We start from the raw sequence: 57,671 nt of genomic DNA on the forward strand, positions 1-57,671 counted from the left end.
TTGTCGAAGCACCAGCGGGCCATTCTCCGACAGGCTCTTAGAGAGCGGCCCGGATGCCGTGGCTGGCAAACTCGGCCACCAGTTCTTCGTACAAACCGTCGGGCGGAGGCGACACGCCCAGCGGAGCCCGCGCGCCATCGAGGCGGGGCAGCTTCGCTTCCCACAGGTGGTTGTAACGCAACAGCGTCAGCTCCCGCACGCCGAGCCGCCGTAAGAGCGCCGCGGCCGCCGCAATGTCCGCCGCGGCGGTGTTGTACCCCGGCACTACCGGCATGCGGACAGTCACCGGTACCGGGCCCCGCAGAATCTGTTCGAGATTGCCGATTATCGGGGCATTGTCGCGGGTCGTGAAACGGCGATGCGCTTCGGCGTCAACAACCTTCAAATCGAACAGCACGGCATCGAGGAAAGGCAGAAGGTCGTCCAGCAGCCGGGGCGGGTAACACCCGGCTGTCTCGATAACGATGTGCAGTCCGGCGGCGCGTGCCGCCGGCAAGAACTCGCGCAGAAACGGCGCGTGCAACACCGGCTCGCCTCCGGACAACGTCACGCCGCCCCCCGACGCTTCGTAGAAGGGGCGATCCCGCAGGACCGCTTCGAGTAATGCCGCCACCGTGATTTCACTCCCAACGATCCGCAGGGCATCCGCCGGACAGGCGGGCACGCAAAGGCCGCACACGGTGCAGCGGGAGAAGTCGAGGCGGCCCTTGCGCTCGGCGCCGAGGGCGTGCTCCGGGCAAGCGTCGCGGCAGGCCGAACAACCGGGGATGCAGCGGTCTTCGTAGTACGCCATTTCCGGACGAGGACGGATGGCCTCGGGATTTTGACACCAACTGCACGCCAGCGAACATCCCTTGAAGAAGATCACCGTGCGAATGCCCGGCCCGTCGTGGATCGAGAAGCGCTGGATGTCGAAGACCGTGGCAACAGGCGCGGCCGGCGATCCGCCGGGCGCAGCACTGTCGTCGGCACATGAAGCGGGCGACCCGGCCGGCCGTTGCAGCAGGTTCATGCGCGCCCGCCCCTGGCGCCGTTACCGGCCCGGGTCCATACAGGCCGGTCCGCCGGCGCTGTGCAGCGTGCGGCCGATCAGCTCGTCCTTCATGGCTTCGGTGAGATCGTTGAAGTACGCGCTGTAGCCGGAGATGCGCACGACCAGGTCCCGGTAGCGTTCGGGGTGGCGCTTGGCGTCGATCAAAGTCGCGGCATCAAGGACGTTGTATTGCACCTGCATGCCGCCGGCAGCGAAATAGCCGCGGGTGAGTCCGTCGATTATCGCGGTCCCGGCAGCCCCCTTCACGAAGTTCGGATCGAGCCTCTCGTTCAGGCAACAGCCGTTGGCCACATGCGGCCCGCCCGCGTGTGCCGCCCCCAGCATCGACGCCGTCGGCCCGCGGCGGTCGGCCCCGTTGGCCGGCGATACGCCGTCACCGATCGGTTGACCCGCCCGGCGCCCACTGGGCAGCGCGCCGAGGCGGCGGCCGAAACCGATGTGCGTGGTCATGGTCCAGAACCCCGGGGCGTACGGACCGCCGCGCGGATTGCGGTAGCGGCGGACGGTTTGGGCGTACATGTCCGCCACGAGCCGCGCGTAATGTTCCGCGCGACCGGCGTCTTCGCCGTATTTCGGCACCTTGTTGAGGATACGATCGCGAAGCTCGGTCTGGCCCTCGAAATCGGCATCGACCGCGGCCATCAACTCGGCGAAGGTCAGCCGTCGCTCGACAAACACGAGCTGTTCGATCGCCGCGAGGGAATCGGCGACGTCGGCGACGCCGACCCCCTGGAAGCCGGTCGAGTTGTAGGTCGCCCCGCCGGCGTTCACTTCGACACCCGACGCAACGCAGCCCCGCACCAGTAACGACAGAAGCGGCGTTGGCCGGTGCAGTGCGTGCGTGCGCTCGATGGCATCGTTGCCGGCGACGGCCGCCGCCACCACCAGCTCCATTTCCCGGCGCAAGGCGGCGATCAGCGCGTCCATCGATTCGAAATCCGGCACCGGACGACGGACTTCCCCGTCAATGCCGCCGTGGAGCGCGCGGTCGAGCATGGCGGGCAGGCTGAGGAACCCGGCACCGGCGGCAGGGAAGCCCCGGTAAGGTACGCCCCATTCCACGCAGCCGACGATCGCGTAGTCGCGCGCATCCGGGCGCGCCACGCCAAGCTCCTCCAGTGCCGGCACCACGGCGTCGTCATTGAAGAACGCCGGCATGCCGCCGCCCCGTTTGACGACTTCGTACGCGCGCCGCATGAACGCCGGCGAGCTGCGCGGGTGCACCCGCACGTGCAGGTTCGGCTGTCGCAGGCGCATCTGGTCGTAGGCTTCGAGGAACAGGATGCTCAGCTCGTTGGCGGCGTCGTTACCGTGCGCATCGGTACCGCCGAGGGTGAGGCCCGAGGCCGACGACAGGCCGCTGAAATACTCGGTGGCCATCGTGTTGAAGAGCGGCAACAGCTCCGCCGCCTTGCCGAGGAAGCACCCGAGGATCTCGACCGCCTCGGCCGGAGTGAGGCGCCCCGCATCGAGGTCGCGCCGATAGTAAGGATACAGATACTGATCGACCCGTCCGAAAGACACCCCGTGTTGGAAGCTCTCCTGGTGCACGATCACGTGGGCCAGGAAGGTACTCTGCACGGCCTCGTGGAAACTGCGCGCCGGGTGCGCCGGGACGTGAGCCAGCACTGCCGCCAGCCGTTCGAGTTCGGCGCGCCGTTGCGGGTTACGCTCCTCGGCGGCGGCCGCCGCACAATGCCGGCTGCAGCGTTCGCCGAAGGCGATCGCCGCCCGGGCCGAGATCGCCGCCGCCTCGTAAAACGCCGCTTGCTCCGGCGTCGCCGCGCCGGCCCGTGCCGTCTCGACCTCGGCAAGCAAGCCCGTGAAGCCCTTCTCGACCACGGCCGGGTAATCCGGGGTCACGTGCGCAATCCCGGCGAACTGCGTGAGGACAAACAGCCGCCCGGCCATCAGGGTGTTCTGGAGTTCGGGATCGGCGCAGAGCAACGGCGCCCGGGCAATCACGGAGCGGTTGAACCAGAACGGAAAAATGTCCTCTTCGAGAGTCTGGATCTGTTCTGGGGCGATGCGGAGCGGATTCACGGGCCGGCGGCGCAAGGTATCGAGTTCGGGCAACATCATCATGCCGCCGAGGTCGGGATGGATCGGTGCGCCGATCCGCTGGCTCGACGGATTGCCGACGATAAGCTCGTGCGGGTAGATGCGCAGCGGTACGCGTTCGAGCACGTAGGCCAGCGCCCGCGCATAGGCGACCACCGGCGGCTCCTTGCCCGCTTCCAGCCGCACGTACAACCGCTGCAACCAGTTCGATACGGCCACCTGCCACGGTTTCTGCCGCTCGCCGCGGCCGAAGCTTGCCATCAGCGACCGGCGAACCATGCGGTAGTGCAGCGGCGCCAGCGCCCGCACGATCGGATGCTGGCGGGTGTGCGCTCGCAGGTAAGCCGTCAGCAACTCGGCCTTCTGCGTACACAGGGAATACGGCGCATCGAGCAGATCTTTGCGCAGCCGGGCCAGACGCTGGCTGCGCGGTAATGCCGGCACTTCCGGCTCGGCCGCCCGGCGGTAGTCGGTGCGCCCCGCCGCCGGCTCCTGCAGTACGACCTGACTGTCTGGCGTCATGGTCACCCTCCTTACACTGCCCCGACCCGAACCATAAAACCAAACCAATCTTCGGGCCAGACGGGCGACAACCGAAATGTCAGACTGCCACAATCGCAACTAGACGACTCTTCGCAAGAATGGAACCCGAGCCGGAACCGGGGTCCGGTCCTGGTCCGCCGCCCATCCCGCGCAGTGGGAGGTCGCCGGCTACCACGAGACCCGGCGGTCGCGACGGCGCCATGGCATCGTCGATCGGCCGGCGCTGGCGGAGGCGCTGGGCATCGAGGTCGAACGGCTGGCCGCGCCGCGCGCCGCTATTGCCTTCGAAAACGACGCCATGCAAGTGAAATCGGCCTGATCTGATCACCGAAAGCCGGGGATTACCGCAGGTTGTCGTGGTCCGCCCCGCGTGACAAGAGCTTTCCGTCGAGGAGCGCCGAGCCCACGAGCAGGCACGTCGGCCGAGCTCAGGCCGCGGGCTTGTCGGCGCTGGCCGGGCGCACCGCCCCGCGATGCTCCGGGTACTTCGGCGTCACGGCGGCGTAGAAGGACTCGAAGACGCGGAAGTCCGCATCCATGTCGCCGGTCGGCTGAAAGGCCGGCCCGAGCCCTGCCACCTTGCGCCGGTAGTCGAGGTACCCCAGGACGATCGGCACCCCGGCACCGCGCGCGATGTGGTAGAAGCCGGTCTTCCACCCCACCGAGTGCTTGCGCGTGCCCTCGGGCGGCACCGCGAGGATCAGGTGCCGGCTACTGCGCAGCCGCTCGACCGCCTCACCCACCACGTTGCGCCGCTGGCTGCGGTCGATCGGCACGCCGCCGAAGAAGCGCAGGATCATCCCGAGCGGGAAGAAGAACGCCTCCTCCTTGATGAACCACGACAGCTTGACGCGAAAGAGGTAGGCCGCCGTGAGCATCACGAACGCATCCCAGTTCGAGGTGTGCGGTGCGGCGATGATCACGAAGCGCGGCGGCTGGTGCACCACGCCCTCGATCCGCCACCCGGCGATGCGGAAGATCAACCGGGCGAGCCCGTGCATGAAGGGGCTCACGCGGAAAGGGTTCTCGGCGGACGTCTCCTCGGAGATGGGCATCCACCTTGTGTAGCGGACGCGCCGCCGTTTCCCCAGCGGCTCCAGTTCGCAGGACATGCGTGTCCCCGATTGCCTCGATCGCTGTTGGACGAGGTGAAGATGAAACCGAAACTGCTGGCCGACCTGTAGTCGTGCCCTTCCGTCTGGCCCCTGTAGGGGTCGTGCTTCGGGTCTAAGGCTGAAGGGTGGACGTCAGGCCGCCCGCTTTTTTCGGGCGCGTCCGCTCGGCAAGGCTTGCTGCAGCGCCACGAGGGCGCGCAGTGCCTCGTTGACCGATCGCGAGTCCGGGAAGCGCGCCGCGGTCTTCGTCAAGCGACGGGGCTGCCCGGGGCGCAGACCAGGCGGCCTTTCATCCGCCCTGGTCGTGCTCACCGTCGTTCTGGGAGCCTGTCGGAGAAACGCCCGCTGGTGCTTCGACAAGCTCAGCACGAGCGGGCTCTGCCTTTGTTTCACGGCATCTTCCGCTCGCCCTGAACTACTATCGCCGAAAGCCTTGCCGTGGTGCGCAGAATTCAGATGGGGAGGGCGAGGCTCCAGCCGAGCCGTCGTCAGACCGTTGCGGCTCGGCGGGAGCCTCGCCCTCCCAGAGGCATTGCTGGTCAGGCGATGGGTTGCGGGCGCCAGCCCGCGCTAAGCCCGTCGAAGGGCGAGGGGCCGCTTTCTCCGACAGGCTCCTCGCGAGTTGGTGAGCGTTTTCGATGCCGGGACCATACGTGCACCTCGCAGCCGCGGGACGGATCGCTGCCCGGTTGCGAGAGCTTGATCGCTGGGACGACTACCTCGCAGGTGCGACGCTGGCGGGGCCATGCCCCCAAAGGCTCGCCGCGATTGCAGAACAGCACCCAAACTACTTCGCGCTCTGTGGGAGCTCGCCGAGGATCGCGAGCGCAACCAAAGGCCCGACGAGGGTGCGGAGGAAGCTGCGGCAGGGGCCGATAGCGAAGAGGGACCTGGCGGCTGGGGGCTGCCCGGATGCGCCAGCCTCAAGCCCCCAGCACCTGTATTTCGTGCCGTCCGTTACGGCAGGCGCACGTAATACGCGCGCGGTCTCCCGTCACCCAGCGAAGTGCCGACAACGATGCGCCCGGCCGGTGTCATGCCGTTCACGGTAATCGGCGAGGTCCCTTCGAGTCCATCCGCCAGGCCGGTTTGCAGCAACAGCCCGTAGAGATTCCGGTAACCGTTGTCGATGTCCCACACGAACGCCGTCCCCCGGTCGGCTGCCCCTCCAGCCATGGCGCTGCCGTCGGCCGAGACGGCCCTGATGTCGCCGACGAGACCACGCCCGAGCCACACCGGTCCTACCGCTGTCGTCCATCGCATGGGACTTTCCAGTCAGCCCGTCTCCGTGTGCTGGTCACTCGATCCGCCGATGACGGCTCCGTTTGCCGAGGCGCTCAGTGCGCTGCTCTCGGGAGTCGCATCGTCGACCCACCCAAGTGGGAACAGACCCGGGTCGCTGGTAAAGCGGAAGCCTTGCACCAGCGGTGTGTCGTCCTCAGCAACGTCGTAGCGCGCCGCGCCGACGATCACCCGACCGTCGCTGGAAATGCCGTACGCCTCGCATAAGGTTCCCTCGACGCCCGCCGGTAGGAAGTCGCCGAACCAGTGAAAGCCCTCGTCGGCGGTCCACCGGAAGCACAGCGTCTTATCGTCGCCGTAATTCGGGTCGACGCCCTCGCCGGTGCCAACCACGACCGTGCCGCCGACAGACATGGCGAGCGCCTGCGAGCACACGATGAAGTCCGGCAACTCGCCGAGTGGCTGCATGCCGGTTTCAGCGGTCCAGATGAATGCCCGGGATTCCCCCGATGCCGCCGTGCTCGCGCCGGCGACCACGGATCCGTCGGCGCTCACCGCCGTGGCCTCGCTGCTGTCGGTGTACCCCGGCAAGAAGCCGAGCGCCTGAAGATCGCCACCGGCCGTCCAACGAAACGCTTGCATTCCGCCAGCCGACTCGCTTCCGCCAACTTCGACTCGGCCATCGTGCGATACCGCGTTCCCGAGGTTTGCCTGTCGTTGGGCGCCGGGGAGCACGGGAATCAGGAACGCCGTCGGTTGCGGTGTGGGGGGTGACGTTGGTGTCGGGGTCGGGCGTGGCTTCGGCTTGTCGTCGTCGCCTCCGCAGCCTAGCAGTGGCAACAGCGCACCGATGAGCAGCGGTGCGATGGTGGTCTTGTTCACGCGCAGACATCCCATCGATCCCTCCTGTCGCCGGAAGTGCGGCGTCCCGAGACAGGCGCGCGCCAGCTATGGGCCCTGCCGGCGCGTTTGGAGGTTCGCCCCTCCGATCCTTGCCATCGCCTCGGTTCATCATGATAATCCGAGGCAATGATTGGCCGTGCGCTTCGCCTGCCGCTCCGCCCGAAGGCCTCCTTCTTCCTCTGGGGGCCTCGTCAGACGGGAAAGAGCACCCTGTTGCGCGCACTCTACCCGCGGGCCCGCCGGATCGACCTGCTGACGTCGCGTGAGTTCGTACGTTTCTCGCAGGACCCCACGGTCCTCAGAGAAGAAGTCGAGGCTGCCCGTGACCGCTTCGTGGTGATCGACGAGGTGCAGAAGGTGCCGGGGCTGCTCGACGAGGTCCACTGGTTGATCGAGAACCGCGGGGTGTCCTTCGCCCTGTCCGGGTCGAGTGCGCGGAAGGTCCGGCGCGTCCATGCCGACCACGTGAAAGGCCTGCGCGAGTTCGTGCGCGACCATCCGCGCGTCGGCCGGCGGGTGGTGGTGAGTCTCGACGACCGCCCCCGACGGACCGAGGACGGCATCGACGTTCTCCCCGCCCGCATCTTCGCGCAGCAGCTCTGGGACGGGACGCTGCTGGCGGGGTGAGATCCGTCGCGGCGGCCCGTCGCGCCATCGAGGAGAAGCTCGGCCAACCGCGTCCGCGGCATACTTGTGTTGGGCTTCATCCCTGCAAAGACCAACTCGCGCACGGAACGCGCTTCTGCCGAAGTCCTCTCGGACCATGGCCGTTCTGGTGCCCTTGCAGTTCGCCAAGCCCGCGATGCGCCTGGCGCGACCGATCGGCGACGCCAGGGGACGCCTGATCGCTGGCGCCGGATAAGGGCCCGACGACCCCGATTGACGGCGGCGCGCCGGCCGCGGTATCGCCCACTGCATGGCACGCGACGCTATCGGGGTTCTCGGCGCCACCGGTTACACCGGGCGGCTGATCGTCGACGAACTGCGGCGCCAGGGGACCCCGGTCGTCATTGCCGCACGCAATCCCGGGAAGCTGGCGCGCGTCGCTGCCCAGACCGGCTGCGAAAGCCTCGTCGCCGACGTCAACGACCTCGCCAGCCTCGATCGGCTCACCCAGCGCTGCCGCGTGCTGATTAACACCGCCGGCCCGTTCGTCGACTACGGCGAGCCCGTCGTCCGGGCCGCCATCGCCAACCGGTGCCACTACGTCGATACGACCGGCGAGCAGCCGTTCATGAAGGCCATGCTGGCCCACGATGCGCCGGCTAGAGAACGCGGCGTAGCGGTGGTCTCGGCCCTTGCCTTCGAAATCGCGGTCGGCGACTGTGCGACCGCCCTCGCCGGAGCCGGGTTCCGTGAGATCGGCAGCGCGTACCTCACCTACGTAACCCGCTTCCATCCCAGCCAGGGAACCCAGCGTACGGTCCTCCGCATGCTGCAAACGACCGGGTACGCCTACGAGGGCGGCGCGTGGATCGAGGCCACGCCGGCCAGCGTGCTACGGACGGTGGTTTTCCCACCGCCGCTTGGACGCGTTACCGCCGTGAGCTTTCCGGCAGCGGAAGTCATTACCGTCCCACATCACCTGCCGGTGCGCGAAGTTCGCGTCTTCATGGCCGTACCGGCCGCCCTTGCGCATGCGGCACACTGGTTCGCGGGGCCACTAACCGCGGCTCTGCGCGGGCCACTCGGTCGGCTCGCCGCCGGTGTCATCGGCACCGACACCGGCGGACCGAGCGAAGCGACTCGCCACACAGACGATTTCACCATTCTCGTCGAGGTGCGCGGCGTCCGTGCCGGCGTCGCCGCGGTCGAGCGCCTGCTCGTGCGCGGCCACGATCCGTACGGACTCACCGCTGCGATAGCGGCCACGGGCGCCGCACGTATGGCCGCCCCCGGTTACGATCGTTGCGGCGTCCTCCCGCCGGCAGCCGCCTTCGATCCACGCCCGCTGCTCGACGGTCTGTCCGGCGCCGGACTTTCCTACAAGCGACTCGAAAGCGCCCGAGCTTGACCGCCTGGCCCGCTTGATCCATGAACTCGCAAGTGCCTCCATCCGCGCCGGGAAAAGCGGTGCTCTTTCGCTCGAACCGAACCGGCCCGGACGAGAAGAAACCCCCCCGGCGGTCCGCGAAGGCCGGCGGTCGCGATCTCCCCGGCGGGAGTTCTTCAGCCGCCAGTTAGGTCAATAGATGTTCACGTCGCGGCGCCAGGAAACCCGCGGATTCCGCAGCCGGCGATCGATGGTGCTGGCGCAGCGCGGCATGGCTTGCGCCAGTCAGCCTCTTGCCACGGCCGCCGCCGTTGACCTGCTGCGCCGCGGCGGCAACGCGGTCGACGCCGCGATCGGCGCGGCCGCCGTGCTCGGCGTCGTCGAGCCCTACATGACGGGCATCGGCGGCGATTGCTTCATGCTCATCTGGAATGCGGCGGAGGGAAGACTCTACGGACTCAACGGCAGCGGCCGCGCGCCGTCGGGGCTCACGCCTGAAGTTGTGCGCTCTCGCGGTCACTCCGCCATGCCCTTGCAGGGCATGCTGCCGGTCACCGTTCCCGGCGCCGTCGACGCCTGGGAACAAGCGCTGCAACGGTTCGGTTCGCAGTCCATGCAAACCGTCCTCGATCCGGCCATATACTATGCGCGCCACGGCTTTCCCGTTTCCGAGATCGTCGCACATCAGTGGCAGCTCCTGGTCAACCTCGGCGTCCTCCAGCACGCCGACGCCCTGCGGGCGTTCACCGTCGAGGGTCGGGGACCGCGCCTGGGCGAGGTGTTCCGGATTCCGTCGCTGGCGGCTTCCCTCGACACGATCGCCGCCGGCGGCGCCGCGGCTTTCTACCGCGGCCCGCTCGCGGCGCAGATAGTCGAGTTCTCGCAAGCCAACGGCGGCCTGCACACGCTGGAGGACTTCGCGGCGCACACGTCGACCTGGGTCGAGCCGATCGCAACCGACTATCGCGGGTACCGACTGCACGAACTGCCGCCGAACGGCCAGGGCCTCGCGGCGCTGATTGCCTTGAACATCCTGGAGAATTTCGACCTCGCCGCTCTCGCACCCGAGTCCGCCGATGCCGTGCACTTGCGCATCGAAGCGGTGAAGCTCGCCTTCGCGGACCGCGATCGTTACATCGCCGATCCCGACCGGGCAGCCGTGCCGGTGGAGGCGCTGCTGTCGAAAGACTACGCGCAGGGCCGGGCCGCACTGATCGACCGGCGCAGAGCCGCCAAGCGAGCTCGGCCGGGCAAGGTCGGCACCGGCAGCGATACGGTTTACCTGACCACGGCCGACGCCGCGGGCAATGTCGTTTCGCTCATCAACAGCCTGTTCTTCGGCTTCGGCTCCGGGATGGTCGCCGGCGACACCGGCATCGTGCTCCAGAACCGGGGTTTCGGTTTCGTCCTGGACCCGGCCCACCCCAACTGCCTGGCGCCGCGCAAGCGGCCGTTCCACACGATCATTCCCGCCATGCTGTGTCGCGACGGCCGGCCCATCGTCTCGTTCGGCGTGATGGGCGGCGACGTGCAGCCGCAGGGGCACGTGCAGGTGGTATCGAATCTCGTCGACTACGATCGCAACATCCAGGAAGCGCTGGATTGGCCGCGCTTCCGCTTTCTGGATACCGACCGCGTAGCCATCGAGGCGGAGGCCGGCCCGGCCGTCGTCAAAGAGCTGGCGGCGCGCGGGCACGCCGTCGTCGACGAGGCGGTGGCCATGGCGCTCGGCGGCTTCGGCGGGGGACAGGGAATCATGATCGACCCGGCAACCGCCGGTTACTGGGGCGGTTCCGACCAGCGCAAGGACGGCGCGGCGATGGGGTTTTGAGCCACTAGTTCGCGAGTTCGTCGCATGGTGCGAAGAATTTCGGAATGCGGATTTCGGATTGCGGACGACGGATTCATGAGTTCCGCAATCCGCATTCCGCAATGGGTCGCGGGCGAAGCCCACGCTGAGGGGGCGTGAGAGCCTGCGGGAGGAGAGCCCGCAGCGCCTGCAGCAGGCTCAAGCGTCACGGAACCCTGTCAACCACCCACACGCCCTCAACAAAGGAGGCTCACGTGCTGCTCAACCGAATCGAGACGGTCATGATGAACAACCCCGTCCGGGCCGCGATTCAACGGCGGTTCGAGGCCGGGCGGCTGTTACGCATGGGGGGCCGCACCCCGCGGGCGCGGGCGCTCGAAGTCGGCTGCGGGCGCGGCGTCGGCGCGGAGATAGTGCTCGGTGCTTTCGGTGCCGATCGCGTCGACGCCTTCGATCTCGATCCGCGCATGGTGGCTCTGGCGCGGCAGCGTTTGCGGCGCTGGGGTGAGCGCGTACACGTGAGTGTCGGCGACGTGACTCGGATCGCCGCCGGCGATGGAACGTACGACGCCGTTTTCGACTTCGGGATCGTTCATCACGTACCCGACTGGCAGGCGGCCCTCGCCGAGATCTACCGCGTATTGAAGCCCGGGGGACGGTTCTTTGCGGAGGAGGTGCTCGACCGGTTCATTCTGCACCCCGCCTGGCGGCGTTTGCTGGAGCATCCCACGGAGAACCGCTTCGATCATTCGGGTTTCGTCCGCGGCCTCGAAACGCAAGGGTTCAAGGTCGTCGCCACGAGGCAGATGTGGGGATGGTTCGGCTGGTTCGTGGCCGACAAGCCCGCTGGCACGACACCCGCAGATTGAGCCGGGTTATAGACCACCCCTCCTCACGGCTTTCTCCTGGCGAGGACCAGGGGCGCTACGGCGCGGCCGATCCTTTCCGCTCCGAGGCCAACTGTTCCACCGCTGCGCGCAAGCGTTGCACCTCGGCTTCGAGTGCGGTGACCCGCGCGGCCAAATCGTTATCCGCACTGGGCGCCAGCGCCGCCGCCGCGTATGCGCCCGGAGACGGATCGAGGGGGTGCAAGTCGGGGCTGAGCAGTTGCACATAACGCTCGGCACGCGAGCCGGGCAGCGGCGCCAGGCGCCGAACGAAACTGCGGTCGATGAGCATCGAGAGGATTGTCGCCAACCGATCGAGACTTTCGATGCTCACCATGCGCCCCGCCCGCACGCGCAACTCCCCCGGTGACTGCGGACCGCGCATCAGTAGTTCGGCGATAACGGCGAGGCCGGCGGCATCGAGTCCGAGGGCGTCCTTCCCGCTATGACAGAACTTCTCGACGCGGCTGTTACCGGGGTAGACCTTGCGCGCCAGTGCCCGCCGTACCAGCCGTTCGAGTGCGTCCTCGACGTCCGGCATCTCCAGCGTCAGCACCGGATCGCGGTTGGCTTTCTGGTTGGCTCCGTTGGTGGCAGCATTGACCGACAGCGGATACTGGTCGGGGGTCGTTAGTGACTTCTCTATGAGGACTCCGAACAACCGGGCTTCGAGCGGATCGAGGGGGGAATCGAGGGCCATGCGAGCACGCTAGCAGAAAGCCGGTGGCGGCTGGAACCGGGCCGGGGGCTTGGTGGGCAGATCGCCGGGTGGTAACGCCGCTTCGCTCTTGCGGCCGGCGTGATAGAAAGCCCGTGTGGTTGCGACTGAGGGTACGCGGCTGTCAGAAGCGCTGCCGCCGCGGGTTAAGTCGGTTTTCGCGCTCGGGGACCACACCCTCAACCTGACGCTGTCGGCGCTGTCGCTCTTCTACCTCTACTACCTGTCCGAGTTCGTCGGCTTGCGGCCGTCGCTGGCCTCGGTCGTGTTGCTGATCGGACGCTGTGTCGACGCCTTTGCCGACCCGATGATGGGCAGGCTGTCGGACCACACCCACTGGCGGCGCGGGAGACGGCGCCCGTACTTCCTTATCGGAGCAGTGCCGTTTGGCGTCAGCTTCGCCTTGCTATGGGTGGACTACCCGGTCGAGTCGCAACTGGCGAAGTTCGCCATCTACTCGATCGTCTACCTGCTCCACAGCCTCACTTCGACGGTCCTCGCCGTGCCGTACATGGCACTGTTGCCCGAGTTAACGCTCGATTATCAGGAACGCACCTCCGTCAACACTTACCGGGCGATCGCCTCGGTGCTCGGGACGCTGGTGCCCGCAGTAGCTTTTCGTCCGCTGGCCGAGGCGTTCGGTGGCGGCGCGGCGGGGTTCGCATGGACCGGTGCGCTGGCGGGTCTGTGGGTGGTGTTGCCGTGGTTCGCGATCTACCGAACCACGTGGGAACGTCCGGGCTTTCAGCAACGCGCGACGCGTCTGAGTTTCAGCGCGGGAATGCGGGCGCTGGTCGCCCACGCCGCATATCGACGACTGGCGGGGTTGTACCTGTGCAGTCGCATTGCCATGGACGTGGTTTCCGCCATCTTCATCTTCTACTTCGAGTACTGGCTGCGGCGGCCGGGCGACTTCGAGGTGAGTCTGCTGCTCTTGCTGCTGACCGTGGTGGCGTCGTTGCCATTATGGTTGCGCTGGTCGCATTTCCGCGACAAGGGCAGCATTTTCATCGTCGGCACGACGTGGTGGATTGCGGTTTCGTTGGCGATGTTCTTCGTCTTGCCGAGCACGCCGCGCTGGGTGGTGTTTGCGGTGTCGATGTTGGCGGGCGTCGGATACGCCGTGGCAGACATGATGCCGTGGTCAATGCTCGGGGAGGCGATGGACGACGACGAGCTGCGCACGGGCGAGCGGCGGGAAGGGCTGTACGCGGGCTTCTTCACATTTCTGCGCAAGCTCGGTGGGGCCAGTGCCGTAACCGTTGCCGGGGTTGCCCTCGAGCTGGCCGGATTCGTCGGCGGGCAGCCGCAACCCGAGTCGGCATTGCTGGCCATTCGCATCCTGACCGCGATCGTCCCGGCGGCTTTTCTGGTCGGCGCCGTGGTGCTGGCCATTGGCTACCCGATTACTCGCGCGCGCCACGCGGAAATCCTGCGGCAGCTCGGTTTGCGCCAGACCTGATCTACGATTTCCCCGGGTGCGCGGGCGGCGCGAAGAAATCGGATGAGGCATGGGTGGTCAGGTCATGGGTTGCGGACACCAGCCCACGCTGAGGTCATTGAGGGGCACTGGCCCACCGATCGTCCCGAGTAACCGCCGTCTTCTCAGGCGGCGTATCGAGGGACGGCTCGACCCCCGCGGCACCGGTACCCGCTTACGGCGGCATGACCCGGACCACGAACTGTCGGGGCGGACCGGGGTTGCCCTCTTCGTCCAGCAAACGGACGGTGATCCGGGTGTCGCCGTCGGGGAAACGGAACGCCCGATCGACCGGGCCGCCGCAAAACTGCACCGTGGTATCGTCGTGAACGAAACCGTACTCCTCGGAGGGTAGAAACTTCACGCAGGCTTCGTTGCGGCGCCGGCCGGCGGGCGAGCCGGTTCCGTCGAGGAATCGGCAGGAGAGATCGTTCATGCTGCCGATCAGCGTCTCGTCGAGCGGCTCGAACCCCGGCGGATCCACCGCCGGCACACCACCGGCCGTCGACCCGATCCGATCGCAGACCGCGGCACTGCCGTTACCCAGGGCGCGGTCCACCTGAATCTGCAAGTCTGACGGCACCGTCGCTCTGTCGAGATAGGTCGACCGGCCCACAGGCAGGCCACTGGCTCCCGGAGCGCCTTCGACGATCAGCAAGAAGCCGGTCCCGCCGGGACGGACATAAATGGGCAGGTCTTCGCCGACGGGCTCTTCCGCGGGCACGAGGGAGTCGTCCGATCTGGTGAGGCCGACGAAGGTCACCACGGGCCCGCGCGGGCCTTCGGGAGTTGGCGTGGGAATCGGGGTTGGCGTGCGCGTGCGCGTACCGGTGGCGGTCGGTGTCCGCGTGCGCGTCGGCGTCGGCGTGCGGGTACCCGTCCGGGTGGCGGTTGGCGTTACGGTACGCGTTGCCGTCGGCGTGCGGGTTGCCGTCCGCGTCGCTGTGGCGGTCGGGCCGGTCGGCGTCACCGTCGGCGTGCCGCGGGTGGGCGTGCGCGTCGGGGTGACGGTGACCGTTGCCGTGCGTGTTGGGCCGGCGGGGGTACGGGAAGGAGTTCGGGTTGCCGAGGCTGTCATGGTCCGCGGCGGCGTAACGGTTGCCGTTCCGGTGCGCGTAACGGTGGCGGTCGGCGCCGGGATGGCGGTACGAGTGGCGGTCGGCACGGGGGTGAAAGTTCTTGGCGGCCCGCCGCCGACCCGGACGAAAAACTGGGATAGCGGTCCGAGATGACCGGCGGTGTCCCGCACCCGTACGCTGACCAGCGTATCGCCGGGAGGGAATGCGAGGGAGCTATCGACGACCGCCGCCGAGCAGAACTGCAGTGAGGATCCGGTTCCGGCGAAGGCGAAATCGCCAAAGCGGTCGACGGTACAGGCGGTACGAGGGGCGGTGTTGACCCCGAAACGACATGCCAGATCGTTCAGTGCATCGGTGACCGGTTGCGAGCCGCCGAAGTCCGGGGGACGCACGGGCGGGACTCCTTCGTCGCACACTGCCGGCGAGCCGTTGCCCAGCGCACGGGTGGTCTGGAGTTGTAGATCGGGACGCCCGCCGGGATCGTCCGGCACGCGACCGAACGTAACTTGTCCCGGCGGCAAGCCGCTGAGGCCCGCCGCGGCTTCGACGAAGATCCGGAAACCGCGTCCGGTTGCACTGAAGAACACCGGGCGGCCGCCCAGGTTGCCCAGCGGGGAGACGGTCGCGCCGTCGGCCGCCGCAAGGCCGACTGCGGTGAGTCGTGGACCCGCCGCGTCGAGCAGAGACAGGAGGGCCGTGGTATCGCCGGCGCCGAGCCGGCCGTCGCCGTTCACGTCGGCGTCGCAGGCCGGGATCGCCCGCTGCATCAGGGCAGCGAGCAAGGCGTCCAGGTCGGCCGCATCGACCTTGTGGTCGCAGGTCAGATCGCCGATCGGATGCGCGTTCGCCGCCAGCGCACGCGCGAACAGGAGGAGGGTGACGAGCACCGCCGGCAGCCGGCGGCCAGCCATGCGGCGCCGCGCCGCGGCCCTCACCCGACCGCCGGCGTGCGCTGCACCACGCCGGCAGGCGCGGTCTCGCCCACCACAACGCCGCCCTCTGCCAGGACGCGGCGGAGTTGCTCGACACTAATGGTACGGACCACGCGACGGCGGAGCAGCGCCGTCTGAAGGCTATGGATGGTCCACACCGTACGTCGACTCGCGTACTTCTTCGGATCGTCGGTGGCGATATGCAAAATGGCGCGGCGCACGCCCGGCGTCAGAGTCCCCTGCGTCGCCAGCGTCTGCAGGCCGAGGATACCGTGGCGGCGGAACCGCCGCAGCCAGCGTCGCACCGTCTCCGGGCCGATATGCAGAGCCGCGGCGATTTCCTGTTCGTTCAGCCCACGGCTGCTCGCCAGGACAATCTGGGCCCGCAAGGCGCGGTCCGCCCGCCGTCCCTTGGCCAGACTCTCCAGTGCACGCATCACCTCGGGGCTGAGCGCTTTCATCGGCCGGGCCGCTCGACGCCATAAGGCGGGCGGCAGCGGCAGTCCGCGCAGCAACTGGCGCAGACCTTCGACGCTGATGGTGTCGACCACGCCGCGGCGCATCAGATACACACGCAGTCGCCGCAATGACCACTCGGGATAGGGTTCGCCGACGTTAGTCGGCGAGTGCATGGCGACGCGGGCGATTTCGTCGCGCACGGCATCGGTGAAGGCAACGTTCTTCGGCCGTCCCGCGCTGGCGTGCGCCAATCCGCGCAACCCCAGGTCCTCGAAACGTCGCAGGCAGTTCCGGATGGTGTTGGGATGCACACCGACCCGTTCGGCCACGGCGGGAATCGACAAACCGCTTGCCCGTCCGAGCACGATCCGCGCGTGGCGCGCGACATTCGGGGGGCCCTCGCCCGCCAGCCATTCGAGTTCTGCATGCAACGCCGGTGTCAGTTTCAGTCCGTTGGCCATGATGTGTCACTCTACGTGGGTGTTAGAATCCTCCAGACTGTCCAGATAATAGTGGGTCCCGCCGAAAGCCGCAACCCCGGAACGCTTGCCCCTCGCGAATATCCCTTTGACCTCGCGAGCGATTACGGGTTATGCGGTTGGGTTGACTGTCGCCGGCCGCTCGCGAAGGCGGCGCCGGTAACGCCACTCACGAGGAGACTGCGATGTCAGCCCCGCCCCTTCCGAGATCGGCCCTCCTGCAGATGTTTCGCACGATGGTCAACATTCGGCGTTTCGAGGAAACGATTCGCGACCTGTTCTTCCAGGGGGAGATCCCCGGGTTTGTACACGTGTCGATCGGTGAGGAAGCGGTGCCCACGGGCGTCTGCGCCGCGCTCGACCCCGGCGACTACATCACGACCACCCACCGGGGGCATGGGCACATGCTTGCCAAGGGTGGCGAACTCAAGCCGATGATGGCGGAGATCTACGGGCGCCGCACGGGCTACTGCAAGGGCAAGGGCGGTTCGATGCACATCGTCAGCTACGATCTCGGCATCCTCGGCGCCAACGGCATCGTCGGCGGCAATATTCCGATCGCCACCGGCGCCGCTCTGGCCTCCAGCTTCCGCAATCACGCCGAGGTGGCGGTCTGCTTCTTCGGGGACGGCGCTTCCAACGAAGGGACGTTTCACGAATCGCTCAACCTCGCCGGGCTCTGGAAGCTGCCGGTGATTTACGTCTGCCAGAACAACGCCTATGCCGAATTCACGCCGACGGCCGAGTCGACGTCCGTGCCGGACATCGCCGTGCGCGCCGCCGGGTACGGCATGCCGGGTGTCATCGTCGACGGCAACGATGTACTGGCGGTTTACGCAGCGGCCCGCGAGGCCGTCGAGCGGGCCCGCCGGGGCGCCGGGGCGACGCTCATCGAAGCCAAGACCTACCGCTGGGAAGGACATGTCGTCGGCGAACAGGCGTTCGTCGGCGAATACCGCCCTCGGGAAGAGGTCGAAGCCGCCCGGGCGCGTTGTCCGATCGCACGTTTCGCGAACTACCTGGAAACGGCGGGAATCGCCACTGGGGCCGACCTCGACGAGATTCGCGCCGCGGTGCAGGCCGATCTCGATGCCGCCGTGGCGTTCGCGCGAAGCAGCCCCTTCCCCGAACCATTGGAAGCGGAACTGGACGTCTTCGCCTCCGCATAGGACGGACCGAACGAGGAAATTCATCATGCGTGACATCGGGTTCATCGAAGCGATCAACGAAGCGCTGGCGGAAGAAATGGAACGCGACCCGACGACGTTCATCATGGGGGAGGACGTGCGTCTCGGTGCGTTCGGAGCGACCCGGGGCCTGATCGACCGTTTCGGCCCCCAGCGCGTGCGCAACACGCCGATTTCCGAGGCGGGGTTCGCGGGCGCCGGGGTCGGGGCCGCCATGGCCGGTCTGCGGCCGATCGTGGAAATCGAATTCGCCAGCTTTCTCTATTGCGCCATGGATCAGGTCTGTAACCAGGCCGGCAAGCTGCGTTACATGTCCGGCGGGCAGGCCCGCCTCCCGATAACTTTCCGCTGCGTCTTCGGCGCCATGGGGTCCGCCGCCGCGCAACATTCGGAGGTCGTCTACTCGCAGTTCCTCGCCGCTCCGGGACTGAAGATCGCGGTTCCCTCCGACGCCGGCGACATGAAGGGCCTCCTCAAGGCGGCCATTCGCGACGACGATCCGGTGATTGTCTTCGAGCACGGCCGCCTCGGCTTCACGCGCGGAGCCGTACCCGAGGGAGATCACGTCGTGCCGTTGGGCCGGGGTGTCGTGAAGCGGCCGGGCAGCGACGTCACGGTGGTGGCCGTCGGTGCAATGGTAAGCAAAGCCCTCAACGTCGCCGAGGCGCTCGCCGGCGAGGGAATCTCCGTGCAGGTCTGGGACCCGCGGACCCTGGTGCCGCTCGACGAGGAGGGTCTGCTCGCGGCGGTCGCCGCCACGGGTCGGGTGGTGATCGCCGACGAAGGCCATCGTCGCGGCGGGGCAGCCGGCGATCTGGCGGCGATCGTCATCGACCGCGGTTTCGATCTGCTCAACGCTCCGATCAAGCGCGTCACGGCGCTCGACATTCCGATCCCGTTCAGCCCGCCACTGGAAGAACACGTGCTGCCGAACGAAGCGAAGCTAACGGCGGCGGTGCGGGCGGTGCTGGAGTAGGCTGGCGGGGTAGAGATGCCTGCCGACGTCATCATGCCTAAGTTTGGCCTGACCATGCAGGAGGGCCGCATCCAACAGTGGTTCAAGGCGGAGGGCGAGCCGGTGGCCGTCGGCGACAAGCTCTTCGAAGTCGAGACCGAAAAGGTGCTTTACGAAGTCGAGGCGACGGTCGCCGGCACACTCGCCCGCATTTTGCACCCGATCGAGGCCGTGGTGCCGTGCGCGGGCGTCGTTGCCGTGATCGCACTGCCCGGAGAAGACCCGGTTGCGGTAGCCGCCGCGCCTCGCGAAGCCGCGGCAGCACCGACCCCACCGACCGCGGCCGTCGCGTCGGCGGCACCGGGGCCGCCGACGGGCGGTGCTCCGGCGACCCCGGCGGCACGCAAGCTCGCCAGGGAAAAGGGTGTGGATCTGGCGCGCGTCGCCGGGACGGGTCCGGGCGGCCGCATCACGCGCGAGGACGTCGAGGCGGCGCTCACCGGCGGGCAGCAGCCGGCTCCCGGCAGCGGTCACGGCGAGCCGTTGCGCGGGATGCGCAAGACGATCGCCGATCGGATGCTCTCCAGTTTGCAGACCACGGCGCAATTGACGATCACCACCGAGGCCGATGTCGGGGCACTGGTGGCCCGGCGTCAGCGGCTCCAGGCCGAGCATCCGCTGACCTACACCGACCTGCTGACCGAGGCGGTCGCGCGCGCCTTGCGGGAGCATCCGCGACTGAACGCCACCACCGACGGCGAGAGAGTCAGCGTGCACGACGTGGTGCACCTCGGCGTGGCGATCGCGCTCGACGACGGACTGGTAGTCGGCGTGATTCGCGCCGCCGATCGACAACCGCTTCATGCCCTGGCCGCCGCCGCGCGCGGCCTCGCGGAACGCGCACGGGCCGGCACGCTGGGCCTCGACGACGTGACCGGGGGAACCTTCACCATCACCAATCTCGGTGCCTATGGTGTCGACGCTTTCACGCCGATCCTGCATACGCCACAGGTGGCGATCCTCGGGGTCGGCCGCATCGTCGAGAAGCCGGTGGTTCGTGACGGACAGATCGTTATCCGGCCGACGATGGTGCTCAGCCTCACTTTCGATCATCGCATCATCGACGGCGCCCCCGCCGCTCGGTTCTTGCAGCGCGTCGTCGAGTTGCTCGGCTAGCCGGCGAACTGGCCCCGCTCGGGCGGCTAGATAGCCCAGCCGCCGTTAGGAGAGATGACCTGACCGACCAGGTAGCTCGATTCGTCGCTGGCCAGGAACAGCGCCACCGCGGCGACCTCGTCGGGCGTGCCCAGGCGGCCGATCGGGATCTGCAGCGCAAGGGCGGCCTTCATGGGGTCGTCCAACATGTCGAGCAGCGGTGTGTCGATAAAGCCGGGAGCGATGGCGTTGACGTAGATGCCGCTGCCGACGACTTCACGGGCGACCGCTTTCGTCAGGCCGACGATGCCCGCCTTGGCGGCGCTGTAGTCGGGGGAGCCGGCGAGTCCGGACGTGCCGGCGACCGAGGCCATGTTGACGATCTTACCGGCGCCCCGCGGTTCCATGATCGCGAGCGCCTCGCGCGTGCAGTAGAAAGTGCCATCCAGGTGGATCGAGACGGTACGTCGCCACTGGGAGTCGCTCATGGTGCGAGTCGCCGCGATCGCCGTCGTCGAGGTACCGGTGCTGGCGAGTTCCATGGCGCGCGTCACCATGTTCGCCTTAACCTCGTCGGTTATGGTGGCGATACCGGCATTGTTCACCAGGATATCCAGTGCGCCCCAGCGCTCGACCAGCTCCTCGAACATTGCCCGCACCTCGACGCTATCGGAAACGTCGGCCACCAATGCCATCGAGGTTGTACCTGCCACAGCGAGTTCGGCAGCCACCCGTTCGGCGGCGGCGCGCGACACGTCGTTGATCGCGACCCGCGCCCCCTCGCGCGCGAATGCCAGAGCGATGGCCCGCCCCAGCCCCGACCCGGCCCCCGTGATCAGGGCGGTACGTCCCGCTAGCTTCATTCTTCTTCCCTCCTGCGGCAGATCGCTTCCCCGCCCCGCACCCATAACCCGGCATGCCCCCCGACAAAAGCCTCCCGACTCCGACTCCGAATGAGGTCCGCCCGATAGCGCCGGCGCCAACGCACGTGCTATGGCATGTGGCAGGGCTCTTGACGTTCGGCCAGAGAAGTATGCAACAATCTCCCTAGTGAAATCGTTGAAGAATTCTGGGGCTGTAAGGGTTGACTGGCATTTTCACGGAGGCGCGAATCTTGCTGAGTGTGGGCGAGTGAGGAGGGTTGCGCATGGCGCGGGGTAGGTTCCTGTCTACGGATACGAGGCCGCGGGCACTCCAGTCGGAGGAGATGCTGCTGCTGGCGGTGTTGGAACAGGCGATTGCAGACCTGGATCATTCGTGTCCGGCGGTGCGAGCCGATGCGGACGCGTACATCTTTTCGTACGATAGCGACTACAGCATGTTCAGCTTCGATTCGGTCTGCGCGTACTTCAAGCTATCGCCCGACGCGGTGCGCGAGGCCCTGCGCGGGCGGCAGCGGCGACCGCGGTCGACGGCGGCCGCTGCGATTGCGGCCGCGGCGGCGGCGCGGATGAACGCCGCGTTCGCCGGCGCTGCCTGAACGGCGAGTGCAGCGCCCCCCGGCGACCGTGGCGGCGGCGCCAGGTGGGGTGCAGGGCGAGCATCGGTTCCCGGCTTTCTCGCCGGGGCGCCGCATTTTGCCCCGTTGCGATTACGTTCGGCAGGGGGAGGCCGTACGGGCCCACAGAGCCCTTACACTTGCTCTGAGATCGTCGAGCGAACCGAAGTTCTCGATCACTCGATCTGCCGCGCCTCGCCGCTCCGCGTCGGTGAGTTGGGCGTCGATGCGAGCCTCGATCTCCGTCGCCTTGAGGCCGCGTTGCGTCGCGACGCGCTCGACCACCGCGCTGCGATTGGCGACGACCAACCACACCTCGTCGACCAGCGACACCCAGTTTGCCTCGACGAGGATGGCGGCCTCGACGACGATCGGCGTCGACGAGCCACTCTGGCGGTAGGCCGCAAGGCGCGCGCCGATCTCCGCACGAATCAGGGGATGCACGATGGCATTGAGTCGGGCAAGTGCCGCGGAGTCGCCGAACACGATGGCGCCCAGCTTGCGGCGATCGATGGTTTGGTCGGGACTTACGATATCCGGGCCAAAGGCGGAAATAACCTGACGCCAACCCTCGGTGTCCGGCCGGTAGACCTCATGCCCCACCGTGTCGGCGTGTATAACACGGGCCCCCAGCTCCTCGAGGATGGCGGCTACGGTACTCTTGCCCGATCCGATACCGCCGGTGAGACCAATGGCTCTTGCCTGCATGGCGGTCGCCCGGATGCGAATCCGGGCCCCGACTCCTCGGCTTCGGCTTCAGCGCCCCGGACCTTATGCCGATCGACCTTCAGCCGGCCGCGGCGGCCGGCGCGTCGTCCAAACGTACCGGTCGCGACTCCGTGTAGTACGGAATCGTTACCGAACGCCGCCGCCAGTTCTGCAATCCGCGGCGCACATAGTCGACATCGATGCTTAGCGTTTCGCAGATGTTCACGAAGGAGAAGTGCCAGGTGCGATCGGTAGCATCGATCCACGCCTGCGCATCCTCGAACAACTGCTGCCCGTGCACGTCTTTGGCAAAAGCGTACTTCTGGTAGCACTCCAGGGCATCTCGCAACACGGCCAGCATCAACCGTCGCGACCCCTCCGCTCCCTTGCTGCCGCGGAAGGTCGCGTAAAACTGAGCCGGTAAGAGGGTATCCGGTTCGAACCAAGCGAACGATCGATCGGTCATCGCCACCCTTTCGTCAGCTACGAGCAGTCCAGCGCATCGTAGTGAAGGCCGGTCCGGCGAGCCAATTAAAACGGTTCGCCGTTGGACGGCGTCGATCTAATCGGAACGTGCGCGAGACCCTGAACGCAGTCACCGTACCTGCGTCGGTGACTGCGTCGCACCCGGAATAACGTACCCCCCAAAGCCGCCTGCGCGGGGGGGGCTACTTCTTTGCGCCGAGCACCGCTTCTTTGAACGCCTTGGCGACCGAGAAACGAACCTTCTTGCGCGCCGGGATCTTGATGGGTGCACCGGTCTGCGGGTTGCGCCCCATGCGCGCCTTGGTCTGCACCTTGCGGAAGGTCCCGAGCTCGGGGATCTTCACCGGCTCACCCTTCTTCACCTGGGCTACGGTCATGCTCACCAGGGTATCGAGCATCTCGCCCGCCTGCTTCTTCGTTACACCTGACCCATCGGCCAACTTCTGCAACAGTTGGGATTTCGTCATCGCCCTTCCTCTCCTCGGGTGTAAGTTTCGACCAGATTCAGCGCATCTTCAATCGGACGTTCGGGCGCTCTATCTGCAACAAGGGTAGCGAGCTGTCAAGCCGAAAGTTGCGTCCGGGGCGCGCCAGATGCGGAGAAATTGCGCGTCCAGGTCGGCCGGTACCTTCAGTCGTAGTACTCGCGGCCAAGGTGGGTGATCAGATCCTCGCCGCGCAGGAAGCGCAGGGTGTTCTTCATTTTCATAAGCTGGATGAAAAGGTCGTGCTCGGGGTAGAGGCCCGGCGCCGTCTGTGGACTCTTGAAGTAGAAAGACAACCATTCCTGAATGCCCCGCAGCCGGGCCCGCTGAGCAAGGTCCAGGAACAGCGCCAGGTCCAGCACCAGCGGCGCCGCGAGAATGGAATCGCGACAAAGAAAGTTGATCTTGATCTGCATCGGGTAGCCGAGCCAACCGAAGATATCGATGTTGTCCCAGCCTTCCTTGTTGTCGCCGCGCGGCGGATAGTAATGAATGTTCACCCGGTGCACGTAGTCGCGGTACAGCTCCGGATACAACTGCTCCTGCAGAATCACCCCGAGCACCGAGAGCTTGCTCTCTTCCTTGGTCTTGAAGCTCGACGGCTCGTCGAGGACTTCGCCGTCGCGGTTGCCGAGGATGTTGGTCGAGAACCACCCGGTCAGTCCCAGCATACGCGCCTTCAGACCCGGAGCGAGAATGGTCTTCATCAACGTCTGCCCGGTCTTGAAATCCTTGCCGCAGATCGCCACTCCCTGCCGGTCGGCGAGCTCGATCATCGCCGGAATATCGACCGTCAGGTTGGGTGCGCCGTTGGCGAACGGGATCCCCAGCGACAGCGCCGCGTAGGCGTACACCATGCTGGGCGCGATCGTCGGGTCGTTGGCTTCCAGCGCCGCTTCGAATGCGGCGAGCGACGCGTGCGCCGGGCCGGGCACGAGAAAGCTCTCGGTGCTCGCGCACCAGATCATGACCAGACGCGTCGCACCGGTGCGCGCACGGAAGTCCTCTATGTCGGCCATCACCTGCTTCGCCAGATCGCGGCCGGTGGCGCCGCACTTGACGTGCACGCCGCGCAAACGCTTGACGTACTCGGGGTTGAACACCCCCGGCCACGGGGCAATCGCCTCGAGCTCGGGTCGTACCTCCTCCAACAGTGCCGGCTCCAGCACCTGTGCCCGCCGCGCCGCCTCGTAAGCGGTATCCGGAAAGATGTCCCAGGCCCCGAACACGAGATCCGGCAGATCGGCCAGGGGAACGAAATCGCGGATCCGCGGGGAGCGCTTCTCGGTGCGCTTGCCGAGGCGAATGGTTCCGAGCTGCGTCAGCGAGCCAACCGGCGTCCCCAGCCCCTTGCGGATCGCCTCGACCCCCGCAATGAACGTCGTGCTCACCGCCCCGAGGCCGACCAGCAGCACCCCCAGGCGCCCCCGCGGCGGCTCGATCCTTACGCCTTCACCGGACATGACCGCCGTGACTTAGTGCAGTCCCCGACCGCCCGCAAGTAGGACCCCATCGCCGCCCCACCCCGCCGCGCAGGGCATTGACCGGACCCACCGCTAAGTGTATTTCGTACGCAAAGAGAGCGGAGGCCAAACCATGACCATGCCCGCCATCGAAAAGACCCCGGCCGAACTGCACGAGCACCTGGCGCCGTTGCAGGAACCGCACGTATACAGCGACGCCACCGGCGCGGACCTCGCCGCCACCATCCACGCGATCCGCGCCCTCAAGCGCGAGCGCCACGCCGTCGTTCTGGCCCACAATTACCAGCGGCCGGAGATCTTCGAGGTTGCCGACTTCATCGGCGACTCCCTCGAACTGGCGCGTCAGGGCACCACCGTCGACGCGGACACGATCGTGTTCTGCGGCGTACACTTCATGGCTGAAACGGCCAAGATCCTCAGCCCAGAAAAGACCGTCCTCATCCCCGATTTGCGCGCCGGTTGCTCGCTCGCCGACAGCGTCACCGCCGACGAATTGGTGGAACGCCGCGACGCCTTGCGGCGCATCTATCCCGATCTCCAAGTCGTCGCCTACGTCAACACCACCGCCGCCGTTAAGGCCGTCGTGGATGTCTGCGTCACCTCCGCCAACGCCGTCCGGCTGGTCAACAACCTGCCGACCAATAACATCCTCTTCGTTCCCGACCGACACCTGGGCGAGTACGTCCAGAAGGAAACCGGCAAGAACGTCATCTCCTGGGACGGCAACTGCTACGTGCACCACCAGATCACGCCCGAAAACATCGCCAGGGTGAAGACCGGGCTGCCCAACCTGAAGGTGCTTGTCCACCCCGAATGCCGGTCCGACGTCGTCGCCCTCGCCGACGCCGTGCTCAGCACGAGCGGCATGGTGCGGTATGCCAGGGAGAGCGCCGCCCACGACTTTCTCGTCGTTACCGAGTGCGGTCTTTCCGATCGCCTGCTGGTAGAGGTGCCGGAGAAGCACTTCTACAAGGCGTGCAAGCTCTGTCAGTTCATGAAGATGATCACCCTCGAAGGTACGCGGCGATCCCTCGAACGCATGGAATACGAAGTCCTGCTCGACGAGCCCGTACGTGCCGCCGCCGAACGTTCGCTACGACGAATGCTCGAGCTGAGCGCGTGAGCGGCGCCCGGAGGCCGGACTGCATGCTCGCCCGGTCAGCCGCGGTGGGGACGGCTCCCGCCACGTCGCCCTCGGTTGCGGTCGACGTTGTCATCTTCACCATCGCGGCGCGCGAACTCTGCATCCTGCTCGTCGAGGTCCGCGGCGGCCCGTTCGCCGGCCGGTGGGCGTTCCCGGGCGGACGGGTTCCCGTCGGCGAAGCCCCCGAAGCGACGGCCACGCGCGAACTGCGCGATCAGACGGGCATCGACGACGTATACCTCGAGCAGCTCCGCACCTTCGGTGACCCGACCCGCGACCCGCAAGCCCACATCGTAGCCGTCGCCTATTTTGCGCTGCTGCCGAACCAGGGGCGCACCGCGGCCGTCAACCCGAAATACCGCCGCCTGCGCTGGCTCCCCGTACACGACCTGCCGCGCCTCGCCTACGATCACAACGCCATCGCCGCCTACGCCCTGGCGCGGCTGCAGGCAAAACTCGAGTACACCAACATCGTCTACAGCCTGTTGCCGGTTGAATTCACGCTCGGCGAACTCCAGGACGTCTACGAGATCATCCTGCGGCGACGGATCGATCGCCGTAACTTCCGCAAGAAAGTGCTGTCGCTCGGTCTGTTGCGGCCCTTGCATCGCCAGCGGCGCGGTCCCCACCGTCCCGCCCAGCTATACGCCTTCACCCGCCGCGAACCGATGATGATCGAGATGCTATGAGCGCGTCGCGCCCCGGGGGGAACCACCAACCGGAGGTCTATGGGTTCGACGGCCTGCGGCCCCGGGGCCCGTTCTCCCGGGGGCTCTATTCATCGTCCTCCAGCAACACCGGCGGCTCGTACACCCCGGCCCGGTGTTCCACCACCACGATGCCGGCGTTGGGGGCGACGCGAGCGGCCTCCCACGACCCGGCGACGAACGCCCACAGGGCGAACATCACGCCGCCGTGACTGACGAGCACCACGTCATCCGCCCCGCTGGATTGCACCAATCGCTCGAAGGCGGGCACGGCGCGCGCATACACGTCGGCAATCGACTCGCCACCCGGAGGACGCCACTCCCAGCGCGGGCCTTCATGGAACGCCGCGTCGTCCAACATCGCCGTGTACGGCCTGCCCGCGAAGACGCCGAAGCTTTGCTCGCAGAACGCCGCCTCAAAATGCACCGCGCAATCGATTTCGCCGGCGATGATCTCCGCCGTTTGACGAGCGCGCGCAAACGGGCTCGCAACCAGGCGCGCCGGTGCACAAAGCGCCCGTATGCGCACCCCGGCGGCGCGCGCCTGTTCGCGGCCGCGCTCGGTCAACGGCACATTGGTATGCTGCGTAAACGTGCGATCGCGGTTACCCTCGCTCTCCCCGTGGCGCACCAGGATGATCCGCGCACGCCCGTTGTCGGGCCGTTCCGTCGGCTGTCGCATGTCCGTCATCGCCGCGGCAAACACCGGAAGCGCAGGCGGTCGTGATCGCGCCGCGGGCCGCCGATGTCGGCTGGCCCAGTCTCTGCGGCCAGCCGCAACCAGCGCGACTTGCCGTCCGCCGCGACCTGGAAAGCCACGGGCGCGGCACATTGTGCCGCCCCGATCGGCGTAGTCGGCAACGCCGCCGTGACGGCCGCCGCGTTAACGGCGTCGAGCGCGTCGCTCGATCGCGACGGATCGGGCCACGCCAGGTTTACGGTAACCACGGGCGCGGTAGCGTCACAGTGGGGGAGGCGCCGGTCCGAGGTGTTGAAACACGCCGTAATCGTGAATTCACAGCGGCCCGCCGTCGGATCGCTGTCGCAGGCGGCGTCATTGTCGGTGCATACGACCCCTGGAGCCGGCCGCGGAACGCCGGACGGCGACGCCGGCAGATGCCAGACGACCAGACAGTCGCTGCGCTTACTGCCGCCGCCAGGCACCAGCATCGTGATGCCGTCGGCCACGGTCATCGCCGACAGAGCGTGAAGCCGCGGGCGTACCAGACCGCTGCGGTGGTCCTCGATCTGTACGTTGCTGGATTCCAGCGCCGATTCGAGCCCGTCGGCAGTGAGCGCCGGATTGCGGTCGAGCAACAGCGCCGCGGTCGCCGTCGCGTGCGGTGTCGCTGCCGATGTGCCGGACATAGTCCTGACGCCGCCCCGGGGTCCCACGGAAACGACGCCGACACCGGGGGCCCAGAGGTCGAGCGGATCGTCGCTGTTGCCGAACGACGCTACCCGGTCCGCCTTGGTCGTAGCGCCGACCGCAATCGCCCCCGCGATACACGCCGGTGCGCTCAGCGCCCCGGCCTGGTAGCCGTTCCCGGCCGCGGCAAACACCAGCACGCCCCGGGCGCGCAGCCAGTCGATCGCACGGGCGAACGCAATCGTAGCCGCATCGGCGTCGTCGCATGCGCCGGTATAAAGCTGCGCGGTTTCCAAACTCATATTCACAGCCTGCACGTCCGGGCGACTTTCGGCAATCCACTCCAGCGCGGCCACCCAATCCGCAAGGGTGCCGTTCAGGGCCGCATCGAGGACCTTGACCGCGACGATCTGCGCGCCGGGCGCCACCCCGACGGGTGCGGCGATGCCTTTCGACACGATGACGCCCGCGACGTGCGGGCCATGAGTATCCGTGGTTACCGCGGCACCCGGGCCGAACTGCCGGCTGCTGCCGTTCGGGCAACAGTTGCCGTCGCAGAAGCAGGCTTCGGCGGCAATGCTGCCGGCCAGATCCGGATGCGTGGGATCGACGCCGCCGTCGAGCACCGCAACGGTAATGCCCCGGCCAATGCTACCGAACGCGTGGACGGTGTCGGCACGGATCAACGGCACGGTGTCGGCAAGGGCTGCACGGCCGCGGGCAACGGGGTCGACAGCGGCGACCTCCGGGTCCGCACGTAACTGCGCCAGTCCGGCCGGCGTTACCGCCGCGGTAAACGCTCCGACCAAGCGCAGCGCGCGCCGGAGGCGGACGGCTCCGGTGTCGCCGCGGGCAAGCACGCGCGCCTGTTGTCCGGCCACCGATCGCCGTCGTCCGACGATGTCACCAAGGGGCACCGCACCGGGCTCGCGCAGCGCGACGAAGACCTCGGTGGTGTCGGCGGCGGCAGACGGCGGATCCTGACCCTGGGCCGGTGCGGGAGGAAAATGCAGCGCGCACAGGTAACCGATCAGGAGCGCACCAGCAGCTGCCCCGTATCGCATCTCTTCCATTCAAGGCAGGCGGGCGCGGTACGTCAAGACGATATCGGTGCCCGGGCTCTGACGTAGGATAGAGGGCCGTCTTCGCGGGTCGGACGAGCAGGTCGCCGCGCCGCGGCGATCAGAAATCGCAGCTCTCCTTTCCGATCACGGCGCAAACCACGTTCACGGGAAATCCCCTCCCCCGCAAGAAGCGGGCGGCGCGGGCACATGCGCGCTTATCGCCGCCGTCGAGTCGGCGCCGGGTCAGCAACGTGCGCGCCCGCGCTTCTTCGTCCGCCACGGCCACCGCGCACGCCGCCGTCTGCAGGTCTTCGGAGACCCCGTGTGCCGTCAGTTCGGCGCGTATCCGTTCGCTACCGAAGCCGCCCCGCACCCGGCGCTCCGCTATCCGAACCGCTACCGCTGCATCGTCGAGGTAGCCGGCAGCAAGCAGTCGCGACACGGCGGCATCGATGGCACCGGCCGGCAGGCCGGCGTCCTCCAGCCGCATCCGCAGGTCGCGTTCGGTATAATCCCGCGCCGCCAGGAACCGTACGGCGCGCTCCCAGGCGGCGGTCTGCGGGTCAGAACCGCTCGATTTCGACCTTGCCTTCGCCGCCCTGGTCTCCACGGCCCTCGAAATCGCTCCACCGACTGTCGCTGGTCGAGGAGATCCCGCGTAGCTTCAGCTCGAAGTCGCCCGGGTTGGCCGCGTTTTTCAGGGCCTCCTCGCGGCTGATCAGCTCCGCTCTGTACAACGCCATCAACGACTGGTCGAAGGTCTGCATGCCGTAGGTGGTATGGCCCTGCGCAATCACCTCGCGCAGGTCGCGCAGTTTCTCCTTCTCGCCAACGTATTCGCGCACGCGCGCCGTCGACACCAGCACCTCGCACGCCGGCACCATACCCTCGCCGTTCGCCCGCGGAATGAGCCGTTGACTGACTATCCCGCGCAGGATGCTCGAGAGAATCAAGCGCACCTGATCGCGCTGATGCTCGGGGAAGACGCTGATTACTCTGGTGATCGTCTCCGGCGCGTCCAGCGTGTGCAGCGTGCTCATGACGAGGTGCCCGGTCTCGGCCGCCAGAATAGCCGTCTCGATGGTCTCCAGGTCGCGCATCTCGCCGACCAGAATCACGTCCGGGTTCTGCCGCATCGCCGCCTTCAGCGCCGCCGGGAAGTTGACCGCGTCGTAGCCCACCTCGCGCTGATTGATGAAACTCAGGCGATCGCTGTGCACGTACTCGATCGGATCCTCGATGGTGATGATGTGGCACCGGCGCGAGGCGTTGATGTAGTCGATCATGGCGGCCAGCGTGGTGCTCTTACCGCTGCCGGTGGTTCCTGTGACGAGCACGAGTCCGCGCCGCTCGTCGGCGATCCGCTCCACCACGGGCGGCAGGTTCAGATCGGCCACCGTGCGGATCTTGTTCGAAATGACGCGGATCACCACGCTCAGGTCGCCGCGCTGGCGGAAGACGTTGACGCGAAAACGTCCGAGCGCGGGCGAGTGGTAGGCGAGGTCGGCCTGGAGGTCGGTGGCGAAACGCTTGCGGTGGTAGTCGTCGAGGATGCTGTCGACCGCCCGCTGCACGGCTTCGTGGGTAAGCGGGTCGGCACCGGGCAGCGGAACGAGATCGGCGTGGACGCGGATGCCGGGCGGTCGTCCGGGCTTCAGCATGACGTCGGACGCACCGGCGCCAACGGCGGCTCCCAGAATCTGATCGAGGTCCATCTCGGCTCCGTCGCTCAGGCGCTACGGGCTCCCTTCTTCGCCTCGGCCCGGGGCGCCTCCGTCTCCGCGGCCACCGGTGCCGGGGCGCCGCCCGCCACCAGTCCGAACCGCGCCCGCACGCGCTCCTCGATCGTGCGTGCCATGTCCGGGTGCTCGCGGAGATACTCCTTCGTGTTCTCCCGGCCCTGACCGATGCGCTCGCCGTCGAAACTGTACCAGGCGCCGCTCTTCTCGACGATGCCGTGCTCCGCTCCCAGATCGACCAGTTCGCCCTCGAACGAGATGCCGGAACCGTAAAGGATGTCGAACTCCGCTTCCCGGAACGGCGGCGCCACCTTGTTCTTGACGACGCGCACTTTGGTGCGGCTCCCGATCACTTCATCGCCCTGTTTGATCGCCCCCGTGCGGCGGATGTCGAGGCGCACTGTAGCGTAGAACTTTAACGCGTTGCCGCCGGTGGTGGTTTCAGGATTCCCGAACATGACCCCGATCTTCATGCGGATCTGGTTGATGAAGATCACAATGGTGCGCGAGCGCGAGATCGTCGCCGTCAGCTTGCGCAAGGCTTGCGACATCAGGCGCGCCTGCAAACCCATCTGCGGCTCGCCCATCTCGCCCTCGATTTCGGCCCGGGGTACCAACGCCGCCACCGAATCGACGACGAGAACGTCGACCGCACCACTACGTACCAGGGTCTCGGCGATTTCCAGCGCCTGTTCGCCGTGGTCCGGCTGCGAGATGAGCAGGTCCTCGCTGCGCACACCCAACTTGCGGGCGTAACCCACATCGAGGGCGTGTTCCGCATCGATGAACGCACCGATGCCGCCGAGGCGCTGCGCTTGTGCGATGATCTGCAGGGCCAGGGTCGTCTTTCCGGACGACTCCGGGCCGTAGATCTCCACTACCCGGCCGCGCGGCACGCCGCCGACTCCCAGCGCCAGGTCGAGGCCGAGCGAGCCCGTCGAGACGACCTCGATGTCGCGGACGTGGCTTTGCTCGCCCAGTTTCATGATCGCGCCCTTGCCGAATTGCTTCTCGATCTGACTGACCGCCAGATCCAGGGCCCGCTCGCGATTTGCGTCCAATGCCATGGTTCGTCTCCTTTTACCCTAATCGGGAATCGTTGACTATCGAGGATGCGAGAGGGACCGTCCAGAGGACGGCGTATTGCGCCCCCTCGCGGTGCAGCAGGCTGCGATAGACGGCGACGGCATTCACAACCGTAGTGCCGAAGTCGTCCTCGCGATGCCGCTCGATGACCTCGGCAAGCGCCGGCCATCCGCGCGTGCCGTTGACCCGGCCGAGGGTGACGTGCGGCGTGAATGCGCGTCCCTCCGCCGCGAACCCCAGCGGCGCCAGTGCGGCTTCCACGCGCGCCGCCAGCTCGGCCAGGCCATCGCCCACGAGGCCCGCCCATACGACGCGCGGGCGCCGCATCGCCGGGAATGCCCCGAGGCCGCGCACCGCCAGGGTCATTGCCGCTACCTCACGCAAGGTCTCGCGCAAAGCCGCGTGTACTTGCGCCAGCAGCGACGGCGCTACCGCCCCGAGGAACTTCAGTGTCACGTGCATCCCGCCGGGGCGAACCCAACGCACGTCGGCGGGTACTCTTGTCAGCTCGGCTTGTAGCCGTCGCAGGTTATCGAGGACCGCGGCATCCAAATCCACCGCCACAAAACTCCGGATGCGCTCCTCGCCCCTGCCGTCCATCCGCCTCGTCCCCGCCCCACGCCGCATCCTCAACTCCCTCATCGCCGCAGGATGCTCACCTCGGTCGGGTCCAACCCGAGCAGGTGGCGACGCAACCAGTCGAGCGCTACCTGCGACGACAGCAACTTCACCCACTCGCGGTTACCCCAGAGCTGGTAGCGTTTGGTGCGCACACGGGTGTTGTCGGCAAGACCGATGCATACCGTCCCGACCGGCTTGTCGGGCGTGCCCCCTTCCGGACCGGCAATACCGGTCACCGCGATGCCGAGGTTCGCGCCGAGCACGTGCCGCACACCTTCTGCCATTTCACCAGCCGTCTCCACGCTCACCGCACCGTAGCGGTCGATCGTTTCGGTGCCCACGCCGAGCACCTTGACCTTCACGTCGTTGGCGTAGGCCACCACACTGCCCCGATAATACACCGAACTGCCCGCAACGGCTGTCAACCGATGGCCCACCAGGCCACCGGTACAAGACTCGGCGACGGCCAGCGTCCGCTCCTGTGCGGTGAGAAGCTGTCCGACGACTGCCTCCATGCTCGTGTCGCCCTCGCCATAGGCGAAAATCCCGATCCGTTGGCGCAGACGCTCGGATAGCTCGACGAGACGTTGCGGGACGAAGTCCGGGTTGCCGTGGACCGTCAGTCGTACGGAGATCTGCGGGAACGCGGCGCGAAAGGCGATGCGACCCTCGGCCGGATCGACCGCGCCCGCGACCAGCTCATCGAGCGCCGACTCACTGATACCGAAGGTCTGAAAGCTGTGACTGAGATACACCTCGTCACTACCGCGCGCCGACCCCAACCACGTGCGTACCAGTTCCTCGAGCATCGGCTTCATCTCCCGCGGCACGCCGGGAAGGACGACGAGGTGTTTGCACCCGTGCGGCGTGTCCAGGTCGAGCCGGAAACCCGGTGCCGTGCCCAGGGCGTTGGGCAGGACCGTGGCGCCCTGCGGAATCATCGCCTGCTTCAGATTGTTTTCCGGCATCACCCGGCCCATCGCCTCGAACATCTGCCGAATACGCGTCGCAACCGCCTCGTCGAGCACGAGAGGACGCCCGATCACGCGAGCTACCGTTTCCGTGGTCAGATCGTCGGCGGTTGGACCGAGACCGCCGGTGGAGACGACAAGGTCTGCCTGCCGCATGGCCGCGTCCCACGCCCATGCGATGCGCTCGGGGTAATCGCCGACGCAGACGATGGCGGTAACGTCGAGGCCGGCCGCTACCAGCCGGTCGGCAATGAAGTTGGCGTTCGTGTCGACGGTGCGGCCGGTGGTCAGCTCATCGCCAGTGCTGAGGATGGCGGCGCGGGCGATCATGCTAGCAATCCGACGGCCATGGCCACGCGGATCAGCAAGTTCGTATAGACACCCGAGACGACGTCATCGAGGACCACGCCCGCGCCACCGGGGAGACGCGCATCGATTGCTCCGGCGGGATACGGCTTGATCACATCGAGCACTCTGAAGACGAGAAACGCAACCAGTGCCGTGGTGAGGTTGGGCGCGAGGAAGAGAGTTGCGGCCAGGTAGCCCACGACCTCGTCGATCACGATCTTGTGGCTGTCGTGTTCGCCGAGGTAGGCGTCGGCACGTCCGGCAACCCATACGGCCAGCGCCACGGCTACCAGGAACAGAAGAACGTAGAGTACGGCCGAGGTCGCGCGGACCTCGTCAAACCACCAGAACAGCGGAATGCCCACCAGACTTCCGAAGGTTCCGGAAGCCACCGGGATGTAGCCGATATACCCGGCACTGGCGACGGCAAGGACGAGGTTGCGCATGGAAGGAGCGCCGATCCTAGTGGCGCTGCGTGGGCGCCGTCAAGGTACCGTCACTTCGGCGCATCAAACGCCGGGAGGGCGAACCGCAGTTCGCCCTCCCGAGTAACGGCGCGTTGCAACCCCGGCGGGCCGCGTTCAGACCTTGCCCTGCAGGAAGAACGCGACCACCAGGGCGTAAATCGCCAGCGCTTCCATGAATGCGATACCGATAATCATCGGCGTCTGGATGCGATCGGCAGCGTTCGGGTTGCGGCCGATGGACTCCATGGCGGCGGCCACCGCACGCCCTTGCCCGAGACCCGCGCCGATACCCGCGAGGCCGACGGCCAAGCCGGCACCAATGGCCACCAGACCACGGTCGGTCGAGTCGCCCTCCGCGGCGAACGCGGGCGCCGCCAGCAGCAGCACGAACGCTGCAAGGCCTAACACTCTCCATACGTTACGCATCGTTTCCGTCCTCCTTCTCTCTAATCTGGGAGCGCGCTTTGGCCACGCCTCTCTGTCCTCCTCGCCACACCTCGGCCGCGCGATCTCCCGATTCTTTTGTGGATCCTCTCAGCGCGGGCTTCGCCCGCAACCCATTGCGGATTGCGGAATGCGGATTGCAGAACTCATGAATCCGTCGTCCGCAATCCGAAATCCGCATTCCGAAATTCTTCGCACCATGCGGCGAACTCGCGAACTAGTAGCTCAGTGGTGGTGCTCTTCCGCCTCATGGTCGCCGTGATGCGCAATGGCGAGCGACAGGTAGATGATGCTGAGAATGGTGAACACGAACGCCTGCACGAGACACACGAAAGCACCGAGGGCGTAGAACACGACCGGCACTACCAGCTTGGTCAGATCCGTGAAGATCGATAAGACCAGGTGGTCTCCCGTCATGTTGCCGAAGAGACGCAAACCCAACGAGACCGGCCGGACCAGATTGTCGATCAGCTCGAGCGGCAGGATCAGCGGCATCAGCCACCAGATCGGTCCGAGAAAGTGTTTCAGATAACCCATGCCGTGCTCGCGAAACCCGAAGCCGTTGTAGAGCACGAACGACATGACGCCGAGCGCGAAGGTTACGTTGAAGTCGCTGGTCGGGGGCGAGAATCCCGGCACCAGCCCGATGAGATTGGCCGCCAAGATGAATAGAAAGAACGTGCCGTAGATACTAACGTACTGGCGCCCCCTAGGGCCGAGCAGCCCCTCGATAAAACCGACGAACCACTCGACGTAGATCTCGAGCGTGTTGCGCGCAGTGAGCGTCTCGTCGGGCACTGCGGGGTCGGTGGCAGCCGCGAGTTTACGGTTCGCAATCCACGCCCACAGAAGCAACCCGAAGACGACCAGCACCGCCGTCGACGTGTGCGGCGCCATGAAGTGCAGCCCGGGGACGGTTGCCACCCAGGAGAAACCGTGTTCCACCTCAATTCACTCCTTTCACCGACATCACCCCTCCCCGCATACCTTCGATGACGCACGCCGCCAGAAGGAGCGTGACGCCAACCGCAAAGCTCATGCCCTCGATCGGCAGCCGCCCCAGTAACGCCGCCACCAAACCGAGGAACAGTCCGAACTTCAAGACGATCGCCCCCACCGCCAATCCGACGCCCCGCCCACCGTCACCCGCGCCACTGCGGTGCACGAACGCGTCGGTCATTACCCGCAGAAGCCAGATGTTGGCACCCATGACCGCCCCACCGAGCACCACGCTCACCGGATCGCCGATACCCGTCGCGGCCGCAACGCCGGCCGTACCGCCCACCAGCCCGATGTGCAGCTTACCCACCCGTGCCAGTGTTGCCTCCATCGCCCCCGTGCGAATTAGACCTCTTCAAGCTCCAAAGCAACCGGTACACCGCCCCACCCATCGCCCCCAGGGTCATGACAAGAGTAAACAGCGGCTCCGTCCCGAGGCGCCGATCGATCCAGTTCCCCACCAGGACCCCCGCCACCACGGTCCCCCCGAACTCGAACCCCACGCCGAGGAAGCGATAGGCGCGTTGCAACCCGCCGTCTCTGCCGCCGCCGAACGAAATCGGTCCTCCCTTTAACCGCCCATCTCCTTGAGCACCGCGGCGGCCGCACGCACGGTTCTGGCGATGTCGTCGTCGCCGTGCGCCAGTGAGACGAACGCCGCTTCGAACTGCGACGGCGGCAGGTAGATACCCCGGTCGAGCATGCCCCGAAACCAGCGCGCGTACCGCTCGGTGTCGCACCGCCGGGCGGCGGCCGCACTGTCGACCGCCGGCGTGCCGAAGAAGATGGTCCACATCGACCCGACCCGGTTCACGCACGCCACCAGCTTCGCCCGAACAATGGCATCTCGCAGACCTTCCTCGAGCGCCGCACCCAGCGCCTCGAGCCGGGCGTACGTCCCCGGGGCCGCCAGTTCCTTTAGCGTTGCCGTTCCCGCCGCAACCGCCAGCGGATTTCCGGACAGCGTGCCGGCCTGGTAGACAGGGCCCAGCGGCGCCAGACGTTCCATAACGTCCCGCCGGCCCCCGAACGCCGCCAGGGGCAGCCCCCCACCGATAACCTTCGCCAAACAGGTCAGGTCTGGCCGGACGCCGTAAAGCGTCTGTGCCCCGCCATAGGCCACACGGAATCCCGTCATTACTTCGTCGAAGATCAACAGGCTGCCGCTGGCCGTGCACAGCGACCGTACTCCCTCCAGGAAGCCGGGATCCGGCGGAATCACCCCCATGTTGCCGACCACCGGCTCGATGATGACCGCGGCTAGATTGCGACCTTCGGCTGCCAGGTAGGTTTCCAGCATCGGCAGGTCGTTCACCTCGGCCACCAACGTCAAGCTGGCAAGCGCTTCGGGTACCCCGGCACTGTCGGGTACACCGAAGGTCATCGCACCCGAGCCGGCTCGTACGAGCAGGGCGTCGACGTGTCCGTGATAGCAGCCCGAGAACTTGACGATCTTGGAGCGACCAGTGAAGGCCCGCGCCAGCCGAATGGCACTCATCGCGGCCTCGGTTCCGGAGCTGACGAGTCGCACCATCTCCACCGACGGCAGCGCACCCACAAGGATTTCAGCCAGCTCGACTTCGCGCGCGGTCGGCGCGCCGAAACTGGTCCCGTCCTGCATCGCCGCAGCGACGGCCGGCAACACTGCCGGATGCGCGTGGCCGAGAATCAGCGGCCCCCAGGAGCCCACGTAGTCGAGGTATGAATTGCCGTCCGCGTCCCAGACCGTCGCGCCACTGCCCCGCTGCACGAACACGGGCTTACCGCCGACGGCTGCCCACGCGCGCACGGGGCTGTTGACGCCACCCGGGATCAGGCGCACGGCGCGCTCGAAGAGCTTTTCCGAGGTCTCGGTTTTCAGCATGCGCCACCGGCAAGAACGGCCGGCGCTGGGGTACCACCGGCCCCGGCGAGCGTCAACGGGCAGGCACTCACAAGTTTGTTGCAGCGGGCGGCGAAAACGTATAGACAGGCGGTCCTCCGCTGACCGGCGGGGGGACAAATTCAGCCGTACCGCCGCATCACGTGATGGAGTTGCGCCCGCGATGCTTGCCCGTGCACCCGGGGTGGATAACCTGTTAACTCCTCGGGGCCAGTGCGCGCATCGTTCGAAAAACACACGGATTTCGCTTGCATGACCGGTTGTGGATAACCTACGGGTACAGCCCCCATGGAGCAGGCCTGGCAGCGCTCGATCGACCTTCTGCGGGACCGCATCGACCCTGACGATTACGATGCGTTTATTCGCCGCCTGCGGCCGGTTGCGGTTCGCAATCGCAACGTGCTGGTCGAAGCGCCCAATCGGCACGCTGTCGACCTGATCAGCGACCGCTACCTCGGCATTATCGAAGAAGTCGTGTCGCAGGCCTTCGGCTCGCCCGTGCGCGTGCTCTTACAGCCGCCGGCCGCTGTACAGCAAGAACTCTTTCCCTTATCGGTGCCGGCCGCCGCGCCGACCCCGGCGGCCCGCAATCGTCGCCTCTCCGGCCTGAACGAGAAGTTCACCTTCGACACCTTCGTCGTCGGCGGGAGCAACCAGTTCGCCCACGCCGCGTGCAAGGCCGTCGCAAGCTTGCCCGGTGACCATTACAATCCGCTGTTCCTGTACGGTGGCGTCGGTCTCGGCAAGACCCACCTCGTCAACGCCATTGGCAATCAAATTCTCGATCGCGACCCCGACCGACGGGTGCTCTACCTCTCGTCGGATTCGTTCATGAACGAACTCATCAACGCCCTTCGCCGCGATCGGATGGACGAGTTCAAGACGCGTTTCCGTCGCATCGACGCCCTGATCGTCGATGATGTTCAGTTCCTTGCCGGCCGCGAGCGCACTCAGGAGGAGTTCTTTCATACCTTCAACTCCCTCTACGAGGCCCGGCGCCAGATCGTCCTGACCTCCGACAAGTTCCCCAAGCAGATTCCCGAACTCGAAGAGCGGTTGCGCAACCGCTTCGAGTGGGGCCTCATTGCCGACATTCAGCCACCCGATGTCGAGACGCGGGTGGCCATCGTGCAGAAGAAGGCCGAGTTGGAGCATATCGATCTGCCCCATGACGTCGCCATGTTTCTGGCCACCAATATCGACTCGAACGTGCGCGAACTCGAAGGTTCCCTGACGCGACTGGGTGCGTTCGCTTCGCTTAACAAGTGCGAAATCAGTGTCGACTTCGCCCGTCACCTCCTGCAGCACATCATTCGCGAACGACCGGTTGCCATGACCATCGAACTCATTCAGAAGGTCGTTTGCGAATTCTACCGCCTCCGCCCCGCAGACCTGCGCTCGAAGAAGCGCAGTCGCTCGATCGCCGTGCCCCGCCAGGTCGCGATGTTTCTCTGCCGGAAGCACACCACGGCGTCGTTCCCCACCATCGGCGAGCGCTTCGGCGGGCGTGACCACTCCACGGCTATCCATGCCACGCAGGTGGTCGAGTTACGGTTGAAGGACGATCCAACCTTCCGTGCGACGGTTGAACGCATCGAGCGCATGTTGGAAAAGGGTGAGTGAACGTGGGGAGGAAGTGTGGAGAAATGTGAGGTAGTTGTGGAGAACCCGGTCGCCGCCCCGATTATCTCCCGCCGACACCCCCGCTTCTCCACGGCCAGGGAACGCGGATACCCGCGCCGGCACAGGCTATTCACATTTCCACAGGCCCTACGACGACTACGGTTTCTTTTTTCTCTAATCAAATACAGAAGAAAGAAGGGCGGGTAGAGAGACATGGATTTCTCGATCACGCGCGAAGAGTTGCTGCACGGTTTGCACCTAACGCAGGGGATCGTGGAGCGCCGAACCACCATCCCGATCCTCGCCAACGTACTGCTCGAATCGACCGGCGGGGGCGTCCTGATCGCCGCTACGGATCAGGAAGTGGGAGTGCGGCGACGCTGCAATGCCAAAGTGAAGAAGAAGGGTGCGTTGACGACCAGTGCGCGCAAGCTTTACGAGATCGTTCGCGAATGCCCGGAGGGAGACATCGAACTCCGCACACTGGAGAACAACTGGATCGAGGTGGCGTCCGGCAAGACGATCTTCAAGATAGTGGGTCTCGATCCCAAGGAATTTCCGGCCATGCCCGGGGCACCGACGGGTAAAGATGCGGGAGCGACGGTGGTTCCTGTCGCATTGTTGCGCGAGATGATCGAGCGCACCCAGTTCGCGATGTCCATCGATGATGGCCGTCTCAACCTCAACGGCATTCTTTTCGAGCGACCGGAGGCAGGCAAGTTGCGCCTGGTGGCTACCGACGGCCACCGCCTGAGCATGGTGACCCGACCAGTGGAAGAGTGCCCCGAGGGCGCGGGAGTAATTGTACCCCGCAAAGGGGTTTCCGAGATTTCCAAGGTGATCGAAGGCGGTGACGAACCGATTACGCTCACGATGGCGGATAATCTGGTGCACGCACAGCGCGCCGGGGTAGACCTTTCCATCCGTCTGGTCGAGGGTGAGTTCCCGGATTATCGCCAGGTGGTTCCGGAACGGTCGGAGCGTCGCATGCAGATCGTGGCGGAGGAATTGCTGGCGGCGTTGCGGCGCGTCTCGGTGGTGTCGAGCGAACGCACGCGCGGTGTCAGGATGCAGTTGAACGGGGAGCGCCTCGAGGTCTCGTCGGTGAACCCCGACCTCGGTGAAGCTACCGAGGAGATGTCGGTCGAATACGACGGCGCACCGTTCAGCATCGGGTTCAACGTCAAGTACTTCATCGACGTGCTTGGAGTTCTGGCGCCCGGAACTCATGTGGAAGTCGTCTTCAACGACGAGGTAAGCCCGGCAGTGGTGCGCTGTGAGGGTGACCCGGGGTTCGTCTACGTGATCATGCCGATGCGGTTGTAAAGCGGTATCTTCCGAACGCTACTCAGCGTCCCGGCAACGGCGCCGGCAAGAGTTTTGACAGGGGTCGTAACCGGGGCCAGAAACAGCGCCGCGAAAGCGTTGTAAACCCCTGAATTTTAATGGAATTTAAGTTGTGAGGCGCCTTGTTGTTCGGGACCCGTTCTGCTACCATCCGCGCGTCTTGACGAACGCCTTCTAGCACGGGACTCAGCGTGGAATCTCAGCCAGGTGACGAACAGCAACCCGGGGAATACGGGGCCAGCCAGATCAAGGTTCTCGAGGGGCTCGAGGCGGTTCGCCGGCGCCCCGGTATGTACATCGGGGACACGAGCGAGCGGGGGCTCAATCACTTGGTCTTCGAGGTCGTCGACAACTCGATCGACGAGGCGCTTGCCGGATATTGCGACAAGATATCCGTAACTTTGCGAATCGACGGCAGCGTCACGGTCGACGACAACGGCCGCGGTATACCGGTCGAGATACACCGTGAAGAGGGCGTCTCGGCGGTAGAGGTGGCGCTGACCAAACTCCACGCGGGCAGCAAGTTCGACAAGGAGGCGTACCGCGTTTCGGGCGGCTTGCACGGTGTCGGCGTGTCCGTGGTCAATGCCCTGTCGGAGTTCCTCGAAGTCGAGATCAAGCGCGACGGCAAAGTCTACAGCCAACGCTACCAGCGGGGGAAACCCGACGCGCCGCTGAAGGAAATCGGCACCACCCAGCAGCGCGGTACTAAGGTAACCTTCAAGCCGGACCCGCTCATCTTCGAGCAGGTCGACTTCAGCTTCGACATCCTCTCGCAGCGCCTGCGGGAACTTGCGTTTCTCAATCGCGGCGTGCGCATTGCGATCGACGACCAGCGTTCCGAGAAACAGCACGAGTTCCTGTACGAAGGCGGCATCGAGGAGTTCGTCCGTCATCTGAACCGGACCAAGACGCCGATCCATCACGATGTCGTTTATCTGCGCGGCCAACGCGAGGGGCTCGATGCCGAGGTCGCCATGCAGTGGAACGAGGGGTACACGGAGAGCGTTTACTCCTTTGCCAACAACATCAACACCATCGAGGGCGGCACCCACGTCGTCGGGTTCAAGGCGGCGCTGACACGGACCGTCAATACCTATGCGGCGAGCAGCGGCCTCGTAAAAAAAGACGCCGAAGCTCTGCAGGGAGAGGACATCCGCGAGGGGCTAACGGCCGTCATCAGCGTGAAGGTGCCCGAGCCGCAGTTCGAAGGGCAGACGAAGACCAAGCTCGGCAACAGCGAGGTCAAGCGCCTCGTCGAGACTCTGGTCAACGAGCACCTCGGCAACTACCTGGCGGAGCATCCTACCGATGCCCGCCGAATTGCGGTGAAGGCGCTCGACGCGGCGCGCGTACGCGAGGCAACGCGTAAGGCGAAAGAACTGGCACGACGCAAAGGCGCCCTCGACTCCGGGTCGCTGCCGGGAAAGCTCGCCGATTGCCAAGAACGTGATCCGGCGCGCTCGGAGCTGTTCATCGTCGAGGGGGATTCCGCCGGTGGCTCGGCGAAGCAGGGCCGCGACCGCAGCAATCAGGCGATCCTGCCACTGCGGGGCAAGATACTCAACGTCGAGCGGGCGCGCTTCGATCGCATGATATCGTCCCAGGAAATACGCCTGCTCGTGACCGCACTCGGGACCGGCATCGGCAAGGAGGACCGCGACCTCGGCAAGCTGCGTTACCACACGATCATCATCATGACCGACGCAGACGTCGACGGGTCTCATATCCGCACCCTGCTCCTCACGCTGTTCTACCGCCAGTTCAAGGAGCTCATCGAAAGCGGTCACATCTTCATCGCCCAACCGCCCCTCTACAAAGTCAAGAAGGGCAAGTCCGAACGGTACCTGAAGGACGATGCCGCGATGGAAGACCATCTCATTGCTCTCGGCACCGAGGACATCATCCTGCGTGCCGAGGGCGGCGGCCAGGCGGTCACCGGGCTCCCCCTGAAGAACGTCGTCAAGAAAGTGCTGCGCGTCGAGCGCATTCTCGATCTCGTCGAGCGACACCACAAGAACCGCGAAGTGGTCGCTGCGGTGGTCCGCGATGGCCGTCTCGAAAGCGGCCTGCTGGCCGATCGCGAGGCCTTGCGAAGCGTGGCCGAGGCGATCCGCCAGCGCCTGCAGATATCGGCCCCCGAGCTGGCGCCGCTGCGCATCGACATCGCCGACGATCCGGAGCATGCCTGCGGCAAGCTCGAAGTGCGCAGCCGTATTAACGGCGGTAGCCAGGTGACCGTTATTGACCGGCAGTTTTGCCTCACCCCGGAATTCGAGGAGCTGCGCAGGCTGTTCAACGAACTGCGCGCCCTCGGTCAGCCACCGTTCGTCATCGACAACGGCGACAAGACCAATACCACGCAGACGCTGCGCGAGGCCGTACGCCTCGTCATCGAAGATGCCCGCAAGGGCCTCGACATACAGCGCTACAAGGGCCTCGGCGAGATGAACCCCGAACAGCTCTGGGCGACCACGATGAACCCGGAGACGCGAACCCTGCTCCAGGTCAAGATCGAGGATGCTTACGAGGCGGACCTGATCTTCTCGACCTTGATGGGCGACGAAGTCGAACCGCGCCGCAAGTTCATCGAGGATAACGCCCTTAACGTGCGCAACCTGGACGTCTAGCCCGGTCCCATCGGTACCCACGAATCGGCCGTCGCGAGTCGAAGGTCGAGAGGTGGAAACCTGAGCAACGAAGGAACGCACCCGCCCGCCGCATGGACACGCCGCAGACCACCAATCGCATTCCCGTCAACATCGAGGACGAAATCCGGCAGTCCTTCATGGACTACGCCATGTCCGTCATTATCGCTCGGGCCCTGCCCGACGCGCGTGACGGACTCAAGCCGGTGCACCGGCGCGTGCTCTATGCGATGTACGACCTCGGCAACGACTGGAACCGTGCATATAAGAAGTCGGCTCGCGTCGTCGGCGATGTCATCGGTAAGTATCATCCGCACGGGGACGTCGCCGTCTACGACACCATGGTGCGGATGGCGCAGGATTTCTCCATGCGCTACCCGATCGTCGACGGCCAGGGTAATTTCGGCTCGGTCGATGGCGATCCGCCAGCCGCCATGCGCTACACCGAAGTGCGCATGGCGCGCATGGCCGGCGAGCTGCTCGCCGACCTCGATAAGGAAACCGTCGATTTCGCCCCGAACTACGACGATACCTTACGCGAACCCGTCGTCCTCCCTGCGCGCGTCCCCAACCTCCTCATCAACGGCTCGGCGGGTATCGCCGTCGGCATGGCGACCAACATCCCGCCGCACAATCTCAGCGAGATCGTCGATGCGCTGATCGCCCTGATTGGCAACCCCGGCATCACCATTGACGAGCTCATGGAGCACGTCCCGGGTCCCGACTTCCCCACCGCCGGGTTCATTTATGGCCGCACCCCCATCGCCGAGGCGTACCGCACCGGCAAGGGCATCCTCCAGCTCCGCGCCCGTGCCTCGACCGAAATCGACCGTCGCACCGGCCGCACCTCGATCATCGTCCACGAGATTCCCTACCAGGTGAACAAGGCGCGTCTCATCGAGCGCATCGCGGAATTGGTCAACGAGAAGAAGATCGACGGCATCTCCGACCTTCGCGACGAGTCGGACCGCGACGGCATGCGCATCGTGATCGACCTCAAGCGCGACGCCAATTCCGAGGTGGTGCTGAACCAGCTCTACAAACTGACGCCGATGCAGGAGTCGTTCGGCGTCATCATGCTCGCCATCGTCGACGGTCGGCCCCGGCTGCTCACCCTCAAGGACGCGCTGCAGGTCTTTGTGGCCCACCGCAAGGAGGTTGTCACCCGGCGCACGGTCTACGAACTGCGCAAGGCCGAGGAGCGCCTGCACATCCTGGAAGGCTTGAAGATCGCGCTCGATCACATCGATGCAGTGATCGCTCTTATCCGCCAGGCCCCGGACCCAGCCGCGGCGCGCTCGCAGTTGGTGCAACAGTTCCAGCTCTCGCAGCTCCAGGCCCAGGCCATTCTCGACATGCGACTGCAGCGGCTCACGGGGCTCGAACGCGACAAAATCGTCGAGGAGCACGCCGAGACAGTGAAGCAAATCGCTCGATACCGGGAGATCCTTGCCAACGAGCGCGAGGTGGCCGCCATCATCGTAGCAGAGCTGGAGGAAGTGAAACGGCTCTATGGCGATGCACGGCGCACCGAAATCGTCGCGCAGAGCACCGACCTCTCGATGGAGGACCTGATCGCCGACGAAGACATGGCGGTCACCATCTCGCACGCCGGCTACATCAAACGGAATCCGGTGACCGAGTATCGGGCCCAGCGCCGCGGCGGCCGCGGCAAGATCGGCGCGACGACCCGCGAGGAGGATTTCGTCGAGCATCTCTTCATCGCCTCGACGCACACCTCGATCCTGTTCTTCACTACCAGCGGTAAGGTGTACTGGCTCAAGGTCTACGAGGTACCGCACGCCGGCCGCGCGGCGCGCGGGCGGCCCATCGTCAACCTCCTCAATCTCGCCGCCGACGAGAAGATCTCCGCCTTTCTGCCGGTGCGCGCTTTCGAGACGGGCAAGTACGTCTTCATTGCCACGCGCAACGGGACCGTGAAGAAGACCGATCTGATGGCGTTCTCCAACCCCCGCAAGGCCGGCATCATCGCGATCAGTCTGGAAGAAGGCGACGAGGTGATCGGCGTACGTCTCACCGACGGACAGGAGGAGATCATCCTGTCGACCCGGGAAGGGCAGGCGATTCGCTTCCGCGAATCCGATGTGCGCCCGATGGGACGCGGCGCCGGCGGCGTCCGCGGCATATCGCTCGAGGCGGGCGACAGCGTCGTCGCTGCTGCCGTTCCGGCGGCGAAATGTACGATCCTCAGCGTTGCGGAGAACGGCTACGGTAAGCGTACGGCAGTCGACGAGTACCGCCTCACCTCGCGCGGCGGCAAGGGCGTCATCACCATGCAGACCACGGAAAAGACCGGCAAAGTGGTGGGCGTGCGGATGGTAGCCGACGAAGACGATGCCATGCTGATCACCAATGGGGGCAAGGTGATTCGGACGCCGGTAAAGGGTATCTCGGTCATCGGTCGCAATACTCAGGGGGTCCGCCTCATAGAACTGGCCGAGGGCGAGCGCGTGGTCGCGGTGGCGCGCCTGGCTGAGCGCGACGCGGACGATCCCGAGAACGGAGGAACCGGCGATGAGGGGCAGCCCTGAAACCACCCGCGCGGTATGCGTGGCCGCGGCCATCCTGGTGTGGTGCGGCGTGGCCGCGGCGGCCGAGCCGACCCTGACGGCAACGGCAAACGCCGCGCGGGTCCGTAACGACGCCTGGGTGGCCCCGGTGCGATTGGTGGATACCGAGTGGTGGATCACGGTCGACGGGCGGCGCGGCGCCGAGCCCCTGTCGGCGATCGAGTACCAGGCCCGGTTCGTCGACCCCGAAGGCGACGACCAGCGGCCTAACGTCGGCACGATCGACATCGACCCGGCGAACGGCGACCGGGTCCAGGGCCGCATTGACCTCGTGGTGCCGACGCGCACCGACTACCTGCGGCCCGTGCGAGTGCGGCTGCGCTTGCGCGACGCCGGCAACGGCACCAGCGAGTGGGTCGACGTGAAGTTCCCGGTGCCCGCGACCATCGCACCCGTGGGCGAGGCCCCGGCGGCGGTAGCAGCCCCCGTGCCGGTGGTGAACGAGACTCGCGAAGTGCTCGGTGAGGTCGAAACGGAGGTCGAGGAAGATGCGAGCATCGCCGACGTTCGGCGCGCACTGCTCGTGCAGGCCCGGGCCCGCGGGGCCACCGATGTAGACAATCTGCGCCTCCTCGCCAGCGACGGTAAGCGCAGCAAGTTCGGCGCCGATGCCGTACGGGTGGTCCGTGCCGAGGCGCCGATACCGACCGCAATGCCCCCGGCCGCCCCAGAACTCACACCTGTACGCGACCGGAAGGTCGGTTCCATTACCATGCGGCACGGCCGTTACTGAACCCCGGCCCGCCGGCGCGACAACCCGGCGCCGAATCCCGAGGCTGCCGACTACCCGGCGGCACGTTACGGCTCTTGCCGACGAAAGCCGTCACCGCGTTGTCACGATCCGAGCGTGTCCACCGCACAGCCTGCGGAGTCTTAGTACCTTGGCATGCTGCTTGCGTGGTTACGCCCACATGGCTGGGAACGTGCATCCAGTGCGGTTCCGATGTGGTGTGAGGAGGCGGGAATGAAGGCTCTGGACGGGGTGCCGGAAGACCGGAAACTGGACGAGGCGGCCATGCTCGAGCAGTTCGAAGGCGACCGTGAGCTTCTGCTCGAAATCGTGGGGCTTTTTCTGGAGGACTGCCCGCGTCGCCTGACCGTTGGACGGCGGGCCGTGGCGGCGGGCGATATGGCCACGCTGGTGCGGGTTGCTCACTCCCTGAAAGGGTCGGCGGCGAACTTCGGCGGCAAGGCCGCGAGTGCAGCGGCGCTGGCGGTCGAAACCGCTGCTCTCGCCGGCGACGCGACGGCGGCCGCAGCCGCGTGGGAACGACTTGAAACCGAGATTGCCTGGTTGACCGCAAACCTGGAGCAATGGGACTAAACGCGGCGTGCCAGGCATCTTCATTTCCCAATGACTCCGCGGAGGCGTGCGGCGTAAACGACGTGCGCCCGGTGCTGGCGCGCCGCCTGCGCCTGGGCGCCGCCGTCGCTCTGGCGGCGACGGCGCTGACCGTGCTCGGCGACGGTCATAGCAGTGCCCACAGCCCCAACTGGCTGTTTACCGTTCAGCTTCTACAAGCGCTGTTTCTCCTTGCCGTCTGGCTGTGTATGCGCGCACCGGCTCTGGTGGCGCGTGCATCCACCGTTGCCGTTGTTGCGGTGATCGGCGTTTCGGCAACCCTGGGGGTCACCGGTGTACTGCGAGGGAGTGTCGGCTCCGCGGCCATGCTCCTGCTGTTCACCGTGGTCGGAGCGGCCCTCATATTGCCGTGGGGGCTCCGCCGGCAGGTGCTGGTGGTCACCGGCGCCGGCATCGTCCTGGCGGCATGTGTCTTCGCCATCGGCGGCTCGACGCCGCAACTCTTTAGTCCGGAACTGTTACCCGTAGCGCTGGGATTTTGCGCATCCCTGTATGCAGCGTACGAACTGGAAAGACATCGGCGCGCCGCCAACCGGCACACCCGTGCCCTGCAATTGCGAGATGCCGCCCTCTCGGCGGCGGCCAACGGCATCTTCATCACCGGGCCCGATGGGATCATTCGTTGGGTGAATCCGGCCTTTGCGGATCACATGGGTTACGCCCGCGACGAACTGATCGGGCAAACCCCGGGCGTGTTCGGATCGAGCGACCAGAACCGCGAATTTTTCGAGAAGTTCCGGACGCAGATCGGAGCCGGGAAGGTCTGGCGCGGCGAGATCGTCAATCGCCGCAAGGACGGTACGCAGGTGCCCATGGAAATGACGATCACCCCGGTTCTCGGTCGCAGGGGTGCGATAACCCATTTCGTTGCCGTCGAGCAGGACATCAGCGAACGACTCGCGGCCGAGCAGGCACTGCGCCGGAGCGAACAGCACTTTCGGTCGCTGATTCATAATGCCCCGGACCTGATCACGCTCGTCGATGCCGCAGGAACGATCCAGTACGACAGTCCCGCGATCGAACGTATGCTGGGCTATGCCGTCGGGGAGCGCTACGGCCGCGACGCATTGGCGGGAATCCACACGGACGACCTCGACACCGTACGGGCGGCTTTCATGGCGTTCGCGCAGGAACCGGACGCCACCACCCCGGTGAGCTTCCGTTACCGGCACAAGAACGGTTCCTGGCGTCACCTCGAGGCAGTGGGCCGCAACCTCCTCCACGATGCCGCCGTGGGCGCCCTCGTGATCAACTCCCACGACGCAACCGAGCGCGTGCTGGCGGAGGAAAACCTGGCGCGTGCCAAGGAAGCCGCCGAAACCGCCAACCGGGCCAAGACCGAATTCCTCGCCCGGATGAGTCACGAGATCCACACGCCGCTGAACGCCATTCTCGGAATGACCGAGATTGCCATGACCAGCCCGCTCGCCCCGGAGCCGCGCGAGTGCCTCGAAACGGCGCGCGGTGCCGCACGCGCCCTGGTGGGGCTGGTCGACGACATCCTGGATCTAGCCAAGCTCGAGGCCGGTCAACTGGTGCTCGACCGTTCCACTTTTGCGGTCCGAGAAGAATTGGCGCCGACGGTGCAAATCATGACGGCACGGGCGCGACAACGTGGATTGGCTTTCGACTGGTCTGTCGCGGAGGAGGTGCCGGTCAGCCTGATTGGCGACTCGCGCCGGTTGTCCCAGGTAATGCGGCACATGGTGGGTAATGCCATCAAGTTCACCGAGCATGGCCGGGTCGACGTCTCCATCACCCTGGTCGACGCTGCTCTCGGCTCGGACGATGCGGTCCTCCACGTGCGCGTGCGCGATACCGGCCCGGGCTTCGCACCGGACAAAATCGAGTCGCTGGTAGCGCCGTTCGAAGTCGCCGACAGCTCCAACAGCCGACGATACGGGGGAACGGGGCTCGGCCTGTCGATCGCTCGAGCCCTGATCCACATGATGGGCGGGCGCCTCTGGGTCCAGAGCGAACCCGGCGAAGGGAGCACTTTCCACTTCACCGTGCGCCTGGCCCTACAGCCGGCCACGGCGGTGACCCGCGCTGCCGAACCCGAAAACACCGACCACGACGAGAACGGCTCCGGTCGGCCGGTGCAACCCCTGCGCCTGCTGGTGGTCGAGGACAATCTCGTCAACCAGCGCGTCATGGTGCGTCTTGCGGAACGGCGAGGGCACGCGGCAACGGTAGCCGGAAATGGACGCGAGGCCCTGCAGTGTCTTGCGGAGCAGGCCTTCGACGTCGTGTTAATGGACGTACAGATGCCGGTCATGGACGGCATCGAAGCGACCGTCGCCATACGGGAGAGTGAATCCGAAACGAGCGCGAGAATGCCGATTGTTGCGGTCACCGCGCACGCCATGAAAACCGACGAGGAGCGCTGCCTGGCGGCAGGTATGGACGCCTATGTGGCCAAACCGTTCGACGCCGACCGGTTGTTCTCGCTGGTCGAGCGCCTGGCGAGCGAGGCCGCGCGCCGCCGGGAAGGCGCGGCGGGGTCCGGCGAGCCGGACTGCGGCATGGTGGCGCCGGCACGAAGCCGAGCCTCGGGTTAGCAGCCGACCATTGAGGCCCGAGCCGCAGCGGTGGAGCTGCGTAACGGGATCGAAGTCGGACCGTCGCAATGCTCGCCGGTAGCAGTTTGCCCGCAGCGGTCGATTCTCGACGGTTGACTGCGGACGCGAGCGGTATTGCATCGGGGTCAGGCAATCTCGACCGATGCCCGAATACGTGTCGACCGCGCAGGCGATGTGCTAACGGTAGCGACGGATATGGACACGGGCACGTTTGCTGGATCGGTCCCGCCGATGCATGAACCCGGCGCCGCCGCCGACGGCTATGGAACCCGCGAGTTGCTGGCGCAACGCGTGCGCGCCATGTGCTGGGTGCTGCTTTGCAGTCTGGCCCTCTTCACCGTACGTGACCTGCTGGTGGGCGGTCCGGCGCTCGTACCGCTCCTGCTCCTCAAAGGGTTCCAGATCGGATTGGTGGTCGGACTACTGTACGTGGTGGTGCGAGAGATCTGGCCCTACCGCATGCTCGCGCTGACGGTGGCGGTTTCCGTCCTCCTGGCCTTCAGCACTGCCGTGGCCGGCGTGTTTCGAAACGATCTCGGGACCTGGCCCCTGCTCTACGTTGCCTACATCATGGTTACGGCAACGATGTTCCCATGGGGTCCGCTGCCCCAGGCCATCGTTGGGTTGTCGGGATTGCTGGCGCTGGCGGCCAACGTGTACGGCGTGCAGGGCCACTTTGGGCTGGGGACAGCCCCGGTCGCTGCCGTGCTCGCGGCTTTCGGGATCTCGGTCTATGTCGCCGCGGAGTTCGAGCGCTACAGGGAAGCTCTGGACGAACGCTATCGGGAGTTGGAGGAGAGCGAGCAGCGCCAAAGTGCGGTCGTGCGCGCGGTTCCGGTGACCCTGCACCGCGCCGACGTCCGCGCCGGTCGGGTCGGCGCGGTGTGGTTGAGCGACAACGTGGAGCGGGTCACCGGCTTCAGCCGCGGCGAGTTGCTGCGTCCCGGCGCCGTGGCCTTCTGGGAGTCGCGCCTTCATCCGGACGAACGCGACCGGGTGCGGCGACAACTGATCGACATGCTGAAACACGGGGCGGTGTCCCTGGAGCACCGCTGGCGCTGCGCCGACGGCGATTACCGATGGTTCCTCTACCAGGGCGTCGTGCGGCGCGGCGCCGACGGGTCGGCGGCGGAGGTCGTGGGGAGTTGGCTCGACATCACCGAACGTAAGCGAGTCGAGCAAACGCTGGCGGAAAGCGAGGAGCGCTTGCAACTCGCTCTCCGTGGTTCGAAGGACGGCGTCTGGGATTGGGACATGGCGAGCGGGTCGGTCTACTTCAGCCCACGGTGGACCGCGATGCTGGGCTACGAGCCCGAGGATCTGGTCGGGACCATTCGGACGTGGGAAGGCCTGATCCATCCCGACGACGCAGAGCAGGTCCGTGCCACCTGGCGCGGGCACATGGCCGGCGACGTCCCCTCGTACGAGGCGGAGTATCGGTTGCGGACGAAAGCGGGAGCCTGGCGCTGGGTGCGGGTGCGCGGTCAGGTGATGGCGCGCTCGCCGGAGGGGCGGCCTTTGCGCGCGACGGGCACCCTCGAAGATATCCACGAACGCAAACGCATGGAGGAGGAGTTACAACGGGCCAAGGCCGCTGCGGAGTCCGCCAATCGCGCCAAGAGCCAGTTTCTGGCCAACATGAGTCACGAGATCCGCACGCCGATGAACGCCATCATCGGTATGACCGATCTCACCCTGGATACGCAGCTCACCGCCGAGCAGCACGCGTATCTGGAGATGGTCCGCTCGTCGGCGGATTCGCTGCTAAGGGTGATCAACGACATCCTCGATTTCTCCAAGATCGAAGCCGGTAAACTCTCCCTCGAGTACGTGCCGTTTCACCTCGCCCATCATCTCGACACCACTCTGCAGCCGCTTGGGGTGCGCGCCAGCCAGAAAGGCGTGGCCCTGGTGTGGGACGTGCACCCCGACGTCCCCAGCGAGCTGGTCGGCGACCCGGGACGGCTATGTCAGGTGGTCGTCAATCTCGTCGGCAACGCCATCAAGTTCACCGAACAGGGCGAGGTCACGTTGCGGGTCGACGTCGCCGACGCGCAGCTCCCCGCCGGACCGGCGCCGCCCGGCGCAGAGGAAACCGGGTTCGCCCTCGGCGATGCATACGCGTGGAGGACGCTGCACTTCTCGGTGCGCGACACCGGGCTTGGCATTTCGGAGCACCAGCAGGAACGTATCTTCAGCCCGTTCGAACAGGCCGATGCCTCGACGACGCGCCGGCACGGCGGCACCGGCCTGGGATTGTCGATCTCCTGGCAGCTTGTGCGGATGATGGGCGGGTACATGTGGGTGGAGAGCCAACCTGGGCAGGGCAGTACCTTTCACTTCGTCCTGCCGTTTGCCGTGGCGCCGGCGCACGAGGGCGCCACGCCGGACGTGAGCCGGACATCAGAAGTCGATGCCGACCGTCAGGCAAGAGGCGACGGGGCCTCGGCTGACGGCTTGCGTATCCTCCTGGCGGAGGACAACTTTACGAATCAGCAAGTGGTGCTGAGTTTGCTCGAAAAGCGCGGCCACAGGGTAACGGTGGCGAGCGACGGCCACGAAGTGCTCAAGGCGCTCGCCCGCGCGCAATTCGATGTCGTGCTCATGGACGTACAAATGCCAGGACTCGATGGCATGGAGGCCGCGGCAGCGATCCGGGCGAACGAGGCGCGCAACGGCGGTCACGTGCCCATCGTCGCCGTGACGGCGCATGCAATGAGCGGCGACGCCGACCGGTTTCTGGCGGCGGGCATGGATGCCTATCTCGCCAAGCCGATCGATTCGCGCCGGCTTTTCGAGGTTCTCGATCGTCTCACCGGCCGTCCCGAGAACGCCGTCGGCGGGCGGCAAGCCTGAGCGCGGAGCGGTCGTGGGTGGCGACCGGCGGTCAACCCTGAGGGGGACCGCTCTGGGCCCCGATCCACACTTCCCCGCCCTCGAAATGCTCCTTCTTCCAGATCGGGACGACTTCCTTGAGACGGTCGATGGCATAGTGGCAGGCCGCAAAGGCGTCGGCGCGATGCGCGGCCGACACGGCGATGACCACACTCGCCTCGCCAAGGGCGACCACTCCCAGCCGATGCACGATCGCGATGCGCACGATCGGCCAGCGCTCGTAGCAGGTGGCGGCGATCTTGCGCATCTCCGCCAGCGCCATGGGTTCATAGGCTTCGTACTCGAGGCGGCGGACGCGCCGCCCCGCATTGTGCGCGCGCGTCGTTCCGACGAAAGTCACCGTTGCGCCGCTGGCGGGGTCGGCTACCGCAGCAACGACCCGAGCGACGTCCACCTCGGTGTCGACGATCTCAATCATCGCACCCTCCGCTCACCGGCGGTATCAACGCGATCTCGTCCCCGTCGGACAGGCAATGCGTCCTGCCGACATACTCCTGGTTCACGGCGAACGACAGCGACGCGGCGAATACGCCGAGCGCGGGATGCGCCGCCTGCAACTGGGCCCACAGCGCGGCAACGGTGATGCCCTCGGGAACCTCCAGTTCGCGGGCCGACTCGCCCAGTCGTTCGCGGACGGCGGCAAAAAAGCGCAGGTGTACCTTCATGGCAGTCGCCCTTCACTGGCGCAGTAGTCCTGCCACATGGCCGAGTTCGGGCAAGATCAGGCGAGTCATGGCCAACTCCACCGCGGCGGTCGAGCCCGGCAAGACGAAGATCACGCGTTCGCCGCAGACGCCGGCCGTGGCCCGGCTGAGCATGGCGGCCGCCCCGATGTCGGCAAAACTGAGCATGCGGAAGAGTTCGCCAAAGCCGGGGATTTCCTTCTCGAGCAGCCCGCGCACCGCTTCGTAAGTGGTGTCGCGGCGGGTCAGCCCGGTCCCGCCGTTAACGATAACCGCGACCGCCGCGGGCGGCAGAGCAGCAATGACGGCCCGAATGGCGTCCGGCTCGTCCTTCACCAGGGCGTATGCCTCGACTCGATGCGCGGCGGCCTCGAGAAGCTCGCGAATACGCCGGCCGCTACCGTCGGTTTCCGGGGTGCGCGTGTCGGACACGGTGAGCACGGCGCAGCCGATGTGGGTGGCGTCGTGCCGGCGGTGATGATGATGTGCGCTCATGGCGGGGCGTGCTCACCCTGCGTCGCCGGCGCGAGGTGCACGCCGCGCCACCCGCTCGGCAATCGGCGTCCGCAGCGCCGGGGCCTTGGCCCCACCGTCGGCGCCGATGCGCGCGATCGCCACTGGCGCGGCGCCGTCGAGCCGCGCCAGCAGCTGCCAAGCGTCGTGGAACCTCGCGTACTTCCCGGAGTACGGTCGCTTCGAGTCGGGAAGGTAGAAGGTCTTGCCAGTGCGCGCTGGCCACGGAATCACGTATGCGTTGCGCAGGTTGACGGTGCGGGACCCGAGCGGCACGCAGATGAAGAAATCGCAGTAGCGCGCATCGATCTTGCCGCGATGATGGAAGTTGAAGTTCCAGGCGCGGTAGACGTAGCTGTAGACGCGCTTGCCGAGCCGCACCTGCCGCCTGTAGGAGCTGGGAAATGCCGTGCGCAGGGCTACACGAACCTGCCCGTCAACGAGGAAGTCGTAGCGCGCCAACGGGTCGGCCTCGCAGACGTCGAGCTTCATTCGGCGCAGCCGCGCGAGCACTCTTGCCTTTGGGATGTCGTGGATGCCGGGCCTGTCCATAGCTTGCGAAAACGATTTCCTCTTAGCATGGGCGCGTGTGGCGGACCAAGCCGCACGGCCGAACGCAGGCAGCGATCGTATTTCCGCGCTACGCTATCGATAAGGTCAAGGAGGCCAACGTGAACGAAGCGAGCATTGCGGTGCAGCACGGCAGCATTACCTCGATCACCCTCAATCGCCCGGAGCGGCGCAACGCCCTGTCCCTCGATACGATGACCGCACTCATCGACGCGCTCCACGAGGTCGCGGCGCGGCCGGCGGCGCGAGTCGTCGTTCTCGCCGGCGCCGGACCGGTGTTCTCCGCGGGACACGATCTGCGCGAAATGATCGACGGCGATATCGCTGCCTACCGCCGCATCTTCGACGTTTGCACGCGACTGATGACCACCGTGCAGGAGATCCCGCAGCCGGTCATCGCGCGCGTCCACGGCCTGGCCACCGCGGCAGGTTGTCAGCTCGTGGCGAGCTGCGACCTCGCCGTCGCCGCCGCCTCGGCACGCTTCGCCACCCCGGGCGTGAACATCGGTCTGTTCTGCACCACCCCCATGGTGGCCCTGACCCGAGCCATCGGCCGCAAGCGCGCGCTCGAGATGCTGCTGACCGGAACGGCGATCGACGCGGCCACCGCCGCCGAGTGGGGCCTCGTCAATCGGGTTGTCCCCGACGCCGAACTCGACGCGGCCACCACCACGCTGGCCGAACAGATCGCCCGCGCCAGCACCTTTACAGTCGCCCTGGGCAAGCGGGCGTTCTATGCCCAGATCGACCTCGACCAGTCCAAAGCTTACGCGTACGCAAAAGAGGTCATGAGCATGAACACCCTCGCCGCCGACGCGCAGGAAGGAATGTGTGCCTTCCTCGAGAAACGGCCGCCGGTGTGGAAGGGACGGTGAACTGCCCCGTCCGCCCACCCCGTCCGCCCGGATTTCCCCGGCGTCGTATCCCGGTTCCGCGCGACCCGAAACCGTCCCTTTCGTGACAATTCCATCCCGGGGTGGCTCCTTTACGCCGCGATGAAAGGCGCCGGCACCGCCAGGCACACTACCGCAGACCGCGACGAAACTGGCATGTATTCTGCTTATGCGGGTAGGACGAGTCCAGATGGCAGACGCCGGGGCGCTCGATCGGGGGGTTGGGATGGCATTCGAGGTATTGCCGGCCCGCAATCCTGCGGAGTCCCGGCGGGCGCTTCGGACGTCCGGCCGTGGCGTCGTCGATTCACTATTCGCTCCGGCCGACGCCGTGCTTGGGCGGTTGCGAACTCCGCAACGCCTTGCACTCGTCGCCCTGCTGTGTGTCGGGGCCGTCGTCACGTGTTGGTCCCTGGTCGCCAGCGAGCTGGCGCGTACCGCCTCCCGGGTCGACAGCGAACGTCTCGCCAACGAGTACAGCCGCGCGCTCGTGGTGCTGGTCGGTAGACTCGACCACTACGAAACCCTCCTCGCTCTGCGTCGAAGCGGGGATGGACCTGTGCTCGACGCGATTGCCGCCGAGCAGCGAGAGATCGACCGCCTGATGGCCACGATCGGGGCGCTGGATGCGCGGGCGAACGAGAGGCTGGGCACGGCGCCGAAATGGCAGGCCATTGTTCGTGCCTGGAAGACCGCGCAGGCCGATGTGCCGCCCGCCGGTACCGGTCGCCGCGGACAAGAATCTGTACCGGTGCGAGGCAAAGGAGCCGCAACGGCGGTGGACAAGCAGGCGGCTGCCCTCCTGGCCTATTTGCGCGATGCCCCGGCGTTGGCCGAGGCCGGCGTTCTGCAGACCGCACAGGGGGTGGAGATGCTCCTGGCCGCGATCGGCCGTGCCCCCAGCCAGATCGGGGACGCTCAGGCGGTGCTTGCGGGAGCCCGCGCTCGCGGCGCGCTCGGGGCCGACGAAAGAGCGCGCCTCGTTCGCCTGACCGCCTCCATCCGCTCGGCGGCCGACCGATTCGACCGCAATGCCCAGGGATTGTTCCAGGAGAGGCCGGTCCTGCGCGATCAGATCGGCGCCCTCGTGCTCGACTTCTTCATCGCCGCCCACCAGTTCCTCGACGTCGTCGAACAGCAGGTGCTCAAGAGCGGCGACCTGTCCCCCGCTAACACCCACGCGGTAGCCGCCAAAGCCGTCGAGGCTGCGGTTCGCCTTCGGGACGCTCCCGCGGTTCTCGCCGACGGTGCGCTTGCGGCTCGACAGCGAACGGTAGCGCTCAATCACTGGCTCATGGGATTGGCCCTCGGCGGCACCGCCCTGCTGCTCGTATATACGCTGTTCGCCTTTCACCGCAGCGTCAACGGCACCATCGCCAGCCTGCAGCGAGTTGCGCAGCGTCTGCCCCACCTGAACGAGGAATATGCACGGGCCCGCGAGGAAAAGGAGCGCGCGGTCGCCGCCGAGGCGCGCCTCCGCGATAGTGAAGAACGCTTTCGCAGCGCCTTCGACAACGCACCGATCGGCGTGGCCCTCCTGTCGCCGACCGGCAAGTTCCTCCAAGTAAACCGGTCGCTCTGTTCTCTCCTCGGTTATGCCCCCGACGAGCTGCTCGGCAAAAGCGTTAACCAGATTACCCACCGCGACGACATCGATCAGGATCGGTTGCAGCAGCAGCAGATGCTGGCCGGCGAGATTGCCCACTGCCGAATGGAGGAGCGCTATATCGACAACGCCGGCGAGCCGGTCTGGGTCCTGCGCAGCGTGTCGCTGGTGCGCGACGCCAACGAGGTTCCCATGCACTTCATCGTGCAGGTCGAAGACATCGGCCAACGCAAGGCCGCCGAAGCCGAAATGCAGCGCGCCAAGGAAGCGGCCGAGGCCGCCAGCCGCGCCAAGGGCGATTTCCTGGCCACGATGAGCCACGAGTTGCGGACGCCCATGAACGGCATCATCGGCATGGCCGGCCTGTTACTGGACACGGAAATGAACTCCGAACAGCACGAGTACGCGGAGACCGTGCGCGACTCCGCCGAGGCCCTCCTGACCATCGTCAACGACATCCTCGACTTCTCCAAGATCGAGGCCGGCCGCATCGAACTGGAGCACGTCGACTTCGACCTGCGATCGACCGTCGACGACGTCATCGACCTGCTCGCCGGACAGGCGCGCGGCAAGGGCCTGCGCTTGAGTGCCAGTGCCGCACAAGGCATTCCGGCGCTGGTTCGCGGCGACCCCGGCCGTGTGCGGCAGATCCTGCTCAACCTCATCGGCAACGCCGTGAAGTTCACCAATAGCGGCTCCGTATCCGTGGAAGTCGGTGTCAATCCCGCGGCATCCGACCGTGAACGGCCAGCGACGAAGGACGACCAGCCGCCGCCGGCCGGCGACACGCCACGGCCGGCTGC

At 66.3% G+C, this 57,671-nt stretch carries 49 protein-coding genes and 1 pseudogene (1 of these 50 running past the window's edge); 21 read left to right on the forward strand and 29 right to left on the reverse strand.

Going from position 1 to position 57,671, the window contains the following annotated elements:
- Window positions 1-37: 37 nt before the first annotated feature.
- From L6Q96_11140 to L6Q96_11160, 5 genes are all read right to left on the reverse strand, one after another.
- Window positions 38-1,012, reverse strand: a complete 975-nt coding sequence (locus tag L6Q96_11140; GenBank protein ID MCK6555114.1) for a glycyl-radical enzyme activating protein — start codon at window positions 1,010-1,012, stop codon at window positions 38-40.
- 21 nt (window positions 1,013-1,033) lie between these two features.
- Complete coding sequence (locus L6Q96_11145) at window positions 1,034-3,637, reverse strand: hypothetical protein (GenBank protein MCK6555115.1); 2,604 nt, start codon at window positions 3,635-3,637, stop codon at window positions 1,034-1,036.
- Between the two features lie 449 nt (window positions 3,638-4,086).
- Window positions 4,087-4,770, reverse strand: coding sequence for a 1-acyl-sn-glycerol-3-phosphate acyltransferase (locus L6Q96_11150; GenBank protein ID MCK6555116.1), 684 nt, complete (start codon window positions 4,768-4,770; stop codon window positions 4,087-4,089).
- Window positions 4,771-5,730: 960 nt separating this feature from the next.
- Window positions 5,731-6,036: a hypothetical protein gene (locus tag L6Q96_11155; GenBank protein ID MCK6555117.1), complete on the reverse strand. Its 306-nt coding sequence runs from the start codon at window positions 6,034-6,036 to the stop codon at window positions 5,731-5,733.
- 12 nt (window positions 6,037-6,048) lie between these two features.
- Window positions 6,049-6,912 carry a hypothetical protein gene (locus tag L6Q96_11160; protein ID MCK6555118.1) on the reverse strand — a complete coding sequence of 288 codons (864 nt, stop codon included), beginning with the start codon at window positions 6,910-6,912 and terminating at the stop codon, window positions 6,049-6,051.
- A gap of 219 nt (window positions 6,913-7,131) precedes the next feature.
- On the opposite strand from L6Q96_11160, the gene L6Q96_11165 reads away from it, so the two are divergent.
- From L6Q96_11165 to L6Q96_11180, 4 genes are all read left to right on the forward strand, one after another.
- Window positions 7,132-7,545, forward strand: a complete 414-nt coding sequence (locus L6Q96_11165; protein ID MCK6555119.1) for an AAA family ATPase — start codon at window positions 7,132-7,134, stop codon at window positions 7,543-7,545.
- Window positions 7,546-7,834: 289 nt separating this feature from the next.
- Entirely contained in the window at window positions 7,835-8,932 is a 1,098-nt protein-coding gene (locus L6Q96_11170; protein ID MCK6555120.1) for a saccharopine dehydrogenase NADP-binding domain-containing protein, read from the forward strand.
- Between the two features lie 178 nt (window positions 8,933-9,110).
- The gene (gene ggt / locus L6Q96_11175; protein MCK6555121.1) at window positions 9,111-10,742 is read left to right on the forward strand and encodes a gamma-glutamyltransferase; all 1,632 of its coding nucleotides are present in this window, start codon (window positions 9,111-9,113) and stop codon (window positions 10,740-10,742) included.
- Between the two features lie 233 nt (window positions 10,743-10,975).
- Window positions 10,976-11,590, forward strand: coding sequence for a class I SAM-dependent methyltransferase (locus tag L6Q96_11180; protein ID MCK6555122.1), 615 nt, complete (start codon window positions 10,976-10,978; stop codon window positions 11,588-11,590).
- A gap of 55 nt (window positions 11,591-11,645) precedes the next feature.
- On the opposite strand, the gene L6Q96_11185 is transcribed toward L6Q96_11180, so the two are convergent.
- Window positions 11,646-12,308 (reverse strand): YceH family protein, encoded by a 663-nt coding sequence (locus L6Q96_11185; GenBank protein MCK6555123.1) that lies wholly within the window; start codon window positions 12,306-12,308, stop codon window positions 11,646-11,648.
- A gap of 115 nt (window positions 12,309-12,423) precedes the next feature.
- Between L6Q96_11185 and L6Q96_11190 the strand changes: the two genes are divergently transcribed.
- Complete coding sequence (locus tag L6Q96_11190) at window positions 12,424-13,788, forward strand: glycoside-pentoside-hexuronide (GPH):cation symporter (protein MCK6555124.1); 1,365 nt, start codon at window positions 12,424-12,426, stop codon at window positions 13,786-13,788.
- A 193-nt stretch (window positions 13,789-13,981) separates the two neighbouring features.
- Here L6Q96_11190 and L6Q96_11195 read toward each other — a convergent pair.
- Both L6Q96_11195 and L6Q96_11200 read right to left on the reverse strand, forming a co-directional pair.
- Window positions 13,982-14,974 (reverse strand): annotated as a pseudogene (locus tag L6Q96_11195) (hypothetical protein).
- A gap of 842 nt (window positions 14,975-15,816) precedes the next feature.
- On the reverse strand, window positions 15,817-16,737 hold the full coding sequence (locus L6Q96_11200) for a helix-turn-helix domain-containing protein (GenBank protein ID MCK6555125.1): 921 nt from the start codon (window positions 16,735-16,737) through the stop codon (window positions 15,817-15,819).
- A 203-nt stretch (window positions 16,738-16,940) separates the two neighbouring features.
- Here L6Q96_11200 and L6Q96_11205 point away from each other — a divergent pair, with 203 nt between their 5' ends.
- Genes L6Q96_11205 through L6Q96_11215 form a run of 3 tightly spaced genes read left to right on the forward strand, consistent with a single transcriptional unit; the run spans window position 16,941 to window position 20,073 of the window.
- Complete coding sequence (locus L6Q96_11205) at window positions 16,941-17,924, forward strand: thiamine pyrophosphate-dependent dehydrogenase E1 component subunit alpha (protein ID MCK6555126.1); 984 nt, start codon at window positions 16,941-16,943, stop codon at window positions 17,922-17,924.
- Between the two features lie 25 nt (window positions 17,925-17,949).
- A complete protein-coding gene (locus L6Q96_11210; GenBank protein ID MCK6555127.1) occupies window positions 17,950-18,918 on the forward strand; it encodes a pyruvate dehydrogenase complex E1 component subunit beta in 969 nt (322 codons plus the stop codon).
- A 33-nt stretch (window positions 18,919-18,951) separates the two neighbouring features.
- Window positions 18,952-20,073 carry a 2-oxo acid dehydrogenase subunit E2 gene (locus tag L6Q96_11215; protein MCK6555128.1) on the forward strand — a complete coding sequence of 374 codons (1,122 nt, stop codon included), beginning with the start codon at window positions 18,952-18,954 and terminating at the stop codon, window positions 20,071-20,073.
- 26 nt (window positions 20,074-20,099) lie between these two features.
- Here the strand turns inward: L6Q96_11215 and L6Q96_11220 are convergent, their stop codons facing one another.
- On the reverse strand, window positions 20,100-20,915 hold the full coding sequence (locus tag L6Q96_11220; GenBank protein MCK6555129.1) for an SDR family oxidoreductase: 816 nt from the start codon (window positions 20,913-20,915) through the stop codon (window positions 20,100-20,102).
- 284 nt (window positions 20,916-21,199) lie between these two features.
- On the opposite strand from L6Q96_11220, the gene L6Q96_11225 reads away from it, so the two are divergent.
- Window positions 21,200-21,532, forward strand: coding sequence for a hypothetical protein (locus tag L6Q96_11225; protein MCK6555130.1), 333 nt, complete (start codon window positions 21,200-21,202; stop codon window positions 21,530-21,532).
- A 111-nt stretch (window positions 21,533-21,643) separates the two neighbouring features.
- Here L6Q96_11225 and coaE read toward each other — a convergent pair whose 3' ends face one another.
- The 4 genes from coaE to L6Q96_11245 form a co-directional block, all read right to left on the reverse strand.
- Window positions 21,644-22,258, reverse strand: a complete 615-nt coding sequence (coaE, locus tag L6Q96_11230) for a dephospho-CoA kinase (protein MCK6555131.1) — start codon at window positions 22,256-22,258, stop codon at window positions 21,644-21,646.
- A 79-nt stretch (window positions 22,259-22,337) separates the two neighbouring features.
- On the reverse strand, window positions 22,338-22,724 hold the full coding sequence (locus tag L6Q96_11235; protein MCK6555132.1) for a hypothetical protein: 387 nt from the start codon (window positions 22,722-22,724) through the stop codon (window positions 22,338-22,340).
- 202 nt (window positions 22,725-22,926) lie between these two features.
- Complete coding sequence (locus L6Q96_11240) at window positions 22,927-23,211, reverse strand: HU family DNA-binding protein (protein ID MCK6555133.1); 285 nt, start codon at window positions 23,209-23,211, stop codon at window positions 22,927-22,929.
- Window positions 23,212-23,375: 164 nt separating this feature from the next.
- The gene (locus tag L6Q96_11245; GenBank protein MCK6555134.1) at window positions 23,376-24,692 is read right to left on the reverse strand and encodes an inositol-3-phosphate synthase; all 1,317 of its coding nucleotides are present in this window, start codon (window positions 24,690-24,692) and stop codon (window positions 23,376-23,378) included.
- Between the two features lie 133 nt (window positions 24,693-24,825).
- On the opposite strand from L6Q96_11245, the gene nadA reads away from it, so the two are divergent.
- Together nadA and L6Q96_11255 are read left to right on the forward strand one after the other, a co-directional pair.
- Window positions 24,826-25,836, forward strand: a complete 1,011-nt coding sequence (nadA, locus tag L6Q96_11250) for a quinolinate synthase NadA (protein ID MCK6555135.1) — start codon at window positions 24,826-24,828, stop codon at window positions 25,834-25,836.
- 23 nt (window positions 25,837-25,859) lie between these two features.
- Complete coding sequence (locus L6Q96_11255) at window positions 25,860-26,546, forward strand: NUDIX hydrolase (protein ID MCK6555136.1); 687 nt, start codon at window positions 25,860-25,862, stop codon at window positions 26,544-26,546.
- An 85-nt stretch (window positions 26,547-26,631) separates the two neighbouring features.
- Here the strand turns inward: L6Q96_11255 and L6Q96_11260 are convergent, their stop codons facing one another.
- From L6Q96_11260 to hemL, 12 genes are all read right to left on the reverse strand, one after another.
- Complete coding sequence (locus L6Q96_11260; GenBank protein ID MCK6555137.1) at window positions 26,632-27,246, reverse strand: histidine phosphatase family protein; 615 nt, start codon at window positions 27,244-27,246, stop codon at window positions 26,632-26,634.
- 5 nt (window positions 27,247-27,251) lie between these two features.
- A complete protein-coding gene (locus L6Q96_11265; GenBank protein ID MCK6555138.1) occupies window positions 27,252-28,997 on the reverse strand; it encodes a S8 family serine peptidase in 1,746 nt (581 codons plus the stop codon).
- Window positions 28,998-29,115: 118 nt separating this feature from the next.
- Entirely contained in the window at window positions 29,116-29,607 is a 492-nt protein-coding gene (locus L6Q96_11270; protein ID MCK6555139.1) for a recombination regulator RecX, read from the reverse strand.
- Entirely contained in the window at window positions 29,561-30,712 is a 1,152-nt protein-coding gene (locus L6Q96_11275; GenBank protein MCK6555140.1) for a type IV pilus twitching motility protein PilT, read from the reverse strand. The genes L6Q96_11270 and L6Q96_11275 overlap by 47 nt, the downstream gene beginning before the upstream one ends.
- Before the next feature lie 14 nt (window positions 30,713-30,726).
- Window positions 30,727-31,803 (reverse strand): recombinase RecA, encoded by a 1,077-nt coding sequence (gene recA, locus L6Q96_11280; protein MCK6555141.1) that lies wholly within the window; start codon window positions 31,801-31,803, stop codon window positions 30,727-30,729.
- A 13-nt stretch (window positions 31,804-31,816) separates the two neighbouring features.
- Entirely contained in the window at window positions 31,817-32,422 is a 606-nt protein-coding gene (thpR, locus tag L6Q96_11285; protein MCK6555142.1) for an RNA 2',3'-cyclic phosphodiesterase, read from the reverse strand.
- Between the two features lie 38 nt (window positions 32,423-32,460).
- Entirely contained in the window at window positions 32,461-33,744 is a 1,284-nt protein-coding gene (locus tag L6Q96_11290; GenBank protein MCK6555143.1) for a competence/damage-inducible protein A, read from the reverse strand.
- On the reverse strand, window positions 33,741-34,208 hold the full coding sequence (locus tag L6Q96_11295) for a phosphatidylglycerophosphatase A (GenBank protein MCK6555144.1): 468 nt from the start codon (window positions 34,206-34,208) through the stop codon (window positions 33,741-33,743). The genes L6Q96_11290 and L6Q96_11295 overlap by 4 nt, the downstream gene beginning before the upstream one ends.
- A 135-nt stretch (window positions 34,209-34,343) precedes the next feature.
- Entirely contained in the window at window positions 34,344-34,655 is a 312-nt protein-coding gene (gene atpE / locus L6Q96_11300; protein MCK6555145.1) for an ATP synthase F0 subunit C, read from the reverse strand.
- Between the two features lie 243 nt (window positions 34,656-34,898).
- Window positions 34,899-35,618, reverse strand: coding sequence for a F0F1 ATP synthase subunit A (gene atpB, locus L6Q96_11305; protein ID MCK6555146.1), 720 nt, complete (start codon window positions 35,616-35,618; stop codon window positions 34,899-34,901).
- Window position 35,619: 1 nt separating this feature from the next.
- The gene (locus L6Q96_11310; protein ID MCK6555147.1) at window positions 35,620-36,003 is read right to left on the reverse strand and encodes a hypothetical protein; all 384 of its coding nucleotides are present in this window, start codon (window positions 36,001-36,003) and stop codon (window positions 35,620-35,622) included.
- Window positions 36,004-36,243: 240 nt separating this feature from the next.
- Window positions 36,244-37,533 carry a glutamate-1-semialdehyde 2,1-aminomutase gene (hemL, locus tag L6Q96_11315; GenBank protein MCK6555148.1) on the reverse strand — a complete coding sequence of 430 codons (1,290 nt, stop codon included), beginning with the start codon at window positions 37,531-37,533 and terminating at the stop codon, window positions 36,244-36,246.
- Between the two features lie 309 nt (window positions 37,534-37,842).
- Between hemL and dnaA the strand changes: the two genes are divergently transcribed.
- From dnaA to L6Q96_11355, 8 genes are all read left to right on the forward strand, one after another.
- Window positions 37,843-39,177 carry a chromosomal replication initiator protein DnaA gene (dnaA, locus tag L6Q96_11320; GenBank protein MCK6555149.1) on the forward strand — a complete coding sequence of 445 codons (1,335 nt, stop codon included), beginning with the start codon at window positions 37,843-37,845 and terminating at the stop codon, window positions 39,175-39,177.
- Window positions 39,178-39,390: 213 nt separating this feature from the next.
- Entirely contained in the window at window positions 39,391-40,503 is a 1,113-nt protein-coding gene (gene dnaN, locus L6Q96_11325) for a DNA polymerase III subunit beta (protein ID MCK6555150.1), read from the forward strand.
- A gap of 212 nt (window positions 40,504-40,715) precedes the next feature.
- Entirely contained in the window at window positions 40,716-43,154 is a 2,439-nt protein-coding gene (gene gyrB / locus L6Q96_11330) for a DNA topoisomerase (ATP-hydrolyzing) subunit B (protein MCK6555151.1), read from the forward strand.
- A gap of 92 nt (window positions 43,155-43,246) precedes the next feature.
- On the forward strand, window positions 43,247-45,724 hold the full coding sequence (gene gyrA / locus L6Q96_11335; GenBank protein MCK6555152.1) for a DNA gyrase subunit A: 2,478 nt from the start codon (window positions 43,247-43,249) through the stop codon (window positions 45,722-45,724).
- Window positions 45,708-46,496 (forward strand): hypothetical protein, encoded by a 789-nt coding sequence (locus tag L6Q96_11340; GenBank protein ID MCK6555153.1) that lies wholly within the window; start codon window positions 45,708-45,710, stop codon window positions 46,494-46,496. The genes gyrA and L6Q96_11340 overlap by 17 nt, the downstream gene beginning before the upstream one ends.
- Window positions 46,497-46,727: 231 nt before the next feature.
- Window positions 46,728-47,087 (forward strand): Hpt domain-containing protein, encoded by a 360-nt coding sequence (locus L6Q96_11345; GenBank protein ID MCK6555154.1) that lies wholly within the window; start codon window positions 46,728-46,730, stop codon window positions 47,085-47,087.
- 71 nt (window positions 47,088-47,158) lie between these two features.
- Window positions 47,159-49,687: a PAS domain S-box protein gene (locus L6Q96_11350; GenBank protein MCK6555155.1), complete on the forward strand. Its 2,529-nt coding sequence runs from the start codon at window positions 47,159-47,161 to the stop codon at window positions 49,685-49,687.
- Window positions 49,688-49,939: 252 nt separating this feature from the next.
- Window positions 49,940-52,564 (forward strand): PAS domain-containing protein, encoded by a 2,625-nt coding sequence (locus tag L6Q96_11355; protein ID MCK6555156.1) that lies wholly within the window; start codon window positions 49,940-49,942, stop codon window positions 52,562-52,564.
- 31 nt (window positions 52,565-52,595) lie between these two features.
- Here the strand turns inward: L6Q96_11355 and L6Q96_11360 are convergent, their stop codons facing one another.
- From L6Q96_11360 to L6Q96_11375, 4 genes are read right to left on the reverse strand one after another with little or no spacing between them, the layout of a single operon-like run.
- Window positions 52,596-53,021, reverse strand: a complete 426-nt coding sequence (locus L6Q96_11360) for a molybdenum cofactor biosynthesis protein MoaE (GenBank protein ID MCK6555157.1) — start codon at window positions 53,019-53,021, stop codon at window positions 52,596-52,598.
- On the reverse strand, window positions 53,014-53,268 hold the full coding sequence (gene moaD, locus L6Q96_11365) for a molybdopterin converting factor subunit 1 (GenBank protein MCK6555158.1): 255 nt from the start codon (window positions 53,266-53,268) through the stop codon (window positions 53,014-53,016). The genes L6Q96_11360 and moaD overlap by 8 nt, the downstream gene beginning before the upstream one ends.
- Window positions 53,269-53,280: 12 nt before the next feature.
- Entirely contained in the window at window positions 53,281-53,781 is a 501-nt protein-coding gene (locus tag L6Q96_11370) for a molybdenum cofactor biosynthesis protein MoaB (GenBank protein MCK6555159.1), read from the reverse strand.
- Between the two features lie 12 nt (window positions 53,782-53,793).
- Window positions 53,794-54,291, reverse strand: a complete 498-nt coding sequence (locus L6Q96_11375) for a hypothetical protein (GenBank protein ID MCK6555160.1) — start codon at window positions 54,289-54,291, stop codon at window positions 53,794-53,796.
- 179 nt (window positions 54,292-54,470) lie between these two features.
- Between L6Q96_11375 and L6Q96_11380 the strand changes: the two genes are divergently transcribed.
- Window positions 54,471-55,244 (forward strand): enoyl-CoA hydratase, encoded by a 774-nt coding sequence (locus L6Q96_11380; protein MCK6555161.1) that lies wholly within the window; start codon window positions 54,471-54,473, stop codon window positions 55,242-55,244.
- A gap of 208 nt (window positions 55,245-55,452) precedes the next feature.
- Window positions 55,453-57,671, forward strand: the 5' portion of a protein-coding gene (locus L6Q96_11385) for an ATP-binding protein (protein ID MCK6555162.1). The gene runs 754 nt beyond the window's last position; only the first 2,219 of its 2,973 coding nucleotides appear in the window; the start codon lies at window positions 55,453-55,455; its stop codon lies off the right edge, out of view.

The sequence above is a fragment of the Candidatus Binatia bacterium genome (assembly GCA_023150935.1).
Lineage (GTDB): Bacteria > Desulfobacterota > Binatia > HRBIN30 > HRBIN30 > JAKLJW01.

Bases quoted from the DNA above. Each gene is read 5' to 3' on its own strand.
- L6Q96_11140 (MCK6555114.1), bottom strand. From the start codon at position 1,012: ATGAACCTGCTGCAACGGCCGGCCGGGTCGCCCGCTTCATGTGCCGAC.
- L6Q96_11145 (MCK6555115.1), bottom strand. From the start codon at position 3,637: ATGACGCCAGACAGTCAGGTCGTACTGCAGGAGCCGGCGGCGGGGCGC.
- L6Q96_11150 (MCK6555116.1), bottom strand. From the start codon at position 4,770: ATGTCCTGCGAACTGGAGCCGCTGGGGAAACGGCGGCGCGTCCGCTAC.
- L6Q96_11155 (MCK6555117.1), bottom strand. From the start codon at position 6,036: ATGCGATGGACGACAGCGGTAGGACCGGTGTGGCTCGGGCGTGGTCTC.
- L6Q96_11160 (MCK6555118.1), bottom strand. From the start codon at position 6,912: ATGGGATGTCTGCGCGTGAACAAGACCACCATCGCACCGCTGCTCATC.
- L6Q96_11170 (MCK6555120.1), top strand. From the start codon at position 7,835: ATGGCACGCGACGCTATCGGGGTTCTCGGCGCCACCGGTTACACCGGG.
- ggt (MCK6555121.1), top strand. From the start codon at position 9,111: ATGTTCACGTCGCGGCGCCAGGAAACCCGCGGATTCCGCAGCCGGCGA.
- L6Q96_11185 (MCK6555123.1), bottom strand. From the start codon at position 12,308: ATGGCCCTCGATTCCCCCCTCGATCCGCTCGAAGCCCGGTTGTTCGGA.
- L6Q96_11200 (MCK6555125.1), bottom strand. From the start codon at position 16,737: ATGGCCAACGGACTGAAACTGACACCGGCGTTGCATGCAGAACTCGAA.
- L6Q96_11205 (MCK6555126.1), top strand. From the start codon at position 16,941: ATGTCAGCCCCGCCCCTTCCGAGATCGGCCCTCCTGCAGATGTTTCGC.
- L6Q96_11210 (MCK6555127.1), top strand. From the start codon at position 17,950: ATGCGTGACATCGGGTTCATCGAAGCGATCAACGAAGCGCTGGCGGAA.
- L6Q96_11215 (MCK6555128.1), top strand. From the start codon at position 18,952: ATGCCTAAGTTTGGCCTGACCATGCAGGAGGGCCGCATCCAACAGTGG.
- L6Q96_11220 (MCK6555129.1), bottom strand. From the start codon at position 20,915: ATGAAGCTAGCGGGACGTACCGCCCTGATCACGGGGGCCGGGTCGGGG.
- L6Q96_11225 (MCK6555130.1), top strand. From the start codon at position 21,200: ATGGCGCGGGGTAGGTTCCTGTCTACGGATACGAGGCCGCGGGCACTC.
- coaE (MCK6555131.1), bottom strand. From the start codon at position 22,258: ATGCAGGCAAGAGCCATTGGTCTCACCGGCGGTATCGGATCGGGCAAG.
- L6Q96_11235 (MCK6555132.1), bottom strand. From the start codon at position 22,724: ATGACCGATCGATCGTTCGCTTGGTTCGAACCGGATACCCTCTTACCG.
- L6Q96_11240 (MCK6555133.1), bottom strand. From the start codon at position 23,211: ATGACGAAATCCCAACTGTTGCAGAAGTTGGCCGATGGGTCAGGTGTA.
- L6Q96_11245 (MCK6555134.1), bottom strand. From the start codon at position 24,692: ATGTCCGGTGAAGGCGTAAGGATCGAGCCGCCGCGGGGGCGCCTGGGG.
- nadA (MCK6555135.1), top strand. From the start codon at position 24,826: ATGACCATGCCCGCCATCGAAAAGACCCCGGCCGAACTGCACGAGCAC.
- L6Q96_11255 (MCK6555136.1), top strand. From the start codon at position 25,860: ATGCTCGCCCGGTCAGCCGCGGTGGGGACGGCTCCCGCCACGTCGCCC.
- L6Q96_11260 (MCK6555137.1), bottom strand. From the start codon at position 27,246: ATGCGACAGCCGACGGAACGGCCCGACAACGGGCGTGCGCGGATCATC.
- L6Q96_11265 (MCK6555138.1), bottom strand. From the start codon at position 28,997: ATGCGATACGGGGCAGCTGCTGGTGCGCTCCTGATCGGTTACCTGTGC.
- L6Q96_11275 (MCK6555140.1), bottom strand. From the start codon at position 30,712: ATGGACCTCGATCAGATTCTGGGAGCCGCCGTTGGCGCCGGTGCGTCC.
- recA (MCK6555141.1), bottom strand. From the start codon at position 31,803: ATGGCATTGGACGCAAATCGCGAGCGGGCCCTGGATCTGGCGGTCAGT.
- thpR (MCK6555142.1), bottom strand. From the start codon at position 32,422: ATGGACGGCAGGGGCGAGGAGCGCATCCGGAGTTTTGTGGCGGTGGAT.
- L6Q96_11290 (MCK6555143.1), bottom strand. From the start codon at position 33,744: ATGATCGCCCGCGCCGCCATCCTCAGCACTGGCGATGAGCTGACCACC.
- L6Q96_11295 (MCK6555144.1), bottom strand. From the start codon at position 34,208: ATGCGCAACCTCGTCCTTGCCGTCGCCAGTGCCGGGTATATCGGCTAC.
- atpE (MCK6555145.1), bottom strand. From the start codon at position 34,655: ATGCGTAACGTATGGAGAGTGTTAGGCCTTGCAGCGTTCGTGCTGCTG.
- L6Q96_11310 (MCK6555147.1), bottom strand. From the start codon at position 36,003: ATGGAGGCAACACTGGCACGGGTGGGTAAGCTGCACATCGGGCTGGTG.
- dnaA (MCK6555149.1), top strand. From the start codon at position 37,843: ATGGAGCAGGCCTGGCAGCGCTCGATCGACCTTCTGCGGGACCGCATC.
- dnaN (MCK6555150.1), top strand. From the start codon at position 39,391: ATGGATTTCTCGATCACGCGCGAAGAGTTGCTGCACGGTTTGCACCTA.
- gyrA (MCK6555152.1), top strand. From the start codon at position 43,247: ATGGACACGCCGCAGACCACCAATCGCATTCCCGTCAACATCGAGGAC.
- L6Q96_11340 (MCK6555153.1), top strand. From the start codon at position 45,708: ATGAGGGGCAGCCCTGAAACCACCCGCGCGGTATGCGTGGCCGCGGCC.
- L6Q96_11345 (MCK6555154.1), top strand. From the start codon at position 46,728: ATGAAGGCTCTGGACGGGGTGCCGGAAGACCGGAAACTGGACGAGGCG.
- L6Q96_11355 (MCK6555156.1), top strand. From the start codon at position 49,940: ATGCATGAACCCGGCGCCGCCGCCGACGGCTATGGAACCCGCGAGTTG.
- L6Q96_11360 (MCK6555157.1), bottom strand. From the start codon at position 53,021: ATGATTGAGATCGTCGACACCGAGGTGGACGTCGCTCGGGTCGTTGCT.
- moaD (MCK6555158.1), bottom strand. From the start codon at position 53,268: ATGAAGGTACACCTGCGCTTTTTTGCCGCCGTCCGCGAACGACTGGGC.
- L6Q96_11370 (MCK6555159.1), bottom strand. From the start codon at position 53,781: ATGAGCGCACATCATCATCACCGCCGGCACGACGCCACCCACATCGGC.
- L6Q96_11375 (MCK6555160.1), bottom strand. From the start codon at position 54,291: ATGAAGCTCGACGTCTGCGAGGCCGACCCGTTGGCGCGCTACGACTTC.